This window comes from Hoylesella marshii DSM 16973 = JCM 13450, assembly GCF_000146675.1.
Lineage (GTDB): Bacteria > Bacteroidota > Bacteroidia > Bacteroidales > Bacteroidaceae > Prevotella > Prevotella marshii.
Genome location: NZ_GL397214.1, coordinates 888291 through 945961 on the forward strand (window position 1 = coordinate 888291; position 57671 = coordinate 945961).

Here is a 57671-nt window from a genome sequence, read left to right on the forward strand (position 1 = left end):
ATATATATATACAGTAACTCAGCATAAAAGCACATCGGCCGATAAACCCAAAGAAGCAACAGAACCCAAGGCAGAGGCCACCAGCTACGCAAACCATGCTATCGTAATGAAACAAAACAAAACCTCCATCGGGTGGCACCTCCTTGACCCAAAACATTGCCCCGCACCGACATCTTTCACAAAGGCAGCACTTACCACGCAATCACCAAAAGGCACAATCTAAGCCAAAAAAGATTGCCGACCCATCCATGCACAAACACCACCCATACCACAGACAAACACCATCCGTAAACGCCACAGACACCGACTTATCAATCCCAACTTTACAAACCAGAAAACCACAATCATAAACACCAGAACAGCAAATACGAAAAAAAACACCACAAAAACAAAACAAAAACAATCCATAAACAACACAACCAAGACAAAGATAGAACTTGCCATCAAATATTTACACGGTGAAAGAGTTCGGTTTTAAAATAAATATGTACTTTTGCAGCAATTTGGAAGAATCATCTCCATATGAAGGAAGGTAAAAACATCAATTATGAGAAAATGTGCTTATTTCATGATACTTTTATCTGTGGTATCTCTATTCTTTTCAATAGGATGCACGGATAAGAAAGTTGCAGCAACCGACACTGTTGCCTCTGACACTTTGCCCGCCGACACAGCGGAAACTGATACCTTGGAAAACCTTATTGCAGATACTCCCATGCCAAAGGCGGCCGATGAACTCTTCGACGATTTCATCTTTAATTTCGCAGCCAACAGGAAGCTGCAAATCAACCGTATTACTTTCCCTCTGCCTGTGGAACGCGATGGAACAGTAAGCCACCTTAAGAAGTCGCAATGGAAGATGGAGCACTTCTTCATGCGGCAGGGCTATTATACACTCATCTTCGACAATCAAAGACAGATGAGTCTGGTTAAGGATACGACCATAGGAAAGGTGATTGTAGAGAAAGTGTACTTCAAAACCAAGACGGTGAAGCAATATGAATTCAATCGCGTAAACGGACTATGGATGTTGCAAGCCATACGATATAAGGGCATTGACGTGAACAAGAATGCTTCGTTCCTGAAGTTCTACCAACAGTTTGCCACAGACACGGCGTTTCAGCATCGCAGTCTCAACGACTACGTCACGTTCACCGGCCCTGACCCCGACGACGATTTCAGCCGTATGACGGGTTCCATCGCACCCGAGCAGTGGTCTTCTTTTGCACCCGAACTGCCCCACAGCTTCATCTACAACATTCTTTACGGGCAGACCTACAGCAAAAGCAACCAGAAGATATTCGTGCTCCGAGGCATTGCCAACGGATTAGAGACGGAACTCACATTTAAGAAAATAAAAGGGAGATGGAAGCTCGTTAAACTTTCCACCTGATTTCTTCACAAATGAAAGATATTCGCAACTACAGCCTTTTGGGGCACAACACGTTCGGAATTGATGCCCGATGCCGACGTTTTATCGAGTTTTCTTCGGAAGAAGAACTACACCCGATACTTCCGACGCTGACCGATGCCGACGCCCCATACCTGATTCTCGGCGCAGGGAGTAATCTTCTGCTGACGAAAGATTACGACGGAACGGTCATCCACTCCGCCCTCCGCGGATGGACTTATCGCGCAGAAGGTGACCTGATTTATATGCGGTGCGCTTCCGGTGAGAATTGGGACGAGATGGTAGCACAGAGCGTGGCGCACGGATGGAGCGGTATGGAGAATCTGTCGCTCATTCCCGGGGAGGTAGGAGCCAGTGCTGTGCAAAACATCGGCGCATACGGAGCAGAAGCCAAAGACATTATCGAAAGCATCGAAGCCGTGGAACGTGCTACGGGAAAAAACATCGTGTTTGCAGCAAAAGACTGCGGCTACGGCTATCGGCATAGCCATTTCAAGTCCATCTGGCAGGAGCGTTATCTCATCACCCATGTCACCTATCGGCTCCGCACCACATTTACGCCGCAACTCGACTACGGCAACATCCGCGAAGAATTGCGCAAAAAGGGCATCTCCTCTCCTACTCTCGCTCAAATGCGCGAGACCATCATAGAGATACGCCAAGCCAAACTCCCCGACCCTGCCGTGGAGGGCAATGCCGGCAGCTTCTTTACCAACCCTGTTGTTCCCCGTGCGCAATACGAACGTCTCGCCTCCCAACATCTCTCCATGCCCCATTATTCCGTCGATGATGAACACGAAAAGATACCCGCAGCATGGCTGATAGAGCAATGCGGATGGAAAGGACGCTCATTAGGTCGAGCCGGCGTGCACCACCGCCAACCTCTCGTGCTCGTTAACCGCGGCGGAGCATCCGGCAGCGAGATTCTTCACCTCTGCCGTGAGATACAGAACGACGTGCAAAAACATTTCGGCATTAACCTGCTCCCCGAAGTAAACATTCGTTAATCATCATCGTCGCATCTGCGCAAGCCGCCATATATAAAAAGGAGAAACGAAGAATGAAACTCACGCTATTGGGAACGGGAACCTCGGGAGGCGTTCCGTCTATCGGATGTAACTGCCCCGTGTGCCGTAGTACTGACCCGCACGACAAACGCTTACGCACCTCCGCTCTGCTCGAAACCGACACAACCCGCATCCTGATTGACTGCGGTCCCGACTTCCGCCAACAGATTCTCCCCCACCCTTTCCGAAAGATAGATGCCGTGTTGCTCACGCATATCCACTACGACCACGTGGCCGGCATAGACGATCTGCGTCCCTTTTGCACGTTTGGCGACATCCAACTCTACGGCGATGAAGCCACAACCGGAGGCCTACGCCACAACATGCCCTATTGCTTTGGCACCCATCTCTACCCGGGTGTTCCGCTCTTATCTCTCCATGCCATTGTGCCCCATCGTCCGTTACGCATCGGCGATATCGACATACTCCCGTTCCGCGTGCAGCACGGGGCAATGCCCATTCTTGCCTATCGCTTTGACAAGCTGGCATACATTACGGACATGAAAACGATGGACGAGGAGGAATACGCCTATCTTCAGGGAGTTGAAACACTTATCATCAACGCGTTGCGTTTCACACCTGTGCACCATTCCCACCAATTGGTGGATGATGCCATCCGTGTAGCCCGCCGAATCGGTGCGAAACGTACATACTTTGTGCATGTAACCCATCAGATAGGCTTCCACGACGAAGCCAACGCTCGACTGCCCCATGGTTTTTCTTTTGCCTATGACGGACAAGTTATTGATATGAAATAAACTATCTGCCTGCCGGATTTATTATTTTTATTTTCGCTACTTCTTCTCAAGCCCTCCCAACATATTTTATTTTGGTTTCGCTGGTGGTCAGCGGTCTCAAACTCATTTATTCCAACACCAAGTAAGGAACGTTAATCTTCCGATTTTCTGCCAAAATGAATATGATTTTATGTACTTTTGCAAAGCAATAAAACAATCACTAAAACAGAATATAGCTTATGAGATCAAGAACAGCAGATTGGTTTGAAACCAAAATACGCTATGAAAAGACCATGGACGACGGCATGCAGAAAAGAGTGACGGAAGCCTATACTGTAGATGCTCTCAGCTTTACCGAGGCCGAAAGTACCATCATCGAAGAAATGTCCGCATACATCAGCGGCGATTTTAAAATAACGGACATCAAGCCAGCCGCCTATCATGAAGTTTTTTTCAGCGATGTACCTACCGACGACCGCTGGTATAAGGCGAAACTGCAGTTTATTACCATCGACGAGAAAACAGAGAAAGAAAAGCGTTCCACCATTAATTATCTGGTGCAGGCCGGCACTTTACAAGGCGCAGTGAAAAACATCGACGAGGTGATGGGCGGCACCATGATAGACTATGTGATAGCCGGCGTGACTGAGACGCAACTGATGGATGTCTTTGAACACAACAAAGCATTACCTCAAAACAATGCAGCCGACCATCCCGAATACGAAGAGGGAGCGGAAAACGCAGAGGAGGAGCAATGATGACTACCGACATTGCACGCAACCTGCATGAGGTGCTCGACACTTTGCCCACAGGTGTGAAGCTCGTGGCCATTAGCAAGTATCATCCCAATGAATACATCGAAACGGCTTACCGCGAAGGACAACGCATCTTCGGAGAGAGCCATGAACAGGAATTGGCCAAGAAACACGACGCACTGCCCAAAGACATCGCATGGCATTTCATTGGCCATTTGCAAACCAACAAGGTGAAATACATCGTACCTTACATCTCCATGATAGAAGCGGTAGATTCTTTGAAACTCTTAAAGGAAATCAACAAGCAGGCCGCCAAGCACGAACGCGTGGTCAAAGTCTTGCTGGAACTGCGCGTGGCGCAAGAGGCCACGAAATACGGGCTCTCTTTCAACGACTGCCGCGCACTCCTCGAAGCCGGCGAATGGCGGGAAATGAAACACGTAAAACTGTGCGGCCTGATGACAATGGCCTCTCATGTGAGCGACGAAAAGCAAATTACCGAAGAATTTACCCGCGCCGCCGACTTCTTCGACGAAGTGAAATCACGATACTTCAAAGAAGATGCCGACTTCAAAGAACGCTCGTGGGGCATGAGCCAAGACTATCCGATAGCCATCAAATGCAGAAGTACCATGGTGCGAGTGGGCACGAGAATCTTTGGAGAGAGAGTCTATTGACATCTGCCAAAGACAAAGCAAACGGAAACAAAGCAACGATATGCCAACAACAAACGATACAAAGCAAATGAAATGGAGCTGATTAGATGGGGATTCATAGGCTGCGGCGAGGTGACGGAAAAGAAGAGCGGACCGGCATTCAACGAAGTAGAAGGCTCGGTTATCGAAGCCGTGATGAGCAGAAACGAGGAGAAAGCCTACGATTATGCCAAGCGCCATCGGGCTAAGAAATGGTACACCGATGCACAATCGTTGATTGACGACCCCGATGTGGATGCCGTTTATATCGCTACTCCGCCATCGAGTCATGCCACATTTGCCATCATGGCCATGAAAGCAGGTAAGCCCGCATATGTGGAAAAGCCCTTGGCTGCCAGCTACGACGACTGTGCCCGCATCAACAGGGTAAGCGAACAGACAGGCGTTCCTTGCTTCGTGGCTTATTATCGCCGGTATTTGCCGTATTTCCAGCGCGTGAAAAGCATCGTAAACGAAGGCATGATAGGAAAGATAAGCAACGTGCAGGTGCGTTTCTCCTGTCCTCCGAGAGATTTGGATTATCATTCTTCCGAGAACCTTCCTTGGCGTTTGCAACCCGATATAGCAGGCGGAGGCTATTTCTATGACCTTGCTCCGCACCAATTAGATTTGCTCCAAGACATTTTTGGCGTAGTAACCGAGGCTTACGGTATCTGCAACAACTGCGCGGGACTTTATGAAGCAGAAGATACCGTGAGTGCTTGTTTCAGATTTGAGAACGGGCTTCCCGGCAGCGGGTCTTGGTGCTTTGTGGGACATGAGTCAGCCAAAGAAGACAAAATAACCGTTATCGGCGAACAAGGCATGCTGAGTTTCTCTGTTTTTACCTACGACCCCATCCTGTTGGTGACGAGCAAGGGAACAACCTCTATCACCGTTCCCAACCCTCCTTACGTGCAATTGCCCATCATCAAGTCGGTCGTGGAGCACCTGCAAGGCATCAACGTTTGTACTTGCACCTGCGTGTCGGCCACTCCGGTCAACTGGGTCATGGACAGAATACTCGGTAAATTTTAATATGATTCGGCTCTTCGATACATCTGTGCGCCGGCATTCTTCGGCTTTCTTTCATCTTTCTGCAAAGAGATATGCTGCGGTCGCGCTGTTTCTTCTCATGGCTCTTCATGTATCGGCAGAGGGCGATAGCATCGCTTCCCGTAAGCCTTTCTTCAAAAAAATGGGAGCTGAACTCTATCGATTCGTGAAGAGTTTCAACACGATAGATACCAATTATATCGAACCCCAGCACTATAACTACACCGCGATGCTGCAAAACACAAACTCATACGAACAGTATCGAATCAGCAGTAAGAAAGGACAATCCATCGCTTTTGCACCCGATCCCTCTTACAAGTTAGGCCCCTATTTGGGATGGCGATGGATTTTTCTCGGCTATACGTTAGATGTAAAGAATCTGACCAAGGCAAAAAACAAAACGGAATTAGGCCTTAGCCTGTACAGCTCGCTAATAGGTATTGATTTGTTTTATAGGAAAACAGGCAACGACTATAAGGTAAAGAACATCGATTTGGGAGAGCACATCGATACCTCTCCCATGGACGGCACTTCTTTCGATGGCTTTAATGCCAGCATTAAAGGCTTTAATATCTATTACATCTTCAACCATAAGAAGTTTTCTTACCCCGCAGCATTCAGTCAAAGCACCTGTCAGAAACGTAGTTGCGGCTCTGCTTTGTTAGGTATAGGCTACACCAAACATTCTTTGGAGGTAGATTGGGACAAGTTAGACGGTCTGCTCTACGATAAGTTGGGAAAGCATACAAACAGTGCAGAGATAGACCCGAGCTTACTGATAGGGAAAGTCAAATACACAGATATTTCCGTTTCAGGAGGTTATGCCTATAATTGGGTGCTGGCACGGAACCTCCTTTTCGCCACTTCTCTTTCCCTTGCTGTCGGATATAAACATACGGTAGGGAATATGGGAGACGATGGCGTGGAGGCAAAAGGTTTCTCTTTTCGCAATCTCAACATAGATGGGATAGGACGTTTCGGGCTTGTTTGGAACAATACGAAATGGTATGCAGGTGCCAGCAGCATCATTCATTCTTATAATTACAGCAAGAGTCAGTTCTCTGCCAATTCCTTTTTCGGCAGTCTGAACATCTATGTGGGAATTAATTTCGGACGACGTTGAATCATCATGGCTCGTATTTAAAAAAATCAAAGACTTATGGTTAACTATCGAAAGCTTCTTGTTCTTTGTTTCCTCATCATGCTTCTTCACCCCTCCGCGCATGCTGTCACACCCCAGTACACCAAGGCCGACAGCATAAAAGTCATGAAGTTGCTGGCCGACTCCCGCCATTTCTCCCCGAATACAGACCCCGTTCTCTATTATGCCCGACAACTGAAAGGCATTCCCTATGTAGCCCACACGCTGGATAGGAATACACACGAGCAGTTAGTCATCAACCTTCGGGAACTTGATTGCACCACATACGTAGAGAACGTGCTCGCTTTGTCACTGTGCGCCCGACAGAAACGATACACTTTCCATGATTTTTGTACGATATTGAAAAACCTCAGATACGAAAAAGGAAAGGTGGATTATGTATCACGACTCCATTATTTCACATCATGGATAGAAGACAACGAACAATTGGGCTATATCTCCAAGATTCAAGGCACTAAGCCCCCATTCACCGCACTGCAAAAACTCGACATTCACTATATGACGAAAAACCATGCGTCATACACCATGCTGAAAGACCACAGCGAACATATCCGCGGCATCCGGCAAACCGAACAGCAACTCACGGGCAAGACCTATCGGTATATACCCAAAGCCTCGCTGAAAGATTCACCCCTGTTGCGTCGCACAATACGCAACGGAGACATTATCGCTATCTTAACTCGCAGAAAAGGCTTAGATACCTCCCATATCGGCATTGCAGTGTGGCATAAGGACGGTTTACACCTGTTAAACGCCTCATCGGTACACAAAAAAGTCGTGGAAGAGCCTATGACACTGTTTCAATACATGCAGAAACATCCCTCGCAGATAGGTATCAGAATTGCCAGGCTGAAATAATCTTTTTTCAACCCAAAGCGGTTCATGAGTTCCTGCACAGATTTTGTTTGATGGTCGGTCAGATGGTTTGTCGCCCCTATTGAAATGCAGATGAGCAGTCTCATAGCCGATTGGCGTTCAAAGCTATCCTTTTACCCCCTTGGAGCATAGCTCTTACGCGCTCAAAGCTATGCTCTTACACCGTCAAAGCTATGCTCTTTCAACTCCCTTGCTATCCCGTTGTTTATCAGAACCTTACCTCTTGTTGCGTACAACACATCGAACGGTCGGTTTCTTATTTTGCTTTAAAAACTTTCATATCTCATGAAAATATAGTAATTTAGCAGCCACAAAATGGAGGGAAAATGGCTTAGAACGAAAATAAACGGCGTTTTTAGCCCTTTCTCGCTTTTTGGACATAGCTAAAACAATATCATTTAAAATGGACGAAAATCAAACAATCGACCAAGACAGGATTCTAAAAATCAACATCGAAGAGGAGATGAAGTCTTCGTACATCGACTATTCCATGTCGGTAATCGTAGCTCGTGCCCTTCCGGATGTACGTGATGGCTTCAAGCCCGTTCATCGCCGTATCCTTTATGGCATGCAAGGCTTGGGCAATACGAGTGACAAACCCTATAAGAAATGTGCCCGCGTAGTAGGCGATGTGTTAGGTAAATACCATCCCCATGGCGACAGTTCCGTTTACGGAGCATTGGTTCGTTTAGCACAGGATTGGAACATGCGCTACACATTGGTAGACGGCCAGGGCAACTTCGGTTCTGTCGATGGCGATTCTGCAGCAGCTATGCGTTACACGGAGTGCCGCCTTTCTAAAATGGGTGAGCACATTATGGACGACTTGGAGAAAGATACCGTAGATATGGACGACAACTTCGACGGTACGTTGAAGGAGCCGCGGGTTATGCCTACCAAAGTTCCCAACCTGCTGGTAAATGGCGGCAATGGTATAGCCGTTGGTATGGCCACCAATATTCCTACACATAACTTAGGTGAAGTGATAGACGGCTGCTGTGCATACATAGACAATCCCGACATAGATACGGAAGGACTGATGCACTATATCAAAGCTCCCGACTTCCCGACAGGTGCATATATATATGGTATACAAGGCGTAAAAGATGCTTACGAGACAGGAAAAGGACGCGTCGTCATACGTGCCAAAGCCGAAATAGAAAGTCACGAAAGCCACGATAAGATAGTGGTTACAGAGATTCCTTACGGCGTAAACAAGGCACAACTGATAGAATACATCGCTGATCTGGTAAAGGAAGGAAAGATAGACGGTATCTCCAATGTGAATGATGAATCGGGGCGACAAGGTATGCGCATTGTGGTAGATGTGAAACGCGATGCCAATGCCAACGTCATACTTAATAAACTGTTTAAGATGACGGCACTGCAAAGCTCATTCTCTGTCAACTGCATCGCCCTCGTCAATGGACGGCCACGTCTTCTCACCTTGAAAGAGTGTGTGAAATACTTTGTGGAACATCGCCACGATGTGACCATTCGGCGCACACAATTCGACTTAAAGAAAGCACAGGAGCGTGCTCATATTCTCGAAGGACTTATCATCGCTTGCGACAATATCGATGAGGTCGTACACTTAATTCGTGCTTCCAAAGCCCCATCGGATGCCCAACGGGCGTTGGAAAAACGCTTTGAACTCGATGAGTTGCAGTCTAAGGCCATCGTAGACATGCGCCTTTCTCAGCTCACCGGCTTGCGTATGGAGCAATTACATGCCGAATATGAAGAGTTGGAAAAGTTGATTGCTTACCTCCAATCCATTCTCGACGACCCCGAGTTGTGCAAGAAAGTGATGAAAGATGAGTTGCAAGCAGTGAAAGAGAAGTATGGAGACGAACGTCGCACGGAAATCAAATATTCCTCGGAAGAATTCAATCCCGAAGACTTCTACCCCAATGATCCGGTCGTTATCACAGTAAGTCACCTCGGATACATCAAACGTACCGCACTCAGTGAGTTCAAAGAACAAGCCAGAGGTGGAGTGGGAAGCCGCGGATCGCGTACCCGCGAAGAAGATTTCACCGAGTTCATCTACCCTGCCACCATGCACAATACGATGCTGTTCTTCACGAGAAAAGGGCGTTGTTATTGGCTGAAATGCTACGAAATACCGGAAGGAACGAAGGATTCTAAAGGCAGAGCCATCCAAAATATGCTGAATATAGATTCCGATGACTCTGTAAATGCGTTCTTGAGACTGAAGGGGCTTGACGACGAAGCATTCCTGAATAGTCATTATGTGGTATTTGCAACGAAGAACGGCGTTGTGAAAAAGACCTTGCTCAAAGCCTATTCGCGTCCCCGTGCCAATGGTGTGAATGCTATCAACATCGTGGATGGTGACGAAGTGGTAAACGTGCGTTTAACCAATGGCAGCAATGAACTCATCTTGGCCAATAGAAACGGACGCGCCGTAAGATTCGATGAAAAGGCTGTCCGCACCATGGGACGCGTCTCAACAGGTGTGAGAGGCATGCGATTGGATGGAGGCGACGACGAAGTAGTTGGTATGGTGGTTGTCAATGAGGCAGACAAAGAGTCGGTGATGGTAGTCAGTGAAAATGGCTACGGCAAGCGTTCTTCCGTTGAAGACTACAGAAAGACGAACAGAGGTGGTAAAGGCGTGAAGACGCTCAGCATTACCGATAAGACCGGTCGCTTGGTTTCCATCAAGAACGTAACGGATGAAAACGATTTGATGATTATCAACAAGAGCGGCATTACCATCCGGTTAGCCGTTTCAAATGTACGGGTGATGGGACGCGCCACGCAAGGTGTGCGGCTCATTAACCTCACTAAAAAGAACGATGTCATAGCAAGCGTCTGCAAAGTAATGAGCAGCGAGTTGGAAGCCGCTGATAAAAACGATGATGCAAACGAAGCTGTAGACACCTCCGAACGTACAGGTCAGCTCGAGGATACTCACGAAAATAACGTTTCTTCCTCTACACCTGAACATACAGAAGACAGGTTCTGAATATGAATATAGTATCAACCTTTAAAAATTATACACTTATGAAAAAATTAATGATGATGGCTTTGATGTCTCTCGCAGTATCAACAGCCTTTGCACAGGATGTCTCCAAGCAGATTTCCGCTGCCAAAAGTTACGACGAGGCAATGGCTATTCTTACCCCTGCGCTCTCCGGAATGTCTGCAGCTGATAAGGCAAAAGCCTACAATGCAGTTGTAAATGTGGTCTATCCGCAGGCAGAGAAAGCCTTTACCGCTTTCACAATGAATCAGACAATGGGAAAGAACGACCCATTTGAAACCCTCTCTTCACTCCAAGCTATCAAGGCCGCAATGGATTGCGAACAGTTTGATATACAACCAAACGATAAAGGTAAGATTAAACCTAAATTCCATAATGCGAACAGAGACCGTCTCACGACTTCTCGCCTGTTACTTATTTATGGCGGACAAAATGCTTCGCAGGCCAACGACGATAAGCTCGCATATGATTACTATTCCACATACGTGGAGAGTGCAAGCAACTCTCTTTTCAAGGAAACTGTTGATGGAAAGGATGCTAACTTGGGACAAGTAGCTCGTGTAGCTGCCTATATGGCTGTGAAGAACAAAGACTTCGCGCATGCCAACCAATACATAGATATTGCAATGGCAGATACCGCTACAGCAAAGGATGCCGAAGAAATAAAAATCTATATCCTTCAGCAGCAGTTGCACTCAAAAGCCGACACATTAAGATATATCGACGAGTTGAAGAAAATGAATGCAACGAAGTATTTTGCCTCAATTGCCAGCCTGTACAACCAAATAGGAGAGAAAGCCCTGTCTGAGAAAATGATCAACGACGAGATAGCCAATAATCCCGGTAACAAGATGGCGTATGCCATCAAGGGAGAGACTTTCATGAACGATCGCAAATGGGACGAAGCTATCGAGGCCTTCAAAAAGACAGTGGCGATAGACCCTACTTTCGTGGAAGTGTACTATAACTTAGGCGTATGTGCAAGCTCCAAAGGCTTTGACCTGAACCAGCAATTAAGCGATAAGATGGGACGCTTATCGCCGGAAAATGCCGAAAAGGTGAGAAAATGCTTAGACGAAGCAAGGGTTTACTATGAAAAGGTACGTGAGTTAGACCCCAATCGCGAGAAGCTGAACTGGGCACCTCAGCTCCGTATGGTATATAATGCACTCGGCGAAAAGGCGAAAGCAGACGAAATTACAGCGATTATAGGTGAATAATTCTTACCGGAAGTAAGAAAAAACGGGTATTCCTATCATTTCCATGATAACGGCATGGTTGCCATGAAGTTGTCGTGGAAGTGATAGGGATTATACTTTTCATAGAAGATGTTGAGGTTTATATCAAGCTATTCATGATTTTTGAGGGAATGATGCAAGGAAAAATGTTCTGTAAGGAGAAAGAACGAATGATACGAATCATATATATATGTGTCTTATTAATGACCATAAATGCTATGAATGCGTTTCCCCAACGTAAGGAGATAGCACAAGCAAAGACGTATATCAAGTCGGGCAAAGACATCCATAAGGCAGACTCGATGATGAGAAAACTATTGACCGACTCGGCAAACACGGCAAACATAAAGATATGGACAACACTTTTCGATGCCGTAAAAGCACAATATGAACAAGGAAATGAGAAATTATATTTGAAACAACCTTACGATACGGCGGCTTTGTTTCGTCATGCAAGAAACATGTTTCTTGTTGCCGAACGTATTGACAGTTTAGATGCTATGCCGGACAAGCATGGAACAGTAAAATTGAAGTTGAGAGAAAAGCATGCGGAATATCTGTCGGCATACAGAGCTAATTTGCTGAACGGGGGTATCTTCTTCGTAAAAAAACAGAGGTTTGATGAGGCCTTCCGCTTCTTCGATACCTATATAGACTGTACACGACAGCCCTTGTTTACCTATTATGGGTATCAACAGCGCGATACTCTGTTGTCTAAGGCCGCATATTGGGCAGTTTATTCGGGCTACAAGATAAAAAATTACGATATGGTCATGAAGTATGCAGAAAAAGCAAAGGCAAATCCGGCGACGGGCGATTATGCCTTGCAATACATTGCAGAGATGTACAAACTTCATCAAGACTCTGCAAATTACATATCGACGCTGAAAGAAGGCTTTGCCCGTTACCCCACTTTCTCTTTCTTTTTCCCACGTTTGATTGCGTATTATGAAAGCATTCACCGACCGGACTCCGTGCAAATAACAGTAGACAAAGCCTTAGCGGAGGATAGTACCAATCAAGTGTTTCGGTTGGCAAAAAGCACTGTTCTTCTCAATGCAGGACAGTATGAAGAATGTATCAAAATTTGTAATACGTTGATTGCTGAAGATACCGGTTTGGCAGAGGCTTATTGTAACTTAGGATTGGCATATTTCAACATGGCGATAGCACTGGAAAAAACGGAAAGAAATACACGGTCAACTCGCAATAAAATAGCCGAATACTATACAAAAAGTCGCCCTTATATGGAAAAATATCGACAGCTAAATCCCGAAGACAAGGAGAAATGGGTGCCTGTGTTATATACCATCTATCTGAACCTAAACATGGGAAAGGAATTTGATGAAATAGACCGATTACGAAAGAAATGAATACCCATACGATATTAGAAAAGCTAAAGATAGAATCGCTCAATGCCATGCAGAAAGAGGCATGCCATGCCATTCTCAGGACAAAAAGTGACATCGTGATTCTATCTCCGACAGGAAGCGGAAAAACGCTGGCCTATCTTCTTCCACTTGTGCAAATGATAGATGAGGATAAGGAAAGCGTGCAGGCAATCGTGCTTGTTCCCGGCCGAGAGCTGGCTTTGCAATCTGTGAATGTTTTGCAATCAATGGGAACAAGGCTACGTGCGATGAGTTGCTATGGTGGCCGTCCGACCATGGATGAACACCGATTGATGAAGAAAATCAACCCTCAAATTCTATTCTGTACACCAGGACGCTTGAATGACCATATAGAAAAAGGGAACTTTTCTATAAATACCGTGAAATGGGTGGTAATCGATGAGTTCGATAAATGCCTGGAAATGGGATTCAGAGACGAAATGAGTGCGGTTTTAAATCGACTGGTTGACGCAGACCGACATATCCTTCTATCTGCAACTGATGCAGCAGAAATCCCTCACTTTGTGAATATCAATAAGACGAATCGCATCAATTACCTTGACCATACGGAAATGATTCCGGACAGGGTGAGCCTGTTTGAAGTAAGAAGTCCGGATAAAGACAAACTTGAAACCTTAAACCGGTTACTTTGCTGTTTAGGTTCCGAAAGTACTATTATTTTCTTAAATTATCGGGAAAGTGTAGAACGAACAGACAGGTATTTGAGAGAACATGGTTTTTATACAAGTTCTTTCCATGGAGGCATGGAACAAAAGGCGAGAGAAGACGCACTTTATAAGTTTGCGAACGGTTCTGCCAATATCTTTGTAAGCACAGACTTGGCATCACGGGGACTTGATATTCCGGATGTCAATAATATTATCCATTACCATCTTCCGATAGCAGAAGAGAACTATATCCATAGAGTTGGGCGTACCGCCCGTTGGGAAGCATCGGGAAGGAGCTTCTTTATCCTGAGTCCGGAAGAGTTTCTGCCTGAATACATCAAAGGTCAGATAGAATCATATACCCTACCCGAAATAATGGGAAAACCTGCCCAACCACGCATGACAACCATCTATATAGGAAAAGGAAAGAAAGATAAAATCAGTAAAGGAGATATTGTAGGCTTCCTTTGTAAAAAGGGAGGGTTGGAAAAACACGAACTGGGACGCATCGATGTAAGAGATTATTTCTCCTATGCCGCTATCGCTCGGAACAAGCTGAAACAAGTGTTGGAACTGACGAAAAGTGAGAAAATAAAGGGGATAAAAACCGTTGTAGAACCGGTAAAATGACGATTTCTTTTTAAAAGGCAGAGAAAAATAAAAATATCTCGGCAAATATTTGTTTAATCCAAATAAAAAGCATATTTTCGCACTCGTAATGAAGAACTTTTCTTTTATCAACTTAAATATAATAACTAACAAATGAAGAAGTACAATTTTAATGCAGGTCCATCGATTCTTCCACGTGAAGTAATTGAGAACACAGCCAAGCAACTCCTTGACTTTAATGGTTCCGGTTTGTCTCTGATGGAGATCAGCCATCGTGCAAAAGACTTCCAGCCGGTTATGGATGAAGCTATGGCATTGATCAAAGAGTTGTTGAACGTACCCGAAGGCTATGCTGTCATCTTCTTAGGTGGCGGTGCTTCACTCCAATTCCATCAGGTACCTTACAACTTCTTGGTAAAAAAAGCAGCTTTCTTGAATACCGGAACTTGGGCAAACAATGCTTTGAAACAAGCTAAGTTCTTTGGTGAAGCACTTGAAATTGCTTCATCTAAGGAAGCTAACTATACCTATATTCCCAAAGATTGGAATATTCCGGCTGACTGCGATTATTTCCACATTACAACCAATAACACCATTTATGGTACGGAAATGCGCAAAGATCCCGATGTAAAGGTACCACTGATTGGTGATATGTCTTCTGACATTTTCAGCCGTCCGGTAGATGTTGCCAAATATGACTGCATCTATGGTGGTGCACAGAAGAATCTTGCTATGGCCGGTGTAACATTCATTATTGTGAAAGAAGATAAATTGGGTAAGACAGGGCGTGAGATTCCAACCATGCTCGACTATCGTACACACATCGAGAAAGGCTCAATGTTCAATACTCCTCCTGTTGTTCCTATCTATTCAGCATTGGAAACATTGCGTTGGATCAAGAGAAACGGCGGTGTTGAAGCAATGGACAAATTGGCTCACCAGCGTGCAGACTTGCTGTATGGAGAAATCGACAGAAACAAACTCTTCCGCGGAACTGTTGCTGAAGAAGACCGTTCACTCATGAATATCTGCTTCGTAATGAACGATGAATACAAGGAATTGGAGAAACCGTTCTTTGAGTTTGCAACAGAACATGGCATGGTGGGCATTAAAGGACACCGCTCTGTGGGTGGCTTCCGTGCAAGTTGCTACAACGCAATGTCTGTTGAAGGCGTTCAGGCTCTTATCAATTGCATGAAAGAGTTTGAAGCTAAACATTAAAACAACCTTTATATATATAGGGTGGGGATTTCTTTCCACCCTATATTTTATCTATTAATCATTAAAAATATAAGACTATGAAAGTATTAGTGGCTACTGAAAAGCCCTTTGCAGCAAAAGCTGTAAATGCTATCAAACAGGAAATAGAAGGAGCCGGACATCAGCTCGTGTTATTGGAAAAATATACGGAAAAGCAGCAACTGCTGGATGCCGTAAAGGATGCCGATGCCATGATTGTGCGCTCGGATAAAGTAACTCCCGACGTAATTGATGCGGCTAAGAACCTCAAGATTATCGTTCGTGCCGGTGCAGGGTTCGACTCCATCGATATAGCATACGCAAAAGAGAAAAATATAGTTGTGGAAAATACGCCAGGACAGAACTCCAATGCCGTTGCCGAACTTGTATTCGGTATGTTGGTTGCTGCTGTCCGCAACTTCTATAACGGTAAATCCGGCTCTGAATTGATGGGCAAGAAACTTGGCATCCTTGCTTATGGAAACGTAGGAAGAAACGTTGCCCGTATCGCAAAAGGATTCGGTATGGATATTTATGCTTATGATGCTTTCTGTCCTGCCTCTGCCATTGAAGCTGACGGAGTGCATGCCGTTGCCAACCAAGATGAGCTTTTCAAACAGTGCGACATTGTGAGCTTGCACATTCCTGCAACACCTGAAACCAAGCAAAGCATCAACTATACTGTAGTAAATCAGATGCCTAAAGGCGGAATTGTTGTCAATACAGCCCGTAAAGAGGTTATCAACGAAGCAGAACTGATTAAATTGCTGGGCGAACGCGAAGATTTGAAATATGTAACAGATATCAAACCCGATGCTGAAGCTGAATTCCAGAAATTTGAAGGCCGTTTCTTCACAACTCCGAAGAAGATGGGTGCACAGACTGCAGAGGCCAACTTCAATGCAGGGCTTGCAGCAGCCAAGCAAATCAATGCGTTCTTTAAAGACGGTTGCACAAAGTTCCAAGTAAATAAATAACACGGAGATATGGCTACTATCAAACCTTTCAGAGGTGTAAGACCTCCACAAAATCTCGTTGAAAAAGTAGAGTCTCGCCCATACGATGTCCTCGACTCTGAAGAAGCAAGAGCCGAAGCTGGGGATAATGAAATGAGTCTTTATCATATCATCAAGCCCGAAATAGATTTTGAAGTAGGAACATCTGAATATGATCCGCGTGTCTATGAGCAGGCCGCAAAGAACTTCCGCAAATTCCAAGATAAGGGATGGCTGGTTCAGGATGATAAAGAGAGCTATTATATCTATGCCCAGACGATGAATGGAAAGACGCAATATGGTCTCGTTGTCGGTGCATACGTGAACGATTATATGACGGGGGTCATCAAAAAACATGAGTTGACTCGTCGTGACAAAGAAGAAGACAGAATGAAACATGTCCGTGTCTGCGATGCGAACATTGAGCCGGTATTCTTTGCCTATCCTGACAACAAAGTGTTGGATGCGCTCATCAATCGTTATGCAGCTCAGACTCCTGTTTATGATTTCATCGCTCCGATTGATGGATTCCGCCACCAATTCTGGGTAATCTCAGACCCTGCAGATATTAAAACCATTACAGACGAGTTTGCAAAAATGCCGAGCTTGTATATCGCAGACGGTCACCACCGTTCTGCTGCTGCAGCTTTAGTTGGCGCGGAAAAAGCCAAACAGAACCCGAATCATAAAGGAACGGAAGAATACAATTACTTCATGTCCGTATGCTTCCAAGCTTCTCAACTCACAATCTTGGACTACAACCGAGTTGTAAAAGACTTAAATGGCTTGTCGAGTGAAGAGTTCTTAAAAGCATTAGAGAAGAATTTCACTGTAGTTTGCAAAGGAAAAGATGAATACAAACCGGCAAAGTTGCACGAATTTTCGCTGTACCTTGACGGCCAATGGTATGCCTTGGAAGCCAAACCCGGCACATACGATGATTCTGATCCTATCGGCGTATTAGATGTTGACATATCGAGCCGCTTGATTTTAGATGATATTTTAAACATCAAAGACCTGCGTTCCGACAAGCGGATAGACTTTGTTGGAGGATTACGTGGTCTTCAAGAACTCAAACGTCGTGTGGATAATGGAGAAATGCGCATGGCCTTGGCTCTTTATCCGGTAAGCATGCAACAAATCATGGATATTGCCGATAGCGGAAAAATCATGCCGCCAAAGGCTACATGGTTTGAGCCTAAGTTGCGCTCCGGGCTTATTATCCATAAATTAAGCTAAATGTCGGATACTTATAAGACCATAACAAGCAAAATAGGACAAGGAACTTACACCGAGAAAAGGAGTAAGTTCCTGTCTTTTTGTCACCACGTTTCATCGCAAGAGCAGGTGAAAGAGCTTCTAACAACTTATCGCAAGAAGTATTACGATGCCCGTCATATTTGCTATGCCTATGTGTTGGGAGCGGAACGGCTTATCTTTCGCGCCAACGATGACGGGGAACCGGGGAGTACAGCGGGAAAGCCCATCTTAGGACAAATCAACAAGTATGAGTTGACAGACATTCTGGTGATTGTTGTCAGGTATTATGGAGGCATCAATCTGGGCACAGGCGGTCTGATGACAGCTTATCGTACTGCGGCAGAAGCTGGCATTGAGAATAGTGAAAAAGTAGAACAAATAGTAGAAGAAACGACAGAGCGACTGTTCCCCTATGAGCGGATAAATGATGTTATGCGAGTGGTTAAAGAAATGTCATCCCGCGTTATCTCCTTGGAGTATGGTGAATCGTGCCGAATTATATTGTCGGTAAGGAAATCGAAAATAAAAGAATTACGCCATCGCCTTGACAAAGTCCTTATCAAAGCCAATCCTTAACCCAAAATCGATTTGTCCTATTCGGTACTATTGTCATACCGTTACGGATAAATGTGTTGGAAACTGTGGAAATAAGAGAAGCGAAAATGAATTATTCTATCCACCGATATATAGTGGTATGGCTGACGTTGTCGACAGAGCAAAGAAGCACCCTGCCTCAAAAAACGTTATCTCGAACTCATTATGACAATATATCCGAAGGCTTTTCGGCAAAGGTCGTTGCCCCATGTTCCAAAAGGAAGTCACGGTCGCGGAATCCCCACAACACGCTGATACAAGGCAAGCCACTGTTGCGGGCAGTCGCTATGTCTACATCGCTGTCGCCTATGTAGACAGCATTTTCACGCGAAACGCCCAACTGTCTGAAAGCCTCTATCACGGTATCGGGTGCCGGTTTCTTCCTGATGCCTTCCCGTTCACCGATAGCCACCTCCACGTAGTTGCCGAAAAAGTGTTGGCATAACTCCTGCGTAGCAGCGTAAAACTTGTTGCTCACCACAGCCACATGCTTGCCGCGACGCTTCATCTCTTTCAGCATTTCCATGATGCCATCATATGGACGGGTAGCATCCAGATTATGCAGCATGTAATGCTCGCGAAAGGTAGTAAAGATTTCCTCAAAACGCGGATGAGATGCCCCATCCGGAATAGCGCGCTCCATGAGTTTCCTCACTCCGTTTCCTACGAATGTGCGCACCTCTTCCAATGTGCGTTCGGGTAGTCCGGCCTGTCGCAATGCATAGTTCGTACTCGCTGTCAAGTCTTCAAGCGAACTAATCAACGTACCGTCTAAATCAAAAATATAAGTCTGATATTCCTTCATACATTCTTCTTTTTCCGTAATTGTGGTGAGAGAAGCTCCTCGCTCACATGCCATGCAAAAATACGGAAAAAGAAGAAGACACGCGCATCCTTCCTGCTCTTTTTTAGTCAGGCAATGAGGCTTTCGCGTCTTTTCGCACGTTTCGTTCAAAAAAGAGAATACGGACGTTTGCTTCATGTCCATAAATTTTGTATCTTCGCAATATGATTAAAAACACCTATCAACATGAAAAAAGCACTACACACCTTATTTTTATCCGTATGTTTGTACTCAATGGCTGTCATTCCGGCATGGGCTTTATCAGACACGAACAACACGCATCATACCATCTGCTATATTCCTGTGGAAGACGAAACCACACTTTCTGCGGGCGATAAACTCATTATCGTAGATTTGGAACACGATTCCAAACACGTCATGGGCGCACAAAATACGCGAAACAATCGCAAGAGCATAACAGTATCTCTTGACGGACGTGTAATCCGAGACATCAAAACCGGTTCTGTGCTCACGTTAGGTGGAACACCCAACTTCTGGACACTCCACGATGGCACCGGCTATCTGTCTTCAGTCAGCAATACGCAAAACGCGTTGAAAGTTGTTTCCCAAGTCCAGCCTGCTGCGAAAGCAGTTATCCATATCAACGAAAAAGGCCATGCCCGCATCTCGTTCAAACAGTATGAGAGGAGATACTTGAGCTACAACTACCGTTACGAACTCTTTTCCTGCTATGCCGATTTCTCTGAACCGGTGCATTTGTTCCGTCAATCAGTCTGCGATGTCGACATAGATGCTTCAGGTTGTATGGGTTACCGTTGCAGCGAACCCCTCGATTTCAGCAAGACACAAGGCATTGCAGCCTATATCCTTGTAACTCGCGGAACTGATGGTATCGCCTTGCAGGAAGTAAAACGTGTGCCGGCAAACACGGGCGTCATCCTTAAAGGCACTGCCGGCACTCATTATCTTTTTGCCTCTAATGGAACGACCGACGACATTGCCCGCAATCTTTTGCATGCTACATCGGAAGAAATCATCAATACCGACGACCACGTATATATCCCCGATACCAGAACGGGAGTAACAGGACTGTATCGCTTATCAAGAGGGGAAACCATTCCGGCTAACAGTATATATGTAATACTCGAAAGTGGCACAAAAGATTTTTATCCGTTCAACGTGTCCACAGGTATCGCAACCGTGAAAAACGATGCCACCCCACAAGACGTTTACACAGTGTCGGGGATGAAAATATGCCCCAACAAGATGCAACAGGGTATCTACATCGTGAATCATCGGAAAGTACTCGCTCCGTAGTATCTCTCTTTGGATTTCATAGAAAATCTGATAAAAGTACTTTGTAAGATAGAAAAAGAGAGAGATGGCCAAGCAAATTGGCCATCTCTCTCTGTCGGGGCGACAGGATTCGAACCTGCGACCGCCTGGTCCCAAACCAGGAGCGCTACCGGGCTGCGCTACACCCCGCATTGCAAGAACCATTCTTTAAATGCGCTTGCAAAGGTAATGACAATTCGGAAACTTTGCAAATTTACACTTGCTTATTTCAGAATCTTTTGGTCAATGAATATCTGCTTCAACACCTGTACGCCTTTTTCCACCTGCTCTTCCGTATGAGTAGCCATGAGTGCAAAGCGTACCAAAGTATCTTGAGGTGCGCAGGCAGGAGGAATCACGGGGTTGATAAACACGCCGTTTTCAAATGCTTGCTTCGTAACAAGAAATGTTTTGTCTACATCACGCACATAAAGAGGAATAATAGGGCTCTGTGTTTCTCCTATCTCAAATCCTTCTTCACGGAAACGGCGCAGTGCATAATGAGAGACTTTCCATAGTGCCTCAATGCGTTCCGGTTCCTTTTGGATGATATGCAAGGCCTCTAATGCGGCGGCAGTAGCTGCCGGAGTGTTGGAAGCACTGAAGATATAAGTACGACAAGTATGACGTATATAATTAATGGTGTCCGAATCTCCGGCAATAAATCCGCCGATACTTGCAAGAGACTTACTGAAAGTTCCCATAATGAGGTCTACTTCATCCGTCAATCCAAAATAGTCACAGACTCCGCGTCCGTCCCTTCCGAATACACCGAGACCATGTGCTTCATCCACCATAATTGAGGCATTGTACTTTCGTTTCAACTCAACGATTTCCGGCAACTTAGCCAAATCGCCCTCCATGGAAAACACACCGTCTACCACAATTAGTTTCACAGCATCATAAGGAAGTTTTTGGAGTATTTTTTCCAAATCTTCCATATCATTGTGCTTGTATTTCAGCTGGTGAGCAAAAGAAAGGCGACGCCCGTCTACGATGCTGGCATGGTCGCGATCATCGCAAATGATATAGTCTTCTCGTCCGCAAACAACAGCGAGCACACCCGAGTTTACAGAGAATCCCGTAGAAAAGCAGAGCGTTTCATCTTTGCCGACAAACTTTGCCAACTCTCTTTCCAACTCTTCATGAATGTCCAACGTGCCATTTAAAAAACGACTTCCGGCACAACCGGAGCCGTATTTGTCCAATGCCGCTTTTGCCGCATCTATGATTCGTTGATCGCTTGTCAGTCCTGTATAGGCATTAGAGCCAAACATCAGAACATGGTGGCCTACCATATCTACTTCTGTTCCTTGCTTGCCGGTAATGGCTCGAAAATAAGGATATACGCCTGCTTCCATGAACTTCTGAGGCTCACGATAGTTTTTGAATCTTTCTTGTAATTGTCCCATTATAAAATAAAAGGTGTAGTACTCCTACAATATTCTTTAATTAGGCTGCAAAGATACAAAAATTGTATCATATACTGTTTTGTTTTAAGAAAAATCTGTCAGTTGGATAAATTAATCCTTTTATATGAACAGAATGCATCTTTATTTTATTATCTTTGTATTTCACAATATCGTATAGGCCAGATTGTAGTGCGACAGGTATGAATAAAAAGCAGATTGTATTCATCATGAATCCTATTTCCGGCACAGTAAGTAAAGCCGGAATACCACATATCATAGAGGCGAACCTTGATAAAGAGAAGTTCGACTACACGATTCGTGAGACGCAATATGCAGGACATGCCTCTGTGATTGCCGAAGAAGCTAAAGACGAAAAAGCTGATATTGTAGTAGCTGTAGGCGGCGATGGTACGGTAAATGAAGTGGCGCGGGCTATCGTACAGTCTGATACAGCATTGGCCATTCTGCCTTGTGGTTCGGGAAACGGGCTGGCTCGACACCTGATGTTACCCATGAATATTAAAGGAGCCATCCGCATTATCAACCAATGTGAGGTGCATTGTTTAGATTATGGCACAATCAACAACATACCATTTTTTTGTACTTGCGGCATGGGATTTGATGCCTTTATCAGTATGAAGTTTGCTATGAGCGGTAAACGAGGCCCTATCAGCTATGTGGAGAATGTGCTCAAAGAGGGACTTAAATACAAACCCGAGACTTATGAGATAGAAGACGAAACGGGAACGAAGAGATATAAGGCTTTCCTTATTTCCTGTGCGAATGCTTCTCAGTATGGAAATGACGCCTATATCGCACCTCAAGCATCTATGAGCGACGGGCTAATGGATGTCATTATTATGGAACCGTTCGACGTGCTGGAAGCCCCGCAAATCAGCATTGATATGTTTAACAAAACGCTCAATAAAAATTCCAAGATAAAGACATTTAAAACCAAGAAAATACACATACACAGAGACCAGCCCGGAGTTATTCATTATGACGGCGACCCCTTAATGATGGGCGAAGATATAGACATCGAATTAATTGCAAAAGGTATAAAGATACTCGTTAATCCTACTGCCGATAAACGCATGCGCAAACCCAATCTCATACAAAACGCATTCAGTGAATTCTTTAACGATATTCATCAAGTGAGAGAAGACATCACCCGTCAAACCCGCCACATACAAGCCCTCAACAAGATGCTTCAGCGGAAGCTCAATTTATAGTATCTTCCTATAAATAAAAATCTTTCGTCAAAAGGTTATATTCATTTGATTTGTAACCAGCCCCTCCCATCAACAAGAGTCTTTCGGAATTGATTTTCTCCGGTATTTCCTTGCTGAATGTAAGGAGATAACGCTTCGGCGGTCTGCTTTCTACCGTCTTTACAGCACACACCTTAGAAAGAGAAAAGCCCACAATACTACTTTCTGAAAGAACGTCTTCCCACATTTCTGCCGGAACGATGATGGAAAATATGCCAACAGCGGTCAGCAACCGATAAGCATGAGCAAACAGTTCGCGATATGAAAGCGTATCTGTATGCCGCGCAACAGCACGTTGTTTATCGGGATTACGCAGACTGTTCACGAAAAAGGGCGGATTAGAAACAATGGCATCGAATGCTTCGGATGGCATATAACTCTGCACGGACGTCTCTTGTATTTCCACTCTGTCTGCAAACGGAGATGCTTTCACGTTTTCCCATGCCTGCCGACAGGCTGCCGTATCTATGTCTATTCCTGTCACCATTGCTTGTTGAAAGCGTTGTGCCATCATCAACGCAATAAGCCCTGTGCCCGTTCCGATGTCAAGAATACGCATTCCGCCCTCTGCCCATGCACCTAACAGCACACCATCTGTACCCACCTTCATGGCACAACGGTCGTGATAGACGGTAAACCGCTTAAAACGGAAATAATCATTAGGCATATTTTTCCTTAAAATCTCTTGTAAAACGATATTCTACAGGTTATATTGCTTTTTTTATCGAAATACCTTTACCGCCGGCAAAATTATGAGCCTATATAGTTTAATCTCAATTATAATGTTTAACTTTGCACCTCATAATTATAGGTGAAGTATAGAATGAATAGAAATCAGAATAACGCATTCCAAATGATTGCCGACTACGAAGGCGACATTACCAAACTTTTTCAAGTGACCATTGAGGGCGAAGTGCCCATCTTAGCTACCCGCAATATGGTCATGTTCCCTGGAGTTATCTGCCCCATACTGGTAGGTCGGCCTGCAAGTCTTAATCTGGTAAACAAGATGAAGAATGAGCCTAACGGCATCTTTGCCGTGTTTTGCCAGAAAGATGCGAACGTAGACGACCCTTCACAAGATGATTTGTATGAATACGGAGTATATGCCAAGGTAGTGAAAGTGTTGGACTTGCCCGGCCCGGGAAACAATCAGACAGCCATTGTACAGGGGTTGGGACGTTGCACACTTTCCTCGCTTACCAAGAAACGTCCGTACTTAAAAGGACATACCGAAGTAGCCCCCGAAGAAATACCCGCCGAACGAGATAAGGAATTTAACGCAGCTGTGGAAGATTTGCTGCCACGCACCACGGAATACATCCTGAAAAACGAAGAGATACCCGACGAGTCGCAGTTTGCCATCAGTAATATCAGCAACCCGGTTATCACGGTTAATTTCATCTGCTCTAACATGCCGTTCAGCATCTCGGACAAGATGCGGCTGCTCTCTGTCTCTTCCATGAAAGAGCGATTATTTGAATTGCTGAAAGTTTTGAATCGTGAGATGCAGTTGATGGACTTGAAACTCAATATCAGAACTAAGACCCGAGAAGAGATTGACGAGCAACAGCGGGAATACTTCTTGCAACAGCAGATTAAAAACATTAAAGAGGAACTTGGAAACGGAGACGGTTCGCCAGAGAAACACGAGCTGGAAGAGGAGGCAAAGAAAAAGAAATGGACGGAAAATGTGAAAGCCGTCTTCATGAAAGAGCTGGACAAATTAGACCAACTCAATTCCCAAAGCCCCGAATACAACGTGCAGCTCAGCTATCTACAGACCATGGTATCGCTTCCTTGGGGAGAGTTTACGGCCGACGATTTAAACCTGAAACGGGCGCAAAGAGTGCTGAACAAAGACCATTACGGAATGGAGAAGGTGAAAGAACGCATCTTGGAACACATGGCCGTACTGTCGTTGCGAGGCGACCTCAAATCGCCCATCATCTGTCTCTATGGCCCTCCGGGGGTAGGAAAGACAAGTTTAGGCAAAAGCATCGCAGAGGCCATGAAACGAAAATATGTGCGCATGAGTCTCGGAGGTCTGCACGACGAAGCTGAAATACGCGGACATCGCCGCACCTACATTGGTGCCATGCCCGGAAGAATCATCAAAAGCATACAGAAAGCCGGCTCTTCCAATCCCGTTTTCATACTCGACGAGATTGACAAGGTGACCCAACATACCATCAACGGTGACCCCGCATCGGCACTTCTTGAAGTGCTCGACCCCGAACAGAACAATGCTTTCCACGACAATTACCTCGATATAGACTATGATTTGTCGAAAGTGCTCTTTATTGCTACTGCCAACGACCTTAGTTCCATTCCCCGTCCGTTGCTCGACCGCATGGAACTCATCGAAGTAAGCGGCTATATTACCGAAGAGAAAGCCGAGATAGCCAAGCGCCATCTCATACCGAAAGAGAAAGAAAATGCCGGCCTCGACAAAGAAAAAGGATTGACATTGAACAAGGCCGCCATTGAAAAGATTATAGAGCAATACACCCGTGAGAGCGGTGTGCGGCAGCTCGAAAAAGAAATCAACAAGGCTTTCCGGAAATTGGCTTTCCTCTATGCCAAAGACGGAAAGCTGCCCGCAGAAAAGATTACGCCCGACAAGATAGAGGAATTGTTAGGCAAGCCGCCCTATTACCGCGACATCTATCAGGGCAACGACTATGCCGGAGTGGTAACGGGACTTGCTTGGACAAGTGTTGGTGGCGAGATTCTCTTCATTGAAACCAGCCTTAGCAAGGGCAAGGGAGCCAAACTTACGCTGACGGGAAACTTGGGCGATGTGATGAAAGAATCGGCTGTTATTGCTTTGGAATATGTAAAAGCCCATGTAGACGCTTTGGGTATAGACTACAAGATATTCGACCAATGGAACATACACATACATGTGCCCGAAGGGGCAACGCCCAAAGATGGACCATCGGCAGGCATCACGATAGCCACTTCGCTGGCCTCGGCACTCACACAACGTAAGGTTCGCAAAAACACGGCTATGACCGGAGAGATTACTCTGCGAGGAAAAGTGCTGCCGGTAGGCGGAATCAAAGAGAAGATACTTGCCGCCAAACGGGCGGGTATCACCGATATTCTCATGTGTAAGGACAACCGAAAAGATGTAGAAGAGATTCCTGCCATCTATCTTAACGGTGTTACTTTCCATTATGTGGAGAACGTGCAAGACGTATGGGACTTCGCTTTGACAAACGAAAAAGTAAAAAATGCAGTCGATTTGACCGTAGAAGAAGAGAAGAAAGTTTAGCAAGCCGTAACACGCTGAATAGCCCTCTTGAAACAGCGGCTGGCAGGCGGTTTTGAAACACCATAGCTTTTACGCTCTGAAAGCATAGCTCTTAGCCTCTTGGAACATAGCTCTTACAACCTTGGAGCTAAGCTTTGACAAAACGACTGCTGATATATGGAGATAGAGAACATCTGAAATGAAATTTGAATTACAGCATACCGACAATGCCTCAGATGCACGAACCGGTCTCATTACCACAGCTCATGGACAGATAAAAACGCCCATCTTTATGCCCGTAGGCACATGTGGCAGTGTGAAAGGTGTGCATATCGCCGAATTGGAGGAGCAGGTGAAAGCTCAAATCATTCTCGGCAACACGTATCATCTCTATCTGCGTCCGGGGCTCGATATACTGAAAGCTGCCGGCGGACTGCACCGTTTCAATGCTTGGAACCATCCTATCCTTACCGATAGCGGTGGTTTTCAGGTGTTTTCGCTAACGGGTATTCGCAAACTACGTGAGGAAGGATGCGAGTTTCGGTCGCACATCGATGGTTCCAAACACTTTTTCACACCAGAGAATGTGATGGATACGGAGCGTATCATCGGAGCAGACATCATGATGGCACTTGATGAATGTCCGCCGGGAAAGAGTGATTATGCCTATGCCCGCAAAAGTTTGGCGCTGACGCAGCGATGGCTCGACCGCTGCATTGCCCGTTTCAATGCTACCGAACCCTTATATGGATATAGTCAGAGCCTGTTTCCCATTGTACAGGGATGCACCTACAAAGATTTACGCAGAGAAGCAGCGAAATTCGTGGCCGACAAAGGTGCCGACGGCAACGCTATCGGCGGACTTGCTGTAGGTGAACCCACAGAGACGATGTATGAGATGATAGAAGTGGTGAATGAAATTCTTCCCAAAGACAAACCGCGCTATCTGATGGGCGTAGGGACACCGCAAAATATTCTCGAAGCCATCGAACGGGGGGTAGATATGTTTGATTGCGTGATGCCCACCCGCAACGGACGCAATGCCATGCTGTTCACTTATGAGGGAACGATGAATATGAAGAACAAGAAATGGGAAAGCGACTTCTCGCCCATCGACCCCGAAGGATGCCATGTAGACCGTGTGCATACAAAGGCTTACCTGCACCATCTCTTCAAAGCACAAGAGCTTTTGGCCATGCAGATAGCAAGTATTCACAACCTTAGTTTCTATCTTCGTTTGGTAACCGATGCACGGGAACACATCGAACAAGGAGACTTCGTGAAGTGGAAAGCCTCTATCATTCATCAATTAGGCAGACGAATATAGGCATGAAACTGAAAGATACGTGGAACAAATATAATCCGTCAGCTCTCGGCAGACGCGCAGCCGACCGATTCCCCGTGATGAAACAAATCTCGGGATGGCTCGGATGGCTGAATCCGGGCAGATATATCAAGCGCTTAGACCGTTATATCATCCGCAAGTTTATCGGTACCTATATCTTTGCTATCGCACTGATTATCTCTATTTCCATTGTCTTCGACGTCAACGAAAACCTGGCCAAGTTCTCCGAATACAAAGCACCGCTCAAGGCCATCGTATTCGATTATTACATGAACTTCGTGCCTTATTTCGCCAATCTGTTCAGTCCGCTCTTCGTGTTTATCGCTGTTATCTTCTTCACCTCCAAACTTGCGGGCAATTCGGAGATAATATCCATGCTGGCAGCAGGCATCAGTTTCCGGCGCCTCATTCGCCCTTACATGTTCTCATGCGTGCTTATATCCGGTCTTTCCTTCTATTTGAGCGCATACGTCATACCCCATGGCACCGTTATCAGGCAGAATTTCGAGACGCTTTACAAGAACAAGAAGAAGAATACCTCAGCGGAAAACGTGCAGTTACAGGTGGGGAAAGGTGTCATTGCTTATATGAAACTCTACGACAACACGATAAAGAAAGGATATGGTTTCTGCTTGTATAAGTTTGAAAACAAGAAATTGGTAAGCCACATGACGGCCTCGGAGATACAATATGATACCATTTCCGACTCCAAATACCATTGGAAAGCCATGGATTGGAAGATACGTCAGCTTCGCGGCTTACGAGAGAAGATAACAAGCGGCATTACCAAAGACACCGTTCTGCAAATGGAACCCACCGATTTGGTCTATTCCAAAGGGCAACAGGAGACGTTTACAAGTCCGCAACTATTGGACTACATTTCCAAACAGATAGACCGCGGGTCGGGAAACGTGGTGCAATACCAAGTGGAATATCATAAACGCATTGCCTCTTCCTTTGCCTCTTTCATCCTAACCATCATCGGCGTATCCCTTTCCTCTCGCAAACGAAAAGGCGGAATGGGACTGTATCTCGGCATCGGACTGGCACTCAGCTTCGGCTACATCATGCTGCAAACCGTTTCGTCCACCTTTGCCATCAACGCAAACACGCCACCCATCCTTGCAGCATGGCTGCCCAACATCATTTTTGCCTTTGTGGCTTATTTCTGTTACCGCAAGGCTCCAAACTAACGATTTATGTTTTTTGAAGATTTAGACTTAAACGACGACGTGCTCGATGCACTCTACGACATGCACTTCGATACGTGCACACCCATTCAGGAGAAATGTATTCCCGAGATACTCAACGGCCACGACATCATGGGCGTTGCCCAAACAGGTACCGGCAAGACGGCCGCTTACCTCTTGCCCATACTCAGCAGATTGGCCGACGGCGGCTTCCCCGACGAGACAATCAACTGTGTTATCATGAGTCCCACAAGAGAATTGGCGCAGCAAATCGACCAAGCCATGCAGGGATTCGGCTATTATTTGCAGGATGTAAGCAGCGTGGCCGTCTATGGAGGCAACGACGGCAACCGTTACGACCAAGAGGTGAAGTCGCTGCGACTGGGCGCCGATGTGGTGATAGCTACCCCCGGACGGCTTATCAGCCATCTCAGTCTGGGCAAAGTGGACTTCAGCCGCGTGTCGTTCTTCGTGCTCGACGAGGCCGACCGCATGCTCGATATGGGTTTCAGCGACGATATTCTCACCATTTTCAAACAACTGCCGAAGACTTGCCAGATAATCATGTTCTCGGCCACGATGCCCTCCAAGATTGAGGAACTTGCCGCCACGATGCTCAAAAATCCCGTTGAAGTGAAGATAGCCGTGAGCAAACCGGCCGAGAAAATCAAGCAGACAGCCTACGTATGCTATGAGCCGCAGAAGTTGGGCATCATCAAGCATATCTTCAAAGCCGGCAACCTCACCCGCACCATCATCTTTTCCGGCAAGAAAAACAAGGTGAAAGACATCAACCGCGCCCTGCAACGCCTCCACATCAAGAGCGGAGAAATGCATTCAGACCTCACGCAGGCCGAGCGCGACGAAATCATGTATCGCTTCAAAAGCGGAGCCATCGACGTGCTCGTGGCAACCGACATCGTGGCGCGAGGCATCGACATCGACGACATCTACACCGTTATCAACTACGACGTGCCACGCGATGCCGAGGATTATGTGCATCGCATCGGACGAACAGCCAGAGCCGAGCGCGACGGCAACGCCATCACCTTTGTCAGCGATGCCGACATCAGCTACTTCCAATCCATAGAGAAATTTCTCGAAAAAGAGGTAGAGAAATTGCCGCTCCCTGCCGCTCTGGGCGAAGCACCCGCATACAAAGTGGTGAAGAAAAGCAGGAAAACCGGCCGAAAAAGCACTGCACACAAACCGGCAAGCAAAGGCGGAAGAGGACGCGGACGCAGAAACTCCGGAAAGAAAAAAGAAGCATGAAAATCATCAGACAAGAAGATTATCCAACCAACGCGTGGGCTGGCGGCATCACGCGCGAAGTATTCATCTATCCCGAAAGCAGCAGTTTGGCCGCGCGCAACTTCGATGTACGCATCTCCTCGGCCGTAATCGACTCCACAGAGAGCCGTTTCTCCGACTTCAGCGGCTATACACGCTATATCATGCCCTTAGAAGGCGACATCCGTCTCTTCATCGCCAACCGCGAGATACGCCTCAAGAAAGCCCACCCTTACAAATTCAGCGGAAGCATCCCCGTGTGCTCTGCAAACACGCCGGGCGCCATAGACTTCAACGTGATTGCAAGAGACGGCACAGAAGTGGAGGTACACATCGCCGCGGATGGCGACGCTTTCAATACAGACAGGCCGGCCATCGTCTTCGCACTCGACAACATCGAAGTAAACCACACCCCGCTCCGTCGCTACGACACCGCCCTACTCTCCGCCCCGTTCCACCTATCGGGGGGCAAGGCCGCCATCATTCGCCGTTAACGGTTGTTTCCCCTATACGGACGATTGCCCATTCGCTTTTCCGCGATCGCCCATTATTCCTTTCTCGATTGCTCATTATTCCTTTCGGTCAAACTATGAGTTTCAACCTTTGAAACTCACAGTTTCAACCTTTGGAACTCGCAGTTTCAACCCTTGGAACTCGCAGTTTCAACCCTTGGAACTCGCAGTTTCAACCTTTGAAAATAAATTTTCATTCTAATGGAAATAAAATATCCAACTGATGAAAATAAAATTTCATCCCAATGAAACTTCGCGGAGATGCTTGTTGGCCTGACGGTGCCATCAGGAAGAAATGAAGATTGTCCACTAAGAATCTTCATTTTTAAGGTATGAGAAAGAAAAACTCCCCCGATTCCCTAAAAGAGATTCGGAGGAGTTTTTATAAGAAGAACGTTAGGGTTATTTTATGTTGGGTTCTTCAAGTCCATAGCCTTTCTTCTTGTCGAGTGCTTTCAGTGCCAAACCAATGATGAGGGCAAGCACGCCTAAAGAGGCGAACACGCACATCGGCACGGTGTAATTATACTTCAAAGGATCGGTTACGCCCGGATTGGAAGAACTGAGTACGGAGCCGATAATCATGGGGAAGGCATAAAGGCCGATGTTCTGTATCCAGAATATCAAGGCATAAGCCGAGCCAATCAGTTTGTCATCGATGAGCTTGGGCACAGAAGGCCACAGGGCGGCAGGCACCAACGAGAAAGAGATGCCCAATACGATGACGGCTGTAATGGTGATGACAACACTTTGCGTTGCCGGTACGACAAACGCAAATACAAGGTGGCAGACAATCATCAGTATGGCACCGAGTATGAGCATCGTGGCTCCCTTACCCTTACGGTCGAGATAGCTACCGATAACGGGGGTCACCGCAGCTGCTCCCAAGGGGAATACGAAGAACACGAAGCCGGCTTGCTCGGCGGTGAAACCGAGATTACACTGCAACATGTTGATAGCGTATTTCTGGAAGGGGAAAATGGCTGAGTAATACAACACACAGAGCAAGGCTACGAGCCAAAAGACTTTCAAAGAAAGAATCTTGCCGATATCGCTCACCTTGAACGGGTCGTCTTTGTCTTCTTCCACACCTTGAGCTTCCAACTTCTTGTCCATGAATCCATAGACAATAAAACAGATGAGGCCGATGCAAAGCAACACCAACTCAAAGGCCAAGGGACGCGATACACTGATGGGGTGAATCTTTGCGATGGCAGGCGATGCCAATACCACAACAGCTACGCCCAAGCGGGCAATCGCCATCTCAATACCCATGGCCAAAGCCATCTCCTTGCCTTTAAACCATTTCACGATACCACGCGAAACGGTGATTCCGGCCATCTCGGCACCACATCCGAAAATCATAAAGCCTATGGCCGAGAGCTTTGCCGAAGCAGGCATACCGGCATAAAACGGAGTTATATTCCAACTTGCAAGCGGAAGATTGAAGTAATCGGTGAAGAATGCTTCGAGTGTACTGCCCACAAAGGCATCGCACACGGCATAGTAGTTGATGACTGCACCGACCACCATCACTACACCCGAAAGGATGGCGGTGAACCTGACGCCCATCTTGTCGAGGATAATTCCCGCAAAGACGAGGAAGAAGACAAAGACATTGAGGAAGGGCTCTGAACCGGCAAAGCGACCGTAAGCCACAGGGTCCCAATTCTTATACGTTTGTAAATACTCTTGCAGCGGCGACATGATGTCTACGAAGATGTAGGCAAAGAACATCGCCGAGGCCAGAAGGGCTAACGCTGTCCACCTCATCAGAGGCGAATCGCTGAGTTTCTTTTGAAATGTTTCTACCATTTTCTTTTGTTTTTATGTTTTGATATGAATCTACGATATAAGATTACTTCTTCAGCCATCTGTCAAGCCATCCGAAGAAAGTGCGCTGCCACAAAATACCGTTCTGCGGCTTCAATACCCAGTGGTTCTCATCAGGGAAGAGGAGCAATTCGGCCGGTATGCCACGTAAACGAGCGGAATTGAAAGCACCCATGCCCTGATTGGCGTTGATGCGGTAATCCTTTTCACCGTGGATACAGAGGATGGGGGTGTCCCACTTGTCGACAAACTTGTGGGGAGAGTTCTCATACGTGCGCTTGGCGTTGGCGGTCTGGTCTTTATTCCAGTAAGCATCGTCGTATTCCCAATTGCTGAACCAAACTTCTTCCGTATCCGTGTACATGGATTCAAGGTTGAAAGCGCCATCGTGGGCAATGAATGCCTTAAAGCGTTTATTATGATGACCGGCCAACCAATAGACACTGAATCCGCCGAAGCTGGCGCCGATACAACCCAACCGGTCTTTGTCTACGTAGGGAAGATTGTTGGCGGCATCGTCGATGGCACTCAGGTAATCTTTCATACACTGCCCTGCCCAATCGCCGCTAATTTCAGCGTTCCACTCCGAACCGAAGCCTGGCAATCCGCGACGGTTAGGCGCTACGATGATATAACCATTGGCTGCCATGATTTGGAAGTTCCAACGATAACTCCAGAATTGGCTTACCGGACTTTGCGGACCTCCTTCGCAGAAAAGCAATGCAGGATATTTCTTGTTGACATCAAAATGTGGCGGCAAGATAATCCACACCTTCTCTTGCTTACCATCGGTAGTGGCAACCCAGCGAGATTCCACCTTTCCAAAAGTCAATTGGTCGTAGATATGCTTGTTTTCAAAAGTAAGCTGACGCACTTTGGTGCTCTTTATATCCTTTCCGGGTGCTACGAAATAGAGTTCATGAGCTTGAGAAATACTATGACGCTCCATTAACAATTGTGTACCATTATGCGCTAATTGCACGGAACCGTAATCAGCCATATCGTCGGTCAGTTGTTTTACCTTTCCGGTTAGTTCGGCTTTATACAGATTGATACATGCGTGCCATACACCTATGAAATACAATGAACGCGAATCAGCATTCCAACAAAATCCTTCAACATTAGAATCAAAGGTGTCTGAAACATAAGTCTTCTTTCCATCGGCAAAACTATAAACGCATAAACGGTTGCGATCGCTCTCGTAACCATCGTTCTCCATGCTTTGCCAAGCAATGAATTTGCCATCGGGAGAGAATTGCGGATTCATATCATAACCCATATTGTATTGTCTGTTGGCAGGAGCATTCACTTCTTGCGTCTTCATGGTCTTCGTGGGATTTATCGCTACCTCGCGGAAGTCGGCAGGCTTACAGAGATTAGTTACCTTGCCGGTAGACAGTTCATAGAGAAAGATATCCGAGTCGGTAGAGACGGCATAATCCCGACCTGTCTTCCTACGACAGGTATAAGCGATGAACTTAGAATCGGGGCTCCAGTCGAGTTGCTCCACACCACCAAAGGGTTTCATGGGACATTCATAAGGCTCGCCGTCGAGAATGTCTTTGCCTTCAGAGATACCGCTCTCTGTTACCTCTGCCACATACGGATGCGGAATCGTCGTCACATACTCGTCCCAATGCCGATACATGAGGTCAGTTGCTAAAATACCTGATGATTTAGGCAGGTCAGAAGGATTCGGTTTGATGCTGCCGGTATAGGGAATCTGTTTGATAAGGATGACACGTTTCCCATCGGGAGAGAACTTAAAGCCTTCTATGTCTACAGCAGAGCGGGTGAGTTGTCGGCGATTCGTACCATCAGCATTCATGCTCCAAACTTGATTTGTCCCATTTTCATTGCTGAGATAAGCAATGTGTTTCCCGCCATCTATCCATGCCGGACTTGTTTCGTTCTTAGCACTCACAGTGAGCTGCCTGGCATTGCGGCCGTCAGCATCTACGACATAGAGGACTTGGTGTCCTCTGTTTTCTTTTACACTATAATAGCCCACTTGGTAGACTACTTTCTTTCCATCGGGTGAGGCCTGATGCTCGCCGATACGTCCCATAGCCCAGAGAGCCTCTGGAGTCATGAGGTCGCTCTGCAACGTAATGTTGTTCTTACCTATGTTCACGGTGTTTTGTGCTTGAATGGTGCCGCCCGATACTATCAATAACGCAGCGGCCATTAGGGTTGACTTATTCATAATATTAACAGTTAATAGATTCTTATATGTTTCTATGGTAAAGAGTATCGTATGAATGGTTTTTGACAGAAGTATAAATCATTGAGTACAAAAGTAGGACTTATGAAATACAAAACTACCATCCGGCATTGAACTCCTACAGGATATATTGAAACCGGCAACGGAGAGGCTACCCTCTCCGCTTACGGTCAAGTTCTTCCCTGCGGCGTTTCATTTCTTCCTGCTGCTTGGCCATTGCTTCAAGACGTGCAGCCAGCCCGCTCGTTTTCTTCGGGTTGTTTTTATTTTCTTGGTAATTCGCTTCCAATATAGCCAACAGTTTCTCGTCATTTGTCGTGCGGCGCAATGCCCACATGATAGCAGCACTAAAGAACAGACTGACAAAATAGTAGAAATTCAGTCCTGAACTATAATCGTTGAACATGAAGAAGAACATGACCGGCATGACATACATCATATACTGCATCACTTTCATCTGCTCGGCTTGCTGTCCTACCATTTGGTCTCGTTGCTGGCGCATGGTCATAATGGAATACAACACATTGGCTACGCAGAACAGAATACAGGTGAGTGAGAGGTGATCTCCTATGAGCCAAAGACTATCGTGCCACTCCCAGATGGGATCGTAGGTAGATAAATCCTGTATCCAAAGAAAGCTCTCACCACGTAATTGTATAGCATTCGGAACGAAGTTGAACATGGCAATCCAAATAGGCATTTGTATCAACATCGGTAAACAGCCGGAAAGCGGACTTACACCGTATTTGGAATACATGGTCATCATTGCCTGTTGCTTCTGCATTTGGTCTTCCGGCTTGTCATATTGTTTCGTAGCTTCATCGAGTTTTGGCTTCAGTACCCGCATCTTAGCAGAGCTCATGTAACTCTTCTTCACCAAAGGGAATGTGATAAGTTTCAGCAACAAGGTAATAAGTATCAGCACAATACCCATATTGATGTTCATGGCAGTCAGACCATCAAATACATACAAGGTAAACCACCGATTGATAATGCGGAACAAAGGCCATCCTAAATACACCAATCTTTGCAGTTCCAAGTCTTTACCAAACTTGCTTTGCTGCTCTATAGACTGAAGTAGGCGGAAATCATTGGGGCCGAAATAAAATTCAAACTCTGTGGGGGTTTTCCCCGTAGGGTCGAAAAACGTTTTTGCCTTAGCGGCATAGTCCTTCAAATAACCGGAGCCTTTTTCCTGCGGTATACTTGTCATCAATGAATTGGGAGCAAAATCGTTCTTGGCAATCATCACCGCACTAAAGAACTGATTCTTAAAGGCAATCCAGTCAATCGTTTCCTCTACTGGTTCATCCTTTTTCTCACTTGTCGCGTTCAGATAGTCTGTCCCACCCTTCGTCAAATGATAAGTAAGGGTGGAATACCTGTTTTCAAAAGTAAAACCACGTTCTTGCTGACGTGCCTTGTCCGTCCACTCCACGTCCATCGACCTGTAAGTAGGAGCGAAGAGGTCGGCCATGCCGTTTACCTGCATAGAGGCATGCAACATATAGTCCTTGCCTAAGAGGTAATGAAGCACGATAGCTTGTCCCCGACCGGTTGTTGCTGTCATGGTAACAGTAGAATCGGTAACCTGCGAGGGCGTAAAAAATAAATCTTCGGTGATAATATTGCTGTTCTTGCCAGCTAAGAGGAAATTCAACCGTTGGTCTTTTTCCGTAAACAAGGTAACATCTTTGTTACCATTGTGGTCTTTGAAGTTTTTGATAACAGCCTTTGCCACCGTACCGCCTTTGGTGCTTAGTGTCAGTTCTACTTTACTGTTCTTCAACACGATGTTCTGTGCCGTTCCCTTCATCGAGGCATAAAACAAAACCGTTGTATCTTCTTTTGCAACCGATGTCAGAGTCTTTTTACGGGCATCTTCAGCGGCTTTCTGCTGTTTCTCTGCCCTCTGCTTTGCCACTAAAGTTAGGGAATCTTGTGTGTGTTGAGCGGCTATTTCCTCGGCAGAAGGTTGCGAATACCAACTAAAACCGATGAGCACCGCAGCTATCAGTACAAAACCGATAATTGTATTCTTATCCATTGTTTTATTAATCGTTAGCTTAGTCTTTTTTATTAGCTATGGCCGTTTTCACGAAATCCACAAATAAAGGATGCGGATTAAGTACCGTACTTTGGTATTCTGGATGGAACTGTGTGCCTATATACCATTTTAAACCGGGGATTTCCACAATCTCTATCAATTCGCTCTCAGGGTTGCGTCCCACACAAAGCATGCCGGCCTTTTCATATTCTTTCTGATAATCGTTGTTGAATTCGTAGCGATGGCGGTGGCGTTCCTGTATATGTTCTTTCTTGTAAATATCAAACGTGCGCGAGCCTTGCTTCAAAACACATTCATAAGAACCAAGACGCATGGTGCCACCCATATTCGTGATGTTCTTCTGCTCTTCCATAATATCGATAACATTGTGCTTTGTCTTCTCGTCCATCTCGCGACTGTTGGCATCGGCATACCCCAAAACGTTGCGTGCAAACTCCACAACCATCATCTGCATACCCAGACAGATACCGAAAGTCGGTATATCGTGAGTGCGCGTATAATGAGCGGCTACAATCTTGCCTTCTATGCCTCGTTGGCCAAATCCAGGGCAAATCACGACTCCATCCATGCCCTTTAGTTTCTCGGCAACGGTATCTTCCGTCAGGTTCTCTGAATTGATAAAGGTTATCACGGTCTTATAATCATTGTAAGTGCCAGCTTGCGAGAGGCTCTCACGAATGCTTTTATAGGCATCCTGCAAATCGTACTTGCCTACAAGACCAATATTTACTTCTTTCACGGCTTTCTTGCGACGTTCCAGAAATTTACGCCACGGGCCGAGTGCCGGTGTCTCCCCTACAGGAAGTTTCATCTTTTTCAGTATCACGGTGTCAAGTCCCTGCGCCTGCATGTTCACGGGCACTTCGTAGATACTTGGCAAATCTTCGCTTTGTACTACACAGTCGAAATCTACATTACAGAAACTTGCCACCTTACGCAACATGCCATCGCCCAAATGCTTCTCTGTTCTCAACACCAAAATATCAGGCTGAATACCCACGCTCTGCAACTCTTTCACCGAGTGTTGGGTAGGCTTGGTCTTCAGCTCGTCGGCTGCTTTCAAATAAGGTATATAGGTAAGATGCACACAAAGGGCATTGTCGCCCAATTCCCACATTAGTTGTCGGATGCTCTCCAAAAAGGGAAGCGACTCTATGTCACCCACCGTACCCCCGATTTCGGTTATCACAAAGTCATATTTATTTTGCTTCCCCAACAATTTTACGTTGCGTTTTATCTCATCGGTAATGTGCGGAATCACTTGGATGGTCTTGCCCAAATAGTCGCCATGCCGTTCTTTATCAATCACCGCCTTATAGATTCTTCCCGTGGTAAGGGAGTTGGCTTTGGTGGTCTGTATATCGGTAAACCGTTCATAATGTCCCAAATCGAGGTCGGTTTCCATGCCGTCTACCGTCACATAGCATTCTCCGTGCTCATAGGGATTGAGCGTACCCGGGTCAATATTGATATAAGGGTCGAATTTCTGTATTGTAATGTTATATCCTCTTGCCTGCAACAACTTGCCGATAGAAGATGAGATGATTCCCTTTCCCAAAGAAGAGACCACACCCCCTGTCACGAATATATACTTTGTCTCTGCCACGTTTGATAATTTAATATGAATGGAGATGCGTTTTCAATCTTTCGGTTTCACGTTCGTTTCTGCTATCAATGCAGCCACTTCTTCGTTGATGCGGGTTGCGAAGTCTTCCATACTCATGGTAGCCTGCTCGCCTCCTCCTTGTTTACGCATGGAGACAAGCCCTTCGGCAGCCTCTTTCTCGCCTACAATAACCATGTAAGGAACGCGTTTGATTTCATTATCACGTATCTTACGCCCTATTTTTTCATTACGTTCGTCAATATTGGCACGCACACCCACAGAGTCTAAATAGTGAGCGACCTTGCGGGCGTAATCGTTGAACTTCTCTGAAATAGGAAGAATCGCCACTTGGTCGGGAGTCAACCACAACGGGAAATGCCCTGCGGTATGCTCTATCAACACAGCGGTAAACCGCTCCATACTGCCGAACGGGGCACGGTGTATCATAACAGGTGTCTGCTTTGAGTTGTCGTCGGCCGTGTATTCGAGTTTGAAACGCTGAGGCAGGTTGTAGTCTACCTGTATCGTTCCGAGCTGCCAACGACGTCCGATGGCATCTTTTACCATAAAGTCGAGCTTGGGACCATAGAAAGCGGCTTCTCCGTAGGCTATTTTGGCATTGAGTCCTTTCTCCTTGCAAGCCTCAATGATAGATTGCTCCGAATGTTCCCACACTTCGTCGCTTCCAATGTATTTCTCTCGGTCATTAGGGTCGCGGAGAGAGATTTGTGCTTCTACATTTTTGAAATCAAAGACTTTGAACACTGTCTGTATGATGTCCATCACACGCAGAAACTCGCTCTTTACTTGTTCCGGACGGCAAAAGATGTGAGCATCGTCCTGCGTAAAAGAGCGTACACGGGTCAGGCCATGCAGTTCCCCACTCTTCTCATAACGATAAACAGTGCCGAACTCTGCGATTCTTAAAGGCAAATCTTTATAAGAACGGGGTTTCCATGAGAAGACTTCACAATGGTGGGGACAGTTCATGGGTTTGAGCATATACTCTTCGTCCTCTTCCGGAGTATGTATCGGTTGAAACGAATCCTTTCCATAATGTGCATAATGCCCGCTTGTTACATACAGGTTCTTTGAGCCAATATGCGGTGTTATCACTTCCTGATAACCGTAATTCTTTTGTATCTTGCGGAGCATTCCCTGCAAACGCAGACGCAGTTCCGTACCTTTGGGCAGCCAGATAGGCAGACCTTTTCCTACACGCTCTGAGAACATGAAGAGTTCCATTTCTTTCCCTATCTTGCGATGGTCGCGCTTTTTTGCCTCTTCGAGCATGACAAGATACTCGTCGAGCATCTTTTTCTTCGGAAAAGTAATACCGTAGATACGCGTCATCTGCTCGCGCTTGGCGTCGCCACGCCAAAAGGCACCGGCCACACTTGTAATCTTAATGGCCTTAATAGCTCCCGTAGAAACCAAGTGAGGCCCACGACAGAGGTCGGTAAAAGCCCCCTGAGTATAGGTGGAAATCGTGCCATCCGCCAAATCGAGGTCAATGTGTTCCACCTTATATTCCTGCCCGTCTTCCTTAAACTCTTTCAACGCATCGGCTTTAGAGATATCTCTACGTACCACCGGTTCGTCTTTTTTGGCGAGCTCACGCATCTTTTCCTCTATTTTAGGGAAATCATTTTCACTGATGGCGACCCCATCTTTCGGCATCACATCATAGAAAAAGCCGTTTTCTATGGCAGGACCAAAGCCGAATTGGATGCCCGGATACAGTTCTTGGAGTGCTTCTGCCAACAAATGGGCTGAGGTGTGCCAAAATGTATGCTTACCTTCCTCATCTTCCCATTTATACAAGGCAAATGTTGCATCTTCGTTGATAGGACGATTGAGTTCTACAGTCTTGCCGTTTACACTACAGGATATCACTTCGCGGGCTAATGCGGGTGATATGCTTTGAGCTATCTGAAGTCCGGTTACGCCTTTTTCGTACTCACGAACAGAGCCGTCTGGAAACGTGATTTTTATCATAACTTCTTCGTTTTAATCAATTTGAATGCAAAAGTAGCATTTTCCTTTGATATAATAGAATAAAACAGGGAAAAATTAGTGGGGAGAAACCGGCACTTATTTCCCATTGTATCGCTTGATAATGCTGTAGGCATCAAACAGTCCGAGCTCGCCTGCCTTACTCAAATCGAGTGCTCCCGAGGCTTTTTCTCCTGTGTTGAAACGTACCAAACCACGATTATAATAGGCCTCAGCAAGCCGTGAATCATACCGAACAGCCTGCGTATAATCATCTATTGCCTTGCTGTAATCCTTTCGGGAAACATGGAGGTTCGCCCTGTCATAATAAAGATACGCATTTTGCGGATTCAGTCTGATTGCCTCATTGAAGTCTGCCAACACTTTGGCGGCTTTCAAACGGTCGTTCATCCCGAGAGAGAGATTAAAATCATTCATCATCGATTCGCATACTGCCCGTTGCCAATAAGCTAAAGATGATGTGCTGTCAACTTCGATGCAGGCATTTAAATCGCGGATTGCATCTTCATAGTTCTGTATCACGGAATAGGCTACAGCACGTTGCAGCAGAAGTCCGGCGGTACGTTTTGCCTCATGGGGTGCAGAGATGTCTGCCGTCAAACTATCTATCAGCAAAAAGAATGATTTCGACTGACTTTCATCCAGTGGCTTAGGATTACACGTTATATAGATGCGATGCAATGGTTGCTGCATGCGATTAACCTGCTCCAATTCCTTGTCGAAGGCTTGGTAAGACTGAATTCCATTGGCATATTGGAAATAAGACAGGGCATACATCGGCATATAGTCTGTTTCTACATGTCTGTTCTGCACCTTTCCGCGGTATTCACTCTTATACTCATGCTCCACGGAATTGTCGTCTGCCACGACAATTTGGTTGTATTTTTCGGGGTCGATGTCGCTTTTTCTACGTACCTCGTTTAATTTCTTTCGGCTCCAACGGCTCTGTATGCCCAAATGTTTGTTCATTTGAGCTTTGAAAATACGAAATTCATCTAATTCGGCCTTGGCCGTCATACCCAGTCTACGGTAGCAGTTGGCACGATATTGCAGGCCTGTCCAGAAATTAGGAAATCGCTCTATCACCTTTGAATAGTCGCGGATAGCCCCTCGAAGGTCACCGGTACGGTCTAACAATGTTGCCCTGTTAAACAAAGCCATTAAATTATCCGGTTCTATTTTCAATACATAATCAAAATCTTTGATGGCTCTGTTGTCATCACCCACCTGCACTCGCAACAAGCCACGATTGTAGTGCCCCAGAAAATTGTTCGGGTCTAAGTCCAAAGTAGTATCATAATCACCCATCGCCCCTCGCAGATTGTTCGTATTCAACCTTGCAATGGCACGATTCAAGTAATTGTTCACGGATTTAGGCTTCAAGTGAATGGCCTTACCTATATAGTTATCGGCATCTTTCCACTGTTTTTTCGATAGAGCAATAACTCCTCTCATCGCCCATGCTTCCCCGTTGTAAGGGTCTGTTTCCAAACTTTTATCCAACCATTTAGCCGCTTCCGCTGTGTCTTTCTGTTGCATACATACTTCGGCCTTCAAAGCGTATGCAGCGGCAAAAGAGTTCCACCGGCCGATGATGGTATCCAATTCTGTCTGTGCTTGCTTGTATTCCTTGTTTTCCATTCTGCATATCGCACGGTTGTACCAATAGTTGCGATTGATTGGGTCTGCTTTAATCGCGGTGGTATAATCGTGTATAGCCTCCGTAAACTTACGCTGTCTGATGCGTGACACGCCACGTAAATCATAAAGTTCCGGTACATACGGATTCAGAAGAATGGCTTCGGAAGCATCTGCTTCGGCACCGGCAAAGTCGTCGAGACAGAACTTGGCTATAGCCCGAAGTTGCCAAGGTTCGTATAAATAGGGCTTTTGGGCAAGCACCTGATTGAAATATTGTATGGAAAGCACATAGTCCTCATAGTGCAACGCGATACGTCCGCTTGTAATCAGCCTGTCTATATTGTACTGGGCATGCGCCGATACAGACAGTAAAAAAAGGAATAAGACGATACACTTTCTATACATATTTATATATATGGATTCTCACCTATACACCCAAAAGAATAAAAGAACCGATTGCCGGCCAACAATCCTCATGGTCGTTACAAAGGTATTACTTAAAATGGGAAAAGCCTTTAAACAGGCAGGAGGTTCCTATCCCATCCTTTTCGGTCACAGTACATATACTCGACACTTGACCATGCTTTCGTTTTCGACAAGGGTTATCTCATCGGTTTGGTGCGATAGCTACACTCATAGCGTCCCTGCGTGAGGGCTTTCAGTTTGTTTTTTATCAGCTGTTTACGAAGAGGGGAAATATGGTCTACAAACATTTTCCCTTCCAAATGGTCGAACTCATGCTGCATGACGCGTGCTAAATACCCTTCCACCCATTCGTCATGAGACACAAATGCTTCATCCAAATAGGTAACATGAATACGAGAAAAACGCGGAACCTTCTCATGTAATCCGGGAATAGAAAGGCAACCCTCTTCCATCAGCCGTTTCTCCGAGGTCTCATCAATCTCCAATATATGGGGATTGATGTATGCTTTCCGAAAGTCTTTGTATTCAGGGAAGTCGTCCGACAACACATTCAAATCTATCACAACCACGCGAATACTCTTCCCGATTTGCGGTGCTGCCAAACCAATGCCATCCGAGGAATCCATCGTCTCAAACATATTGGCAATCAACTCCTGAAGGTCTGGATAATCGGAAGATATATCTTGTGCCACCTTACGTAGCACAGGTTGTCCATAAACGTAAATAGGTAAAATCATTTTCTTATCGATTCCAAGTAACTCTGCAAGATAATGGTGGCACTAATCTCATCTACCAGTGCTTTGTCGCGCCTTGCTTTCTTTTTCAAGCCGCCGTCCAACATGGCCTTATGCGCCAATAAGGAGGTAAACCGCTCATCGTAGAACTCAATGGGGACATGGGGAACGGCCTTCCGCCATCTGTTTACAAATTGTTGTACACGAGCCATGTTCTCACTGGGCATGCCGTTTGGCTGCTTCGGCTCTCCGATAACGATGCGCTCCACCGGTTCTTTTTCCATATAGGTTTGCAGAAATTTGAAGAGTTCAGACGTAGGAACAGTCGCCAATCCGCCACATATCATCTGCAACGGGTCGGTGACTGCCAATCCTGTACGCTTCTTTCCGTAATCTATTGAAAGGATTCGCGCCACAATCAACCGAAGTCCTATTTAGCGTAAAGTAACCATGCGTCGGGATAAGTGGCACGGAAATCGTTTCTGCTACGCACGGCATCAGCCTTGTTTGCGAATGTAGATGCCACTACACGATACATGTTTCTATCGGCATTATATGCGATTTGAGCACTATATCCGGCCGCAACGAGGCGACCTTGCAGGCTTTCGGCATTGGCTTTCAGCGAGAAAGAACCGACAATAACGCTGTAGTCTTTCAAGCCGGAACCACTGACAAGAGTCACGCTTTCTTGGCGAACGGACACATTATCCACGTTGTCTACCACGCGTGTCTCTGTAACCGGTGTCGTTACCACAGGGGTTACAGTGTAGGTATTCTCTTCTGCATTCTCCTGATTGCCGGTCTGCTCTTGTGCTTTAGCTTTTTCATAAGCCTTTCTATAAGCACTTTCCTTATTGGAACCGCAACTTGCTAAAAACAGTGTAGCACAGAGGCCTGCACATAAAACAACATATTTCTTCATACGTTTGAAAAGATTACTTAGAGATTATACTTAATATCTTTAATGATGTCGCGAAATTACGCAAAAACAAAAGAATAGCCTATGATTGCAGCATAAAGTTTGTTAAATACGGCATACCCGATATATTTCACATAAAATAGGTGGCAGAAAGATGCTCATATCAAAAACTTTTCCTATATTTGCAGAAAGTAGACGGCATCTGATGCAGAAAGAACGAGCCGACAAAGGTTACACCTGCTATGAGGGTCGGTCTGCATGCTATTAATATATAATGGTTTAACTAATTAAATAAAGAAAGATGAAAACATTAGGTTATCTTGGGTTCTTCCTTGGCGGAGCCATTGCCGGCGCAGCCATCGGTTTGCTTCTTGCACCGGAAAAAGGTGCGGACACCCGTTCAAAAATCGCAGATACAATAGATGACTTCTGCAAGAAACATGACATTAAGCTAAGTCGCAAAGAGATGGACGACCTCGTAGACGACATCAAAGAGACCGGCTCAGAGATTGTTTAAAGCCTTTCTATGTTCTCAAGCGATAAAAATGTAGAGACCATTGCACAACTCGTAGAAGTGCTGAGACATTACATCGGGCTTCAAACGGAATACGTTAAGCTCGATGTAATAGAAAAAATAGTGCGCCTCATCACTGTCATCACATTGACGGTGATACTGTCTTTATTGGTGTTGCTTATCCTTATCTATCTTTCTTTCGCTGTTGCATACGCCTTGGAACCGGCCGTCGGCACTGCCGGAGGATTCGGAATCGTGGCAGGTATCTATCTCATCTTCTTTCTGATGTTCCTTGCTTTCCGTAAGAAATGGATAGAACAACCACTTGTCAGATTCCTTGCCGGACTATTAATGGAGAAATAACAGATGATGACAACCAACGAACAGACTCCTGTTTTCAATTCGCTTGCAGAATTGAGAACAAAGAAAGCAGCACTCCGCAAAGACATCCAACAAGACGATCAGACCATTCGAGTGCTGTGGAATGAAATGTTTCGTGCCCCCGCAGTGTCCCCGTCTACCCCGAGCCAACGACTGACAGGACTTTTAAACACGGGCGGCAGTATTCTCGATGGGCTGATTTTAGGATGGAAACTCTACCGCAGGTTCAGTGGCTTCGGTATCTTCGGAAGAAGAAGATAACGCCGTTTCACCGCCCACAGTTCATCCGCAAAAAGAGAAAAGGATGCACCCCGCAGATGCAAACGCCACCCTATTGCAACAACGGAGAATCCTCAAGACATACCATTCACAAACGAGAAGAGAGCCACATCTTATCGGTTTATTCCTAAAAGCTAAGCTTTCACTTTGTCATCGCTTAGCTTCTACGTCCTTACAGCATAGCTTTCACAACCTAAACGCTATGCTTTCTTGAACAGCAGTGTATGTTGTTGTGTGACAGTCGCTTCACTCTAAGCAACTGTTGTCTTGTCGTTGCCCATAGGGCGATGAAGAGTTTGAACTGTATTACCTCGCATCGGGAGGAGGCGAAGAGGTGAATATTTCGGGTAAGATAAGTTTGGCTAAGCGGCGACAAATATGTATTTTTGCATGCCGAAATGAGCAACAAAACATCATCTTTACAGGAAACGCTATGACAGCATTTATTCAGATAAAAGGCGCACGAGCCAATAACCTCAAAAATATCTCGGTAAACATTCCTCGAAATCAATTCATCGTGATTGCAGGTGTAAGCGGTTCGGGAAAGTCGTCGTTGGCTTTCGACACATTGTATGCCGAAGGGCAGCGACGATATGTGGAGAGTTTATCGGCCTATGCCCGGCAGTTTTTAGGCAGGATGAGCAAGCCGGAATGCGACTCTATTAAGGGTTTGCCGCCAGCTATTGCCATCGAACAGAAAGTGAACAGCCGTAACCCTCGTTCAACGGTGGGCACTTCGACGGAAATCTATGAGTATATGCGGCTGCTCTTTGCACGTATCGGGCGCACATTCTCACCGATAAGCGGCGAGGAAGTAAAGAAACATTCGACAGAAGACATGGTGACGCAGATGCTGTCGTTTGCAAAAGGTACGAAGTTCGCTATCGTAGCACCATTGAAAATGGGAACGGGCAGGTCGCTCAGGGAGCAGTTGGAAATGGAAAACCAGCAGGGATTCGTGCGACTTTGGTATCATGAGACATTCGTGCGCATCGAGGATTTCATGGCCGATGAGGAGAACTTGAAGGCTGCACCGAGCGATGTTTTCTTGCTGATAGACCGCCTGTCGGTAGACGACAACAAGGAGACGGTGTCGCGATTTATTGATTCGGCCGAGACAGCACTCTATGAGGGCGACGGCAGATGTATGCTACTGTTTCTGCCGGGGAATATCCGGTATGAATATTCGACCCGATTTGAGGCCGACGGCATGCACTTTGAAGAACCTAACGCCAATATGTTTTCTTTTAACTCACCGCTGGGGGCATGTCCGGTCTGCGAGGGTTTCGGTCGGGTGATAGGCATTGACGAAAAATTAGTGGTGCCCAACTCATCGCTTAGTGTGTATGAAGGTTGCGTGCAGTGCTGGCACGGCGATAAGATGAAGGCTTGGAAAGAGGAGTTTTGCCGACGGGCAGAGAAAGACGGTTTCCCTATCTTCGAACCTTATTTCCAGCTCTCGCGGAAGCATAAGGAATGGCTGTGGCACGGTTTGCCGTCTGAGTTGGGCGGCGATATTCACGACCGCGTCTGCATCGATGCCTTCTTTCAAATGCTCACAGAAAACCAATATAAGATTCAATATCGCGTGATGCTGAGCCGATATCGTGGCAAGACGACCTGCCCTAACTGCCATGGCACACGACTGAAAAAGGAAGCCGGCTACGTGAAAGTGGGTGGGCGCAGCATCTCGGAGCTGGTGGATATGCCCGTATCGGTGTTGAAAGAATGGTTTGACACCCTGCAACTGACGGAGCATGAAGCCCTAATCGGCAAACGACTGCTCGTGGAAATCAAGAATCGGTTGCAATTCCTGCTCGATGTCGGTCTGGGATACCTCACACTGAACAGACCCTCAAACACGCTTAGTGGTGGGGAAAGTCAGCGCATTAACCTCACAACATCGCTCGGCAGTTCGCTTGTCGGTTCACTCTATATCCTCGACGAACCCAGCATCGGTCTGCACAACCGCGACACCGACAGGCTCATCCACGTGCTACGCGAGTTGAACGAGCTGGGCAACACAGTGATTGTGGTGGAACACGATGAAGACATCATGCGGGCAGCCGATTACTTGATAGATGTCGGCCCTGATGCCGGAAGCCTCGGCGGACGCATTGTGTTCGAGGGCTCGGCCGCCGACATCACGCCCCAATCGCTGAAGAAATACCCCGACAGTCACACGGTGAAATATCTGACAGGTACCGAACGCATAGACGTGCCCGCAAGTCGCCGCCATTGGAACATGGCCATCGAACTGACGGGCGCACGGATGAATAACCTCAAAGGAGTAAATGCGAAATTTCCGCTCAATGTGCTGACCGTTGTCACGGGTGTGAGCGGCAGCGGAAAGTCTTCGCTCGTGAGAGGCATTCTCTACCCTGCGCTGAAGCGACAACTCGACGAAGCAGCCGACATCCCTGGCGAATATTCCGCGCTCGCGGGCGATTGGCAGCACATCAGCCACGTAGAGTTCGTAGACCAACATCCCATCGGCAAGAGCACGCGTTCAAATCCCGTTACTTATATCAAGGCCTATGATGCCATCCGACAACTCTTTGCCGACCAACCGCAAGCACGGAATCAGGGGTTCTCGCCGCAGTATTTCTCGTTTAACACCGACGGCGGACGCTGCGAAGAGTGCAAGGGCGCGGGCACCATTACCGTCGAGATGCAATTCATGGCCGACCTCGAATTAGAATGCGAAGCCTGTCACGGCCAGCGATTCAAGCGCGATGTGCTCGATATACACTTTGCCGGAAAGAATATCAATGACGTTTTGAATATGACGGTATCAGAGGCTATCGCATTTTTTACCGACAACGGCGAGACGAAAATAGCCCAACGACTCCGCCCCTTGGAGGATGTGGGACTTGGATATATCAAACTCGGACAAAGCTCCTCCACCCTTTCGGGCGGCGAAAATCAGCGCGTGAAACTGTCCTATTTCATCGGGCAGGAACGGAAAGAACCGACACTCTTTATCTTCGACGAACCGACCACAGGGCTCCATTTCCACGATATCCGCAAACTCCTTCAGGCTTTCGATGCGCTTCTCGCACGCGGACATTCCATCATTGTTATCGAACATAATATGGAGATTATCAAATGCGCCGACCACATCATCGACCTTGGTCCTGAAGGAGGCGACAAGGGCGGCGAGATTGTAGCCGTCGGCACACCGGAAGACATCTGCAACAACGCCCGCAGTCTTACGGGAAAATACCTGAAACCGTATCTGAATCCCCTATAAAGTGCTCGCAGTTGGACTGCAAGGAGCAAAATAAAATTTTTAGTGCTTGCATAGCCTATGCAAATGACAAAACAAAAAATTGGGTGCTTGCATAGCCTATGCAAATGGCAAAATACAAAAAAGGGTGCTTGCGTATTTAATATTCCGTTTATTTTGTCAGTCTATCAACTTCCACTAACTTTGCACTCAACAAACGGCAGACAGAGACATGATTTATACGATTGACAGAATTACCACATTGATAAATGCAGAGCGTTACGGCGAAGCCGACGCGCGGATAGGCTTTATCCTTACAGACAGCAGATCGCTTTGTTTCCCCGAGGAAACGCTCTTCTTCGCATTGAAATCCGACCGCAACGACGGCCACCGTTATATACCCGAGTTATACCGCCGCGGCGTAAGAAACTTTGCAGTAGAGGTTCTGCCGGACAGCAGCAGTTCCTATACGGATGCCAACTTCCTGAAAGTTGCCGACACGTTGAAAGCGTTGCAGATGCTGGCTAAGAAACATCGCGAGACATTCCACATTCCCATCATCGGCATTACCGGTTCCAACGGGAAGACCATGGTGAAGGAGTGGCTTTACCAGCTGTTGATGCCCGAAAGATTTGTAACCCGTTCGCCGCGCAGCTACAATTCTCAGATAGGTGTGCCGCTTTCGGTGTGGCTATTGAATGAGAACACGCAGATAGGCCTGTTTGAAGCCGGCATCAGTAGACCCAAAGAGATGGATGCGTTACGTGAGATCATACGTCCGACAATCGGTGTTCTGACCACCATCGGCACCGCTCATCAGGAGAATTTTGCATCGATAGAGGAGAAATGCCGAGAGAAACTCCGCCTCTTTCGCCATGCGCAAACCATCGTGTATTGCACTGACAACGCACTCACTGCGCGGCTCATCAGCGAAGAATCGCTTGAAGGAGAGCCAATAGCATGGTCTACGAAAGATGAGAATGCGCAACTTTACGTGAGCCGGATAGAGAAGCAAGCGGAACACACTACGGTTTCCTATAGATACAAAAACCACATAGAAGGCCAATACACATTACCTTTTATCGACGATGCGTCCGTGGAAAACTCCATCACTTGCACCGCAGTAGCCCTCTATTTAGGTATCGCTCCGGCAGCCCTGGCCAAACGAATGGCGCATTTAGAGCCTGTGGCCATGCGGTTAGAGGTGAAAGAAGGACAACATGGCTGCACGCTCATCAACGACAGCTACAATTCCGACATCCATTCCTTAGACATCGCACTCGACTTCATGAATCGTCGCCCCGACCACAAAGGACGTAAACGAACGCTGATATTGAGCGACATAGAACAGACAGGGCGAAAGCCGGCAGACCTTTACCGCGAAGTGTCCCATCTCGCTGCCAAACGTAGGGTGGAGAAGTTTATCGGCATCGGAAGACAACTGTGCGCCCATGCCGACAGCATTGGGATAACCGATAAATGCTTTTTCCCCGACTGCGAATCCTTTATTCACAGCGAGGCCTTCGACAAACTGCGCAATGAAGTGATTCTCATCAAAGGGGCACGCCGGTTCGGGTTCGACCGTCTGACCGACCTGTTGGTAAAAAAGGTGCATGAAACGACCTTGGAAGTAAACCTCAACGCCTTGGTCGAGAACCTGAATTACTATCGTTCGTTCATGAAGCCCGAGACGAAATTGGTGTGCATGATTAAAGCCAACGGCTATGGAACGGGTGCCGTAGAGATTGCCAAGACACTGCAAGACCATCGGGTGGATTATTTAGCCGTGGCCGTGGCCGATGAAGGTGTCACATTGCGCAACAACGGCATCACGTCGAGCATCATGATTATGAATCCTGAAATGACAGCTTTCAAGACCATGTTCGACTACGAGCTGGAACCGGAAGTCTATAGTTTCCGCCTCTTAGACGCTCTCATCAAAGCTGCCCGCAAGGAAGGAATCGCCGGCTATCCCGTACACATCAAACTCGATACCGGCATGCACCGCCTCGGATTCGACCCGCAACAAGACATAGAAAAACTCATCGACGTGTTTAAACACCAGAATGCCCTCATTCCGCGCTCGGTATTCTCCCATTTCGTCGGCTCAGACAGCAATGACTTCGACGATTTCTCCCGCCATCAGTTCGTCCTGTTCGACGAAGCAAGCCGGAAAATACAATCAGCCTTCCCCCATAAAATTCTACGACATATAGACAATTCGGCGGGCATCGAGCATTTCCCCGAACGACAGTTAGATATGTGTCGCCTGGGAATAGGCCTCTACGGAGTGAATCCCCGCAGCAATGCCATCATCCACAACGTATGCACACTGAAAACCACTATCCTGCAACTGCGCATAGTCAAAGCCCACGAAACGATAGGATATAGCCGACGAGGAACCGTAGAGAGAGACAGCCTCATCGCTGCCATCCCCATCGGATATGCCGACGGGCTCAACCGCCGACTGGGAAACCGCCATGGCTATTGCTTGGTAAACGGGAAAAAAGCCGACTATATCGGCAACATTTGCATGGACGTGGCCATGATCGACGTAACGGGAATCGACTGCAAAGAAGGCGATGCCGTAGAAATCTTTGGCGACAGACTACCCGTAACCGTCCTCTCCGATGCGCTCAGCACCATCCCGTATGAAGTGCTCACAGGCATCAGCAATCGGGTAAAACGAGTCTATTTCCAAGACTAAGAAAAACAGTTTATTCAAGAAATAAGTGTAACACACACACATTCGCACCGCCAGTCGGATAACACTTTAAACGCTTTCACATACGCGCGCGCGAAGCGTATCGCATCCCCTATCAACAAAGGGCTCCGAGGAGTTCCCTTTGTTCGCTTTTTCGCCCCCGTCAGCTGCGTTGTGCGCTTAGCCGTGAGCGGCGATATCGCAGAACAATTTCCCGTTAATTCATGGCATAGCATCAATGAAGGCGATGCCAAGTCCGGCGACTTCGATGCCGACGAATGGGAAGACGACGAGCAGACCACCGGAACGGGATACAACCTGTGGACAGAGTAAGTCGCGCACTCCACGTAACCGGATTTAGCCTCTGCCGGCACCGCTCGGCACTCTGCAAGCCGGATTTAGCCTCTGCCGACACCGTTCGGCACTCTGCAAGCCGGATTTAGACTCTGCCGGCACCGCTCGGTACTCTGCAAGCCGGATTTAGCCTCTGCCGACACCGCTCGGCACTCAAAAGGTTCCGGAATCATTGATTTCCGAGCAAAAGAGTGCCGAGCAGCGCAAAAATCATTGATTTCCGAGAGAAAGAGTGCCGTGCGGTGCAAAAATCATTGATTTCCGAGCGAAAGAGTGCCGTGCGGCGCAAAAATCATTGATTTCCGAGCAAAAGAGTGTCGTGCGGTGCAAAAATCATTGATTTCCGAGCGAACGAGTGCCGTGCGGTGCAAAAATCATTGATTTCCGAGCGAAAGAGTGCCGTGCGGCGCAAAAATCATTGATTTCGGAGTGAAAGAGTGCCGTGCGGTGCAACTGATGCGGGAAGCATAAAAGAAACACCTTTATATATACACACATAGAGTGGTACGCGTCGCGACGATGCGTACCACTCGCTTTTTTGTTGATAGATATGGAAAGTGTTTCCGGTGCTTAATACCATTGAATGCTGTTGCTATAGCTGCTGCGCTTGTCGTATTTCAGTGCATCGGTGAGCGTGGCGGCATTGCAACGGAATGAGAAGTTATAAGAGGTGTAGGGTGCAAGGACGACCGAGCAACTCATGTTGAAGCAATGGAGGTCGCGCGAGAGCGAGGCGGTGGTCATGGAAAGTTGGTGGGTCTCGAAGTCGTAGCCCGACGAGAAGCTGATGTTCCATCCGTCGCTGATGCGTATGTTGCCGCTCATATTGAGTGTTTGGGTAAATTTATAAGGATAGCGCATGCGCTTGGTGTTGAAAGTGCCGGCGGTGTTTTCGCGCATGACGATACCGTAGCCAAAGGTGAGCGACCACGGGAGGGAGAACTTCATATAGCCGTCTTCATCGGTGTCGGCCTTTCCTTTTTCTGTTTTCTGCGCACCGGTCTGCCCTTTCACCATGTCTTCGTCTACGTTGCTTTCGCGTTTGGTGTCTACGCCTTCATCGTCGTCTTTCGCCTTGGTGTCTTGCTTATCGTCTTTTCCTCCGCCAAACCATTTCTTTATTTTCTCGGGGGTGAGGGTGAAAGAGATGTTTTGCGACGTGCCTTGGAAGCGCCCGAAGCGACCTTTTCCCCATTCGGTATGTGTGCCGATGAAGGGTTTTCCACTGCCGTCGAGTTCCCATGCGTAGGTGGCAAACACGGCGTTCATGCTAAACGTGTAGTTCTTCCACCATTTCAGGCGCAGGCGCATGCTGAGGTCACTCCACGGTCGGGTCTCGGCAGCCATATTGTATGACATGGCAGCTCCGATTTCGTCGATGATGCTGAGTTTGCGGAAGCCGGTGCTGTCTTTGTCTGAGCGTATTTTCATCTCGATGTTATCGCTGAGGTCGAACGAAATGCTTCCCGTCTTGCCTCTGCCCGGCACGCCGAAGAGGGCATTCTGATAGGGGGAGTACGTTTCATAGGATACGTTGCCATGGGCGTCGGTCTTCTGATAGGTCTTATAATATCCATAGCGCGAGGCACTGAAATCGGGGGCGTAGCTGAAATTCACCTGCGGCGTGAAGACATGGCGGATGGCCGTTATCTTGTCGCCGAAGAGTTTGCGGCTGGGCACGAAGAAGACGTAGAACTTGGTGGAAACACCGAGACTGAGGTTCCAATTGTAGACGTTGTTGAATCCATATACCGTATCGTTCACCTCGCGTTGGGCAGTTGTATTCCATGTTTTCATCACCTTGTTGGTGTACATGCGGTCGGTGAAGTTGAAAGACGGGTTGACGCTCAGGTAATTGAACAGGGTGAAGCTACCGCTGAGGGGCACATTGTGCTGCATACCGTTGCGCCAATCCTTGATGAGATTGGACTTGAAGAGGCGGTCTTCTTTCGTGGAGATGGAGTTGCTCAGCTGTCCTGTATAACTCAGGGCTATCTTTTCGTACCACCGCTCTTTGCCTACAGCATGACGGCGCTTAAAGGGATAGAAACGACTGATGGAGACGTTCAGGTCGGGCAAGGTCATGGCCACACTGGAGTCGCGCATGTTTTGCGACAAGTTAGTGGTGGCACTGATAGACATACCGATACTTGAGAGCGTGGTGCTCCAACTGACCGACGATGTGCGTGTGCTCTGTGTCAGCGAATAGGGATTATATAAGCTCGAAAGATTGTTGCGCTCGTAGCTGGTGGAGGCAAAGTTTACGCTGGCCGACAATGTGCTGAAAGGATTGGCTTTGGGGTCTTGCCGGTGATTCCATTGCAGTTTGAAACTCTCTGTGCGCATATAGTCGGGCAATCCTTTATCGCCCGTCTTCGTGTCTTGATAGCTGAAATAGAAATTCCCCGAATAGCGGTACCGCTTCGTATAGTTGGTGGCTGCCGAGAGCCCCCACGAGCCTTTGGTATAAATCTCGCCTAAGAGTTTGAGGTCCCATTTGTCGCTCATGGCAAAGTAATAGCCGCCGTCGCGGAGATAGAATCCGCGGTCGCTTTCGTCGCCGTAGGTCGGCATGATGAAACCGCTGGAATATTTCTTGCTGAACGGAAAGAAACCATAAGGAATGGCCAAGGGCAAAGGCACATCGGCGACCACCAGATAGGCCGGCCCGAAAGCCACATCTTTACCCGGGCGTACCTTGGCACGAGAAAGCGCGATGTAAAAGTCGGGATGTTCCTCGTCGCAAGTGGTATATCGGCCATGTTCTAAATACAGGTTGCCGTCGGCATCGCGCTTGGCTTTCTCGCTGGAAAGGAATCCGTCTTGCTGCGCGGTATTAACGCTGTTGATAAATCCCTTCTTGGTTTTGAAGTTGAAAGCCATCGTGTCGCTGGTGTATTTGTCTTGTCCCATATTGAACACGGGCTGTCCGATGTATTTGCCGGCGGTGTCGTTGCGTCCCACGGCACGTACCATACTGCTATCAAGGCTCATGTATATCTTTTCGCTCTCGAGATTCATATCCTCGTACTTCACGCGCGAAGTACCAAACAGATGGGCGGTATTCGTATGAGCATCGTAAATCAGCGAATCATTGGCCGAATAGTTCACAGGAGCGTCAATGCCATTTTTCTTGCTGCGGTTGATGGAATCGAGCCTCACGGAATCGTCGATGGCTTTGTTGTGGTGGTAGATGGCCAATTGCATGGAGTCCATCTGCGTTGTGTCAAGGGATGCTTTCTCGGCGGTAGTGGACGCCGCAGAATCTTTCGACATCACAGTGTCGCGCCGTTCCGCATCCCTCTTCTTTAGAAAGGAAGAGGAATGAATACCCGCCATCACAAAGACAGCGACAAATAAAAGAAAACAAGTTAGCGACTTCGTTCTCATTCTCGGGCGATATGAGCTGCAAAGGTAAGGAATAAATGGCTAAATGAGGTCTTTATTTTTCTATTTTAACGAATAGACGCTCCCACTCTTTAAACCGCGCTACACCCTCTTCACCGAACTTAGCAAGACTCCGTTCGGCTTGCTCCACCGTCTTTTTCTCGTCGAGGCGAGTCTTGGAGAAGAATTTGTCGGCATAGCAAATCAGTTGCTCTTCTATGGTCTCGGGCAAGAAATCCTGCTGCGGCAAGGGTAAGTTCTGCGAACGAATATCATGCAAAGAGAGGCCGGCACCGGTATGCCGCTCGCACACCCGTGCATGGCGAGGCAAGCCTTCTGCTCTCAGCATCTCTGCTCCCTCACGCCCGTGACAGATGTAAGGCTGTGTTCCGAAACATTGAATACTCGGCGCATAACAGCGAATGATGCCTATATCGTGGAGCATTGCTGCTTCTTCTACAAACGTCGTGTCGACAGACAACTCCGGATGTGCCGCAGCAATACAGAGTGCCCAATCGGCAACCGAGCGACTGTGCACCAGCAGTATATGCTTCAACTCGGTGTTCTCGGTATAATATCGATTGATAATTGCTTGATAATCTACCATTGTCTTTCCTTTTTCCTCTTGTGGCAGCAAAATTAATCATCGGCATCTGCGCTTACTGACGGCCGGCCTTCTCTTTACGAAGCAATAGATGCAGTTATCGTTCGACGAAGCATATACGGCAGCGACACACCTCCGTCTCTGTCTTGTCGCAGAGGCTTATCTTAGTAATGCGAACATGGTATTCGTTCTCTCCTGCCTGTGCACAATAGAATTGAAGCCGGTCGCCGAAATAACTCTCTGCCACGTAAGCGATGTCGAAGCGGCGCAAAGCATATCGGGAGTAGAAGTCTATGTCGAACAGGTCGAGTACATGGTCGATATACTTGATGCTGTTGATATGTCCGTTTACGTCTACATCGCTGTAGCGCGTTTCGAGGGTATGTGCAAGAGGCTCATCGCCCGTCATCTTCACCCGCGATGCTCTCTCTATGGGGCATTCACGCTCGGTCTCCACATACTGCGTTATCAATCCGTCTCGTATCTTGAAAATGTCGGCCGGCTGCCTCGTGTCCGTGTCTATCATCGCCCAGACACTTCGCCCATAGCCATACACGTAGCCGTCGGTGCGACTGATGGCAAAGTTGCGACTCGTGAAATAACGCATGGCGCTCTCCACCCATGTCTCCACGGTGAAGCGGTCGTAGGCACGTGGCATGTCGGTCATCTCTACCGCTAAACGCGAGAGTACCCATGTCTTGTGGATGGGGTTGAGGTCGGTCATTCCGTACCCCCGTTCATTGGAGTGGAAGTCGGCGGCATTCAATAGATGATTCCCCAGATGCCCCATTTGTAACCGCAGTGAAAAGTCGCAGTGAAACGGTTCGGCCAGATACTCGTAACAGCCTGTTTTGCTAAGTATTCCCATGATTATTTCTTGTATTATGCGCCAAAGGTACGAAAAATGAAGATGGCTGCCAAACGTTGAACTTAAATTCTCTGAATCTGCACGCTGCTCATCTCCATTTGGTCATTAGCAACTCATCAAGAGAGAAAGGCCTATGCCCGATAACGGACATGTTTGCTTATCCCGAACCCGCATACTTGATAGAAGACTTATCTCAGTTAGATAATCAAGTCGACGAAACATGGTTTATCATCGTCTTTACAATAGGCAATATAATTTTCCTACTTAGTGGGAAATATTTCTCTCTAAGTAGGGAAATTCGTCTCTCTAAGTAGGGAAATATTTCCCACTAAGTAGGGAAATTAATACTCCTTATATCTCGTGAGGTTAAATCCTATTGTAAAGGCAGTTGTCCTCTAACTATCCTGCGACCTATCTTTAACCCGAATCGGTTGATGAGAGCCTGTATATATGCGAGAGTTTGGGATAAGGTTATCCGGACTGTAAGCCTCAAAGGGGCGACAGACCATAAGCAGGGGGATAACTCCTGATAAATATGTGTAAAAAGATGAACCCCCGTAAGAGGTGACAGAGGATGGAGGATTAGTGTTCTATCACCTCTTGGGGGCTATTAGGATAAAAAATCTCTTATCCCGAATCGCGTATGTATTGATATGAATTACCTTTTTTCCTTTGCTTCCTTACCCCACACGGCTGCCG

The 57671-nt window shown here is 46.8% G+C and carries 45 protein-coding genes, 1 tRNA gene and 1 pseudogene (1 of these 47 only partly in view); 30 read left to right on the forward strand and 17 right to left on the reverse strand.

The features are described 5' to 3' along the window. From HMPREF0658_RS11730 to HMPREF0658_RS03835, 17 genes are all read left to right on the forward strand, one after another. Positions 1 to 223, forward strand: a 223-nt coding sequence (locus HMPREF0658_RS11730) for a hypothetical protein (RefSeq protein WP_006948660.1), incomplete at its 5' end; no start/stop codon positions are given. A gap of 324 nt (positions 224 to 547) precedes the next feature. Then, positions 548 to 1393 (forward strand): DUF4348 domain-containing protein, encoded by an 846-nt coding sequence (locus tag HMPREF0658_RS03760; protein WP_006948661.1) that lies wholly within the window; start codon positions 548 to 550, stop codon positions 1391 to 1393. Between the two features lie 11 nt (positions 1394 to 1404). Continuing rightward, entirely contained in the window at positions 1405 to 2418 is a 1014-nt protein-coding gene (gene murB, locus HMPREF0658_RS03765; protein WP_006948662.1) for a UDP-N-acetylmuramate dehydrogenase, read from the forward strand. A 53-nt stretch (positions 2419 to 2471) separates the two neighbouring features. Then, positions 2472 to 3236 carry an MBL fold metallo-hydrolase gene (locus HMPREF0658_RS03770; RefSeq protein ID WP_006948663.1) on the forward strand — a complete coding sequence of 255 codons (765 nt, stop codon included), beginning with the start codon at positions 2472 to 2474 and terminating at the stop codon, positions 3234 to 3236. 218 nt (positions 3237 to 3454) lie between these two features. Further along, positions 3455 to 3973 (forward strand): DUF4494 domain-containing protein, encoded by a 519-nt coding sequence (locus HMPREF0658_RS03775; RefSeq protein ID WP_006948664.1) that lies wholly within the window; start codon positions 3455 to 3457, stop codon positions 3971 to 3973. Continuing rightward, on the forward strand, positions 3970 to 4647 hold the full coding sequence (locus tag HMPREF0658_RS03780; protein ID WP_006948665.1) for a YggS family pyridoxal phosphate-dependent enzyme: 678 nt from the start codon (positions 3970 to 3972) through the stop codon (positions 4645 to 4647). Before HMPREF0658_RS03775 ends, HMPREF0658_RS03780 begins: the two co-directional genes overlap by 4 nt. A 72-nt stretch (positions 4648 to 4719) precedes the next feature. Then, entirely contained in the window at positions 4720 to 5703 is a 984-nt protein-coding gene (locus tag HMPREF0658_RS03785) for a Gfo/Idh/MocA family protein (protein ID WP_006948667.1), read from the forward strand. Position 5704: 1 nt separating this feature from the next. Continuing rightward, positions 5705 to 6844: a DUF4421 domain-containing protein gene (locus HMPREF0658_RS03790; protein WP_006948668.1), complete on the forward strand. Its 1140-nt coding sequence runs from the start codon at positions 5705 to 5707 to the stop codon at positions 6842 to 6844. Positions 6845 to 6880: 36 nt separating this feature from the next. Further along, positions 6881 to 7741 carry an N-acetylmuramoyl-L-alanine amidase-like domain-containing protein gene (locus HMPREF0658_RS03795; RefSeq protein WP_006948669.1) on the forward strand — a complete coding sequence of 287 codons (861 nt, stop codon included), beginning with the start codon at positions 6881 to 6883 and terminating at the stop codon, positions 7739 to 7741. Positions 7742 to 8162: 421 nt separating this feature from the next. After that, positions 8163 to 10754, forward strand: coding sequence for a DNA gyrase subunit A (gyrA, locus tag HMPREF0658_RS03800; RefSeq protein WP_006948672.1), 2592 nt, complete (start codon positions 8163 to 8165; stop codon positions 10752 to 10754). 38 nt (positions 10755 to 10792) lie between these two features. Continuing rightward, complete coding sequence (locus HMPREF0658_RS03805; RefSeq protein ID WP_169302852.1) at positions 10793 to 11992, forward strand: tetratricopeptide repeat protein; 1200 nt, start codon at positions 10793 to 10795, stop codon at positions 11990 to 11992. Between the two features lie 188 nt (positions 11993 to 12180). Further along, positions 12181 to 13383: a tetratricopeptide repeat protein gene (locus tag HMPREF0658_RS03810; protein ID WP_139047707.1), complete on the forward strand. Its 1203-nt coding sequence runs from the start codon at positions 12181 to 12183 to the stop codon at positions 13381 to 13383. Beyond that, entirely contained in the window at positions 13380 to 14699 is a 1320-nt protein-coding gene (locus tag HMPREF0658_RS03815; RefSeq protein WP_006948677.1) for a DEAD/DEAH box helicase, read from the forward strand. Before HMPREF0658_RS03810 ends, HMPREF0658_RS03815 begins: the two co-directional genes overlap by 4 nt. 132 nt (positions 14700 to 14831) lie before the next feature. Then, a complete protein-coding gene (gene serC, locus HMPREF0658_RS03820; protein WP_006948678.1) occupies positions 14832 to 15899 on the forward strand; it encodes a 3-phosphoserine/phosphohydroxythreonine transaminase in 1068 nt (355 codons plus the stop codon). 77 nt (positions 15900 to 15976) lie between these two features. After that, complete coding sequence (locus tag HMPREF0658_RS03825) at positions 15977 to 16894, forward strand: 3-phosphoglycerate dehydrogenase (RefSeq protein WP_006948679.1); 918 nt, start codon at positions 15977 to 15979, stop codon at positions 16892 to 16894. Between the two features lie 9 nt (positions 16895 to 16903). Then, positions 16904 to 18151 carry a DUF1015 domain-containing protein gene (locus tag HMPREF0658_RS03830; RefSeq protein ID WP_006948680.1) on the forward strand — a complete coding sequence of 416 codons (1248 nt, stop codon included), beginning with the start codon at positions 16904 to 16906 and terminating at the stop codon, positions 18149 to 18151. Beyond that, a complete protein-coding gene (locus tag HMPREF0658_RS03835; RefSeq protein WP_006948681.1) occupies positions 18152 to 18748 on the forward strand; it encodes an IMPACT family protein in 597 nt (198 codons plus the stop codon). A 181-nt stretch (positions 18749 to 18929) separates the two neighbouring features. On the opposite strand, the gene HMPREF0658_RS03840 is transcribed toward HMPREF0658_RS03835, so the two are convergent. Beyond that, positions 18930 to 19571, reverse strand: a complete 642-nt coding sequence (locus HMPREF0658_RS03840) for an HAD family hydrolase (protein WP_024991023.1) — start codon at positions 19569 to 19571, stop codon at positions 18930 to 18932. A 225-nt stretch (positions 19572 to 19796) separates the two neighbouring features. On the opposite strand from HMPREF0658_RS03840, the gene HMPREF0658_RS03845 reads away from it, so the two are divergent. Further along, positions 19797 to 20888: a hypothetical protein gene (locus HMPREF0658_RS03845; protein ID WP_139047708.1), complete on the forward strand. Its 1092-nt coding sequence runs from the start codon at positions 19797 to 19799 to the stop codon at positions 20886 to 20888. A gap of 94 nt (positions 20889 to 20982) precedes the next feature. Here HMPREF0658_RS03845 and HMPREF0658_RS03850 read toward each other — a convergent pair. Both HMPREF0658_RS03850 and spt read right to left on the reverse strand, forming a co-directional pair. After that, positions 20983 to 21056 (reverse strand) — tRNA-Pro (locus HMPREF0658_RS03850). Between the two features lie 74 nt (positions 21057 to 21130). Further along, the gene (gene spt, locus HMPREF0658_RS03855; protein WP_006948684.1) at positions 21131 to 22318 is read right to left on the reverse strand and encodes a serine palmitoyltransferase; all 1188 of its coding nucleotides are present in this window, start codon (positions 22316 to 22318) and stop codon (positions 21131 to 21133) included. A gap of 200 nt (positions 22319 to 22518) precedes the next feature. Here spt and HMPREF0658_RS03860 point away from each other — a divergent pair, with 200 nt between their 5' ends. Continuing rightward, positions 22519 to 23550 carry a diacylglycerol/lipid kinase family protein gene (locus HMPREF0658_RS03860; RefSeq protein WP_006948685.1) on the forward strand — a complete coding sequence of 344 codons (1032 nt, stop codon included), beginning with the start codon at positions 22519 to 22521 and terminating at the stop codon, positions 23548 to 23550. A 7-nt stretch (positions 23551 to 23557) separates the two neighbouring features. Here the strand turns inward: HMPREF0658_RS03860 and HMPREF0658_RS03865 are convergent, their stop codons facing one another. Then, positions 23558 to 24256 (reverse strand): tRNA1(Val) (adenine(37)-N6)-methyltransferase, encoded by a 699-nt coding sequence (locus tag HMPREF0658_RS03865; RefSeq protein WP_006948686.1) that lies wholly within the window; start codon positions 24254 to 24256, stop codon positions 23558 to 23560. A gap of 156 nt (positions 24257 to 24412) precedes the next feature. Here HMPREF0658_RS03865 and lon point away from each other — a divergent pair, with 156 nt between their 5' ends. From lon to HMPREF0658_RS03890, 5 genes and pseudogenes are all read left to right on the forward strand, one after another. Further along, positions 24413 to 26869 (forward strand): endopeptidase La, encoded by a 2457-nt coding sequence (gene lon / locus HMPREF0658_RS03870; protein ID WP_006948687.1) that lies wholly within the window; start codon positions 24413 to 24415, stop codon positions 26867 to 26869. A 178-nt stretch (positions 26870 to 27047) separates the two neighbouring features. Continuing rightward, positions 27048 to 28175, forward strand: coding sequence for a tRNA guanosine(34) transglycosylase Tgt (gene tgt, locus HMPREF0658_RS03875; protein WP_006948688.1), 1128 nt, complete (start codon positions 27048 to 27050; stop codon positions 28173 to 28175). A 77-nt stretch (positions 28176 to 28252) separates the two neighbouring features. Further along, entirely contained in the window at positions 28253 to 29386 is a 1134-nt protein-coding gene (locus HMPREF0658_RS03880; RefSeq protein WP_238305646.1) for an LptF/LptG family permease, read from the forward strand. 6 nt (positions 29387 to 29392) lie between these two features. After that, positions 29393 to 30551 (forward strand): annotated as a pseudogene (locus HMPREF0658_RS03885) (DEAD/DEAH box helicase); the annotation flags it as partial. Positions 30552 to 30651: 100 nt separating this feature from the next. Continuing rightward, positions 30652 to 31167: a HutD/Ves family protein gene (locus tag HMPREF0658_RS03890; protein ID WP_006948691.1), complete on the forward strand. Its 516-nt coding sequence runs from the start codon at positions 30652 to 30654 to the stop codon at positions 31165 to 31167. 420 nt (positions 31168 to 31587) lie between these two features. Here the strand turns inward: HMPREF0658_RS03890 and HMPREF0658_RS03895 are convergent, their stop codons facing one another. The 9 genes from HMPREF0658_RS03895 to HMPREF0658_RS03935 all read right to left on the reverse strand — a co-directional run bounded on the left by HMPREF0658_RS03895 (position 31588) and on the right by HMPREF0658_RS03935 (position 44655). Continuing rightward, a complete protein-coding gene (locus tag HMPREF0658_RS03895; RefSeq protein ID WP_006948692.1) occupies positions 31588 to 33000 on the reverse strand; it encodes an MFS transporter in 1413 nt (470 codons plus the stop codon). Positions 33001 to 33043: 43 nt separating this feature from the next. After that, the gene (gene dpp5 / locus HMPREF0658_RS03900) at positions 33044 to 35224 is read right to left on the reverse strand and encodes a dipeptidyl-peptidase Dpp5 (RefSeq protein ID WP_006948694.1); all 2181 of its coding nucleotides are present in this window, start codon (positions 35222 to 35224) and stop codon (positions 33044 to 33046) included. Positions 35225 to 35393: 169 nt separating this feature from the next. After that, positions 35394 to 37289, reverse strand: coding sequence for a membrane protein insertase YidC (gene yidC / locus HMPREF0658_RS03905; RefSeq protein WP_006948696.1), 1896 nt, complete (start codon positions 37287 to 37289; stop codon positions 35394 to 35396). 19 nt (positions 37290 to 37308) lie between these two features. After that, entirely contained in the window at positions 37309 to 38916 is a 1608-nt protein-coding gene (locus HMPREF0658_RS03910) for a CTP synthase (protein ID WP_006948701.1), read from the reverse strand. A gap of 33 nt (positions 38917 to 38949) precedes the next feature. Continuing rightward, positions 38950 to 40914, reverse strand: a complete 1965-nt coding sequence (gene thrS / locus HMPREF0658_RS03915) for a threonine--tRNA ligase (RefSeq protein WP_006948703.1) — start codon at positions 40912 to 40914, stop codon at positions 38950 to 38952. A 96-nt stretch (positions 40915 to 41010) separates the two neighbouring features. Continuing rightward, positions 41011 to 42978, reverse strand: coding sequence for a tetratricopeptide repeat protein (locus HMPREF0658_RS03920; protein ID WP_006948706.1), 1968 nt, complete (start codon positions 42976 to 42978; stop codon positions 41011 to 41013). 197 nt (positions 42979 to 43175) lie between these two features. Next, entirely contained in the window at positions 43176 to 43736 is a 561-nt protein-coding gene (gene def / locus HMPREF0658_RS03925; protein WP_006948708.1) for a peptide deformylase, read from the reverse strand. Next, entirely contained in the window at positions 43733 to 44149 is a 417-nt protein-coding gene (gene ruvX / locus HMPREF0658_RS03930; RefSeq protein WP_024991022.1) for a Holliday junction resolvase RuvX, read from the reverse strand. Before ruvX ends, def begins: the two co-directional genes overlap by 4 nt. Before the next feature lie 14 nt (positions 44150 to 44163). Beyond that, positions 44164 to 44655 (reverse strand): SPOR domain-containing protein, encoded by a 492-nt coding sequence (locus HMPREF0658_RS03935; protein WP_006948712.1) that lies wholly within the window; start codon positions 44653 to 44655, stop codon positions 44164 to 44166. A gap of 298 nt (positions 44656 to 44953) precedes the next feature. On the opposite strand from HMPREF0658_RS03935, the gene HMPREF0658_RS03940 reads away from it, so the two are divergent. The 6 genes from HMPREF0658_RS03940 to HMPREF0658_RS10910 all read left to right on the forward strand — a co-directional run bounded on the left by HMPREF0658_RS03940 (position 44954) and on the right by HMPREF0658_RS10910 (position 52092). Continuing rightward, a complete protein-coding gene (locus HMPREF0658_RS03940; RefSeq protein ID WP_006948714.1) occupies positions 44954 to 45169 on the forward strand; it encodes a YtxH domain-containing protein in 216 nt (71 codons plus the stop codon). A 9-nt stretch (positions 45170 to 45178) separates the two neighbouring features. Next, positions 45179 to 45529: a phage holin family protein gene (locus HMPREF0658_RS03945; RefSeq protein ID WP_006948715.1), complete on the forward strand. Its 351-nt coding sequence runs from the start codon at positions 45179 to 45181 to the stop codon at positions 45527 to 45529. A 3-nt stretch (positions 45530 to 45532) separates the two neighbouring features. After that, a complete protein-coding gene (locus tag HMPREF0658_RS03950) occupies positions 45533 to 45808 on the forward strand; it encodes a hypothetical protein (protein WP_006948717.1) in 276 nt (91 codons plus the stop codon). 451 nt (positions 45809 to 46259) lie between these two features. Then, positions 46260 to 49079, forward strand: a complete 2820-nt coding sequence (gene uvrA / locus HMPREF0658_RS03955; protein WP_024991021.1) for an excinuclease ABC subunit UvrA — start codon at positions 46260 to 46262, stop codon at positions 49077 to 49079. A gap of 208 nt (positions 49080 to 49287) precedes the next feature. Then, a complete protein-coding gene (locus tag HMPREF0658_RS03960) occupies positions 49288 to 51762 on the forward strand; it encodes a bifunctional UDP-N-acetylmuramoyl-tripeptide:D-alanyl-D-alanine ligase/alanine racemase (protein WP_006948721.1) in 2475 nt (824 codons plus the stop codon). 171 nt (positions 51763 to 51933) lie between these two features. Continuing rightward, positions 51934 to 52092 carry a hypothetical protein gene (locus HMPREF0658_RS10910; RefSeq protein ID WP_006948724.1) on the forward strand — a complete coding sequence of 53 codons (159 nt, stop codon included), beginning with the start codon at positions 51934 to 51936 and terminating at the stop codon, positions 52090 to 52092. A gap of 591 nt (positions 52093 to 52683) precedes the next feature. Here the strand turns inward: HMPREF0658_RS10910 and HMPREF0658_RS03965 are convergent. From HMPREF0658_RS03965 to metG, 4 genes are all read right to left on the reverse strand, one after another. Next, a complete protein-coding gene (locus tag HMPREF0658_RS03965) occupies positions 52684 to 55389 on the reverse strand; it encodes a putative LPS assembly protein LptD (protein WP_374188088.1) in 2706 nt (901 codons plus the stop codon). 166 nt (positions 55390 to 55555) lie between these two features. Then, a complete protein-coding gene (locus tag HMPREF0658_RS03970) occupies positions 55556 to 56107 on the reverse strand; it encodes an HDIG domain-containing metalloprotein (protein WP_024990997.1) in 552 nt (183 codons plus the stop codon). Between the two features lie 94 nt (positions 56108 to 56201). Further along, positions 56202 to 56972: an acyl-[acyl-carrier-protein] thioesterase gene (locus tag HMPREF0658_RS03975; RefSeq protein WP_006948738.1), complete on the reverse strand. Its 771-nt coding sequence runs from the start codon at positions 56970 to 56972 to the stop codon at positions 56202 to 56204. Positions 56973 to 57652: 680 nt separating this feature from the next. Next, positions 57653 to 57671, reverse strand: partial view of a methionine--tRNA ligase gene (gene metG / locus HMPREF0658_RS03980; RefSeq protein WP_006948743.1) — the end only. It continues 2027 nt past the right edge of the window; the window shows 19 of its 2046 coding nt (coding positions 2028-2046); its start codon lies beyond the right edge, outside the window — the gene reads right to left on this strand; it ends in the stop codon at positions 57653 to 57655.

Bases quoted from the DNA above. Each gene is read 5' to 3' on its own strand.
- HMPREF0658_RS03760 (WP_006948661.1), top strand. From the start codon at position 548: ATGAGAAAATGTGCTTATTTCATGATACTTTTATCTGTGGTATCTCTA.
- murB (WP_006948662.1), top strand. From the start codon at position 1,405: ATGAAAGATATTCGCAACTACAGCCTTTTGGGGCACAACACGTTCGGA.
- HMPREF0658_RS03770 (WP_006948663.1), top strand. From the start codon at position 2,472: ATGAAACTCACGCTATTGGGAACGGGAACCTCGGGAGGCGTTCCGTCT.
- HMPREF0658_RS03775 (WP_006948664.1), top strand. From the start codon at position 3,455: ATGAGATCAAGAACAGCAGATTGGTTTGAAACCAAAATACGCTATGAA.
- HMPREF0658_RS03780 (WP_006948665.1), top strand. From the start codon at position 3,970: ATGATGACTACCGACATTGCACGCAACCTGCATGAGGTGCTCGACACT.
- HMPREF0658_RS03785 (WP_006948667.1), top strand. From the start codon at position 4,720: ATGGAGCTGATTAGATGGGGATTCATAGGCTGCGGCGAGGTGACGGAA.
- HMPREF0658_RS03790 (WP_006948668.1), top strand. From the start codon at position 5,705: ATGATTCGGCTCTTCGATACATCTGTGCGCCGGCATTCTTCGGCTTTC.
- HMPREF0658_RS03795 (WP_006948669.1), top strand. From the start codon at position 6,881: ATGGTTAACTATCGAAAGCTTCTTGTTCTTTGTTTCCTCATCATGCTT.
- gyrA (WP_006948672.1), top strand. From the start codon at position 8,163: ATGGACGAAAATCAAACAATCGACCAAGACAGGATTCTAAAAATCAAC.
- HMPREF0658_RS03805 (WP_169302852.1), top strand. From the start codon at position 10,793: ATGAAAAAATTAATGATGATGGCTTTGATGTCTCTCGCAGTATCAACA.
- HMPREF0658_RS03810 (WP_139047707.1), top strand. From the start codon at position 12,181: ATGATACGAATCATATATATATGTGTCTTATTAATGACCATAAATGCT.
- HMPREF0658_RS03815 (WP_006948677.1), top strand. From the start codon at position 13,380: ATGAATACCCATACGATATTAGAAAAGCTAAAGATAGAATCGCTCAAT.
- serC (WP_006948678.1), top strand. From the start codon at position 14,832: ATGAAGAAGTACAATTTTAATGCAGGTCCATCGATTCTTCCACGTGAA.
- HMPREF0658_RS03825 (WP_006948679.1), top strand. From the start codon at position 15,977: ATGAAAGTATTAGTGGCTACTGAAAAGCCCTTTGCAGCAAAAGCTGTA.
- HMPREF0658_RS03830 (WP_006948680.1), top strand. From the start codon at position 16,904: ATGGCTACTATCAAACCTTTCAGAGGTGTAAGACCTCCACAAAATCTC.
- HMPREF0658_RS03835 (WP_006948681.1), top strand. From the start codon at position 18,152: ATGTCGGATACTTATAAGACCATAACAAGCAAAATAGGACAAGGAACT.
- HMPREF0658_RS03840 (WP_024991023.1), bottom strand. From the start codon at position 19,571: ATGAAGGAATATCAGACTTATATTTTTGATTTAGACGGTACGTTGATT.
- HMPREF0658_RS03845 (WP_139047708.1), top strand. From the start codon at position 19,797: ATGAAAAAAGCACTACACACCTTATTTTTATCCGTATGTTTGTACTCA.
- spt (WP_006948684.1), bottom strand. From the start codon at position 22,318: ATGGGACAATTACAAGAAAGATTCAAAAACTATCGTGAGCCTCAGAAG.
- HMPREF0658_RS03860 (WP_006948685.1), top strand. From the start codon at position 22,519: ATGAATAAAAAGCAGATTGTATTCATCATGAATCCTATTTCCGGCACA.
- HMPREF0658_RS03865 (WP_006948686.1), bottom strand. From the start codon at position 24,256: ATGCCTAATGATTATTTCCGTTTTAAGCGGTTTACCGTCTATCACGAC.
- lon (WP_006948687.1), top strand. From the start codon at position 24,413: ATGAATAGAAATCAGAATAACGCATTCCAAATGATTGCCGACTACGAA.
- tgt (WP_006948688.1), top strand. From the start codon at position 27,048: ATGAAATTTGAATTACAGCATACCGACAATGCCTCAGATGCACGAACC.
- HMPREF0658_RS03880 (WP_238305646.1), top strand. From the start codon at position 28,253: ATGAAACAAATCTCGGGATGGCTCGGATGGCTGAATCCGGGCAGATAT.
- HMPREF0658_RS03890 (WP_006948691.1), top strand. From the start codon at position 30,652: ATGAAAATCATCAGACAAGAAGATTATCCAACCAACGCGTGGGCTGGC.
- HMPREF0658_RS03895 (WP_006948692.1), bottom strand. From the start codon at position 33,000: ATGGTAGAAACATTTCAAAAGAAACTCAGCGATTCGCCTCTGATGAGG.
- dpp5 (WP_006948694.1), bottom strand. From the start codon at position 35,224: ATGAATAAGTCAACCCTAATGGCCGCTGCGTTATTGATAGTATCGGGC.
- yidC (WP_006948696.1), bottom strand. From the start codon at position 37,289: ATGGATAAGAATACAATTATCGGTTTTGTACTGATAGCTGCGGTGCTC.
- thrS (WP_006948703.1), bottom strand. From the start codon at position 40,914: ATGATAAAAATCACGTTTCCAGACGGCTCTGTTCGTGAGTACGAAAAA.
- HMPREF0658_RS03920 (WP_006948706.1), bottom strand. From the start codon at position 42,978: ATGTATAGAAAGTGTATCGTCTTATTCCTTTTTTTACTGTCTGTATCG.
- def (WP_006948708.1), bottom strand. From the start codon at position 43,736: ATGATTTTACCTATTTACGTTTATGGACAACCTGTGCTACGTAAGGTG.
- HMPREF0658_RS03935 (WP_006948712.1), bottom strand. From the start codon at position 44,655: ATGAAGAAATATGTTGTTTTATGTGCAGGCCTCTGTGCTACACTGTTT.
- HMPREF0658_RS03940 (WP_006948714.1), top strand. From the start codon at position 44,954: ATGAAAACATTAGGTTATCTTGGGTTCTTCCTTGGCGGAGCCATTGCC.
- HMPREF0658_RS03945 (WP_006948715.1), top strand. From the start codon at position 45,179: ATGTTCTCAAGCGATAAAAATGTAGAGACCATTGCACAACTCGTAGAA.
- HMPREF0658_RS03950 (WP_006948717.1), top strand. From the start codon at position 45,533: ATGATGACAACCAACGAACAGACTCCTGTTTTCAATTCGCTTGCAGAA.
- uvrA (WP_024991021.1), top strand. From the start codon at position 46,260: ATGACAGCATTTATTCAGATAAAAGGCGCACGAGCCAATAACCTCAAA.
- HMPREF0658_RS03960 (WP_006948721.1), top strand. From the start codon at position 49,288: ATGATTTATACGATTGACAGAATTACCACATTGATAAATGCAGAGCGT.
- HMPREF0658_RS03965 (WP_374188088.1), bottom strand. From the start codon at position 55,389: ATGTCGAAAGATTCTGCGGCGTCCACTACCGCCGAGAAAGCATCCCTT.
- HMPREF0658_RS03970 (WP_024990997.1), bottom strand. From the start codon at position 56,107: ATGGTAGATTATCAAGCAATTATCAATCGATATTATACCGAGAACACC.
- HMPREF0658_RS03975 (WP_006948738.1), bottom strand. From the start codon at position 56,972: ATGGGAATACTTAGCAAAACAGGCTGTTACGAGTATCTGGCCGAACCG.